General features: G+C 73.1%; 39 protein-coding genes and 1 other RNA gene (1 of these 40 only partly in view). 26 read left to right on the forward strand and 14 right to left on the reverse strand.

The window, feature by feature from the left end:
• The 8 genes from ABD343_RS24600 to ABD343_RS24635 form a co-directional block, all read left to right on the forward strand.
• Positions 1 to 980 carry the 3' portion of a substrate-binding domain-containing protein gene (locus ABD343_RS24600; protein WP_344531496.1) on the forward strand. 94 nt of this gene lie to the left of the window's left edge, so the window shows 980 of its 1,074 coding nt (coding positions 95–1,074); its start codon lies off the left edge, out of view; its stop codon occupies positions 978 to 980.
• Positions 981 to 1,135: 155 nt separating this feature from the next.
• On the forward strand, positions 1,136 to 2,461 hold the full coding sequence (locus tag ABD343_RS24605) for an ABC transporter substrate-binding protein (RefSeq protein ID WP_344531497.1): 1,326 nt from the start codon (positions 1,136 to 1,138) through the stop codon (positions 2,459 to 2,461).
• Positions 2,462 to 2,466: 5 nt separating this feature from the next.
• Positions 2,467 to 3,453: a carbohydrate ABC transporter permease gene (locus ABD343_RS24610; protein WP_344531498.1), complete on the forward strand. Its 987-nt coding sequence runs from the start codon at positions 2,467 to 2,469 to the stop codon at positions 3,451 to 3,453.
• The gene (locus ABD343_RS24615; RefSeq protein ID WP_425578292.1) at positions 3,411 to 4,289 is read left to right on the forward strand and encodes a carbohydrate ABC transporter permease; all 879 of its coding nucleotides are present in this window, start codon (positions 3,411 to 3,413) and stop codon (positions 4,287 to 4,289) included. The genes ABD343_RS24610 and ABD343_RS24615 overlap by 43 nt, the downstream gene beginning before the upstream one ends.
• A 226-nt stretch (positions 4,290 to 4,515) precedes the next feature.
• Positions 4,516 to 5,523 carry a hydroxyacid dehydrogenase gene (locus ABD343_RS24620; protein WP_344531500.1) on the forward strand — a complete coding sequence of 336 codons (1,008 nt, stop codon included), beginning with the start codon at positions 4,516 to 4,518 and terminating at the stop codon, positions 5,521 to 5,523.
• Positions 5,520 to 7,424: a DUF2264 domain-containing protein gene (locus tag ABD343_RS24625; protein WP_344531501.1), complete on the forward strand. Its 1,905-nt coding sequence runs from the start codon at positions 5,520 to 5,522 to the stop codon at positions 7,422 to 7,424. Before ABD343_RS24620 ends, ABD343_RS24625 begins: the two co-directional genes overlap by 4 nt.
• 51 nt (positions 7,425 to 7,475) lie before the next feature.
• A complete protein-coding gene (locus ABD343_RS24630) occupies positions 7,476 to 8,774 on the forward strand; it encodes an MFS transporter (protein WP_344531502.1) in 1,299 nt (432 codons plus the stop codon).
• Between the two features lie 13 nt (positions 8,775 to 8,787).
• On the forward strand, positions 8,788 to 9,384 hold the full coding sequence (locus ABD343_RS24635) for a hypothetical protein (RefSeq protein WP_344531503.1): 597 nt from the start codon (positions 8,788 to 8,790) through the stop codon (positions 9,382 to 9,384).
• A 10-nt stretch (positions 9,385 to 9,394) separates the two neighbouring features.
• On the opposite strand, the gene ABD343_RS24640 is transcribed toward ABD343_RS24635, so the two are convergent.
• The gene (locus ABD343_RS24640) at positions 9,395 to 9,631 is read right to left on the reverse strand and encodes a hypothetical protein (RefSeq protein WP_344531504.1); all 237 of its coding nucleotides are present in this window, start codon (positions 9,629 to 9,631) and stop codon (positions 9,395 to 9,397) included.
• A gap of 68 nt (positions 9,632 to 9,699) precedes the next feature.
• On the opposite strand from ABD343_RS24640, the gene map reads away from it, so the two are divergent.
• The 6 genes from map (at position 9,700) to ABD343_RS24670 (ending at position 14,539) form a co-directional block, all read left to right on the forward strand.
• The gene (gene map / locus ABD343_RS24645) at positions 9,700 to 10,557 is read left to right on the forward strand and encodes a type I methionyl aminopeptidase (protein WP_344531505.1); all 858 of its coding nucleotides are present in this window, start codon (positions 9,700 to 9,702) and stop codon (positions 10,555 to 10,557) included.
• Positions 10,558 to 10,666: 109 nt separating this feature from the next.
• The gene (locus ABD343_RS24650; protein ID WP_344531506.1) at positions 10,667 to 11,356 is read left to right on the forward strand and encodes a biliverdin-producing heme oxygenase; all 690 of its coding nucleotides are present in this window, start codon (positions 10,667 to 10,669) and stop codon (positions 11,354 to 11,356) included.
• A gap of 347 nt (positions 11,357 to 11,703) precedes the next feature.
• Positions 11,704 to 12,897 carry an RtcB family protein gene (locus ABD343_RS24655; protein ID WP_344531507.1) on the forward strand — a complete coding sequence of 398 codons (1,194 nt, stop codon included), beginning with the start codon at positions 11,704 to 11,706 and terminating at the stop codon, positions 12,895 to 12,897.
• 264 nt (positions 12,898 to 13,161) lie between these two features.
• On the forward strand, positions 13,162 to 13,827 hold the full coding sequence (locus ABD343_RS24660) for an endonuclease V (RefSeq protein ID WP_344531508.1): 666 nt from the start codon (positions 13,162 to 13,164) through the stop codon (positions 13,825 to 13,827).
• A 230-nt stretch (positions 13,828 to 14,057) separates the two neighbouring features.
• Positions 14,058 to 14,213, forward strand: coding sequence for a hypothetical protein (locus ABD343_RS24665; protein ID WP_344531509.1), 156 nt, complete (start codon positions 14,058 to 14,060; stop codon positions 14,211 to 14,213).
• A complete protein-coding gene (locus ABD343_RS24670; protein WP_344531510.1) occupies positions 14,213 to 14,539 on the forward strand; it encodes a hypothetical protein in 327 nt (108 codons plus the stop codon). The genes ABD343_RS24665 and ABD343_RS24670 overlap by 1 nt, the downstream gene beginning before the upstream one ends.
• Positions 14,540 to 14,544: 5 nt before the next feature.
• Here the strand turns inward: ABD343_RS24670 and ABD343_RS24675 are convergent, their stop codons facing one another.
• The 4 genes from ABD343_RS24675 to ABD343_RS24690 all read right to left on the reverse strand — a co-directional run bounded on the left by ABD343_RS24675 (position 14,545) and on the right by ABD343_RS24690 (position 18,948).
• Positions 14,545 to 15,078 carry a TetR/AcrR family transcriptional regulator gene (locus tag ABD343_RS24675; RefSeq protein ID WP_344531511.1) on the reverse strand — a complete coding sequence of 178 codons (534 nt, stop codon included), beginning with the start codon at positions 15,076 to 15,078 and terminating at the stop codon, positions 14,545 to 14,547.
• Complete coding sequence (locus tag ABD343_RS24680; protein ID WP_344531512.1) at positions 15,071 to 15,490, reverse strand: DUF4260 family protein; 420 nt, start codon at positions 15,488 to 15,490, stop codon at positions 15,071 to 15,073. The genes ABD343_RS24675 and ABD343_RS24680 overlap by 8 nt, the downstream gene beginning before the upstream one ends.
• 214 nt (positions 15,491 to 15,704) lie before the next feature.
• Positions 15,705 to 17,408, reverse strand: coding sequence for an HtaA domain-containing protein (locus ABD343_RS24685; protein WP_344531513.1), 1,704 nt, complete (start codon positions 17,406 to 17,408; stop codon positions 15,705 to 15,707).
• A 49-nt stretch (positions 17,409 to 17,457) separates the two neighbouring features.
• Complete coding sequence (locus ABD343_RS24690; RefSeq protein ID WP_344531514.1) at positions 17,458 to 18,948, reverse strand: HtaA domain-containing protein; 1,491 nt, start codon at positions 18,946 to 18,948, stop codon at positions 17,458 to 17,460.
• Between the two features lie 114 nt (positions 18,949 to 19,062).
• On the opposite strand from ABD343_RS24690, the gene ABD343_RS24695 reads away from it, so the two are divergent.
• From ABD343_RS24695 to ABD343_RS24710, 4 genes are all read left to right on the forward strand, one after another.
• Positions 19,063 to 20,085 (forward strand): heme/hemin ABC transporter substrate-binding protein, encoded by a 1,023-nt coding sequence (locus ABD343_RS24695; protein WP_344531515.1) that lies wholly within the window; start codon positions 19,063 to 19,065, stop codon positions 20,083 to 20,085.
• 56 nt (positions 20,086 to 20,141) lie between these two features.
• Positions 20,142 to 21,203, forward strand: coding sequence for a FecCD family ABC transporter permease (locus ABD343_RS24700; protein WP_425578293.1), 1,062 nt, complete (start codon positions 20,142 to 20,144; stop codon positions 21,201 to 21,203).
• A 202-nt stretch (positions 21,204 to 21,405) separates the two neighbouring features.
• On the forward strand, positions 21,406 to 22,224 hold the full coding sequence (locus ABD343_RS24705; protein ID WP_344531516.1) for a heme ABC transporter ATP-binding protein: 819 nt from the start codon (positions 21,406 to 21,408) through the stop codon (positions 22,222 to 22,224).
• An 87-nt stretch (positions 22,225 to 22,311) separates the two neighbouring features.
• Entirely contained in the window at positions 22,312 to 23,292 is a 981-nt protein-coding gene (locus ABD343_RS24710) for an SCO2278 family lipoprotein (protein WP_344531517.1), read from the forward strand.
• Between the two features lie 25 nt (positions 23,293 to 23,317).
• On the opposite strand, the gene ABD343_RS24715 is transcribed toward ABD343_RS24710, so the two are convergent.
• On the reverse strand, positions 23,318 to 24,133 hold the full coding sequence (locus ABD343_RS24715; protein WP_344531518.1) for a bifunctional DNA primase/polymerase: 816 nt from the start codon (positions 24,131 to 24,133) through the stop codon (positions 23,318 to 23,320).
• 237 nt (positions 24,134 to 24,370) lie between these two features.
• Here ABD343_RS24715 and ABD343_RS24720 point away from each other — a divergent pair, with 237 nt between their 5' ends.
• Entirely contained in the window at positions 24,371 to 25,228 is an 858-nt protein-coding gene (locus ABD343_RS24720) for a glycerophosphodiester phosphodiesterase (protein WP_344531519.1), read from the forward strand.
• 32 nt (positions 25,229 to 25,260) lie between these two features.
• On the opposite strand, the gene ABD343_RS24725 is transcribed toward ABD343_RS24720, so the two are convergent.
• The gene (locus ABD343_RS24725) at positions 25,261 to 25,923 is read right to left on the reverse strand and encodes a TetR/AcrR family transcriptional regulator (protein WP_344531520.1); all 663 of its coding nucleotides are present in this window, start codon (positions 25,921 to 25,923) and stop codon (positions 25,261 to 25,263) included.
• 126 nt (positions 25,924 to 26,049) lie between these two features.
• On the opposite strand from ABD343_RS24725, the gene ABD343_RS24730 reads away from it, so the two are divergent.
• Together ABD343_RS24730 and ddaH are read left to right on the forward strand one after the other, a co-directional pair.
• Entirely contained in the window at positions 26,050 to 26,223 is a 174-nt protein-coding gene (locus ABD343_RS24730; protein ID WP_344531521.1) for a DUF6243 family protein, read from the forward strand.
• Positions 26,224 to 26,340: 117 nt separating this feature from the next.
• A complete protein-coding gene (ddaH, locus tag ABD343_RS24735) occupies positions 26,341 to 27,147 on the forward strand; it encodes a dimethylargininase (protein ID WP_425578259.1) in 807 nt (268 codons plus the stop codon).
• 84 nt (positions 27,148 to 27,231) lie between these two features.
• Here the strand turns inward: ddaH and ABD343_RS24740 are convergent, their stop codons facing one another.
• The 4 genes from ABD343_RS24740 to ABD343_RS24755 form a co-directional block, all read right to left on the reverse strand.
• Positions 27,232 to 28,212, reverse strand: coding sequence for a small ribosomal subunit Rsm22 family protein (locus ABD343_RS24740; protein WP_344531522.1), 981 nt, complete (start codon positions 28,210 to 28,212; stop codon positions 27,232 to 27,234).
• A 169-nt stretch (positions 28,213 to 28,381) separates the two neighbouring features.
• Entirely contained in the window at positions 28,382 to 29,548 is a 1,167-nt protein-coding gene (locus ABD343_RS24745) for a serine hydrolase domain-containing protein (RefSeq protein ID WP_344531523.1), read from the reverse strand.
• Positions 29,530 to 30,834, reverse strand: a complete 1,305-nt coding sequence (locus tag ABD343_RS24750; protein WP_344531524.1) for a multidrug effflux MFS transporter — start codon at positions 30,832 to 30,834, stop codon at positions 29,530 to 29,532. Before ABD343_RS24750 ends, ABD343_RS24745 begins: the two co-directional genes overlap by 19 nt.
• 105 nt (positions 30,835 to 30,939) lie before the next feature.
• Positions 30,940 to 32,577, reverse strand: a complete 1,638-nt coding sequence (locus tag ABD343_RS24755) for an alkaline phosphatase D family protein (RefSeq protein WP_425578260.1) — start codon at positions 32,575 to 32,577, stop codon at positions 30,940 to 30,942.
• Positions 32,578 to 32,702: 125 nt separating this feature from the next.
• On the opposite strand from ABD343_RS24755, the gene ABD343_RS24760 reads away from it, so the two are divergent.
• From ABD343_RS24760 to ABD343_RS24770, 3 genes are all read left to right on the forward strand, one after another.
• Positions 32,703 to 33,470: an SDR family oxidoreductase gene (locus ABD343_RS24760; protein WP_344531526.1), complete on the forward strand. Its 768-nt coding sequence runs from the start codon at positions 32,703 to 32,705 to the stop codon at positions 33,468 to 33,470.
• 601 nt (positions 33,471 to 34,071) lie between these two features.
• The gene (locus ABD343_RS24765) at positions 34,072 to 34,917 is read left to right on the forward strand and encodes a PhzF family phenazine biosynthesis protein (protein ID WP_344531527.1); all 846 of its coding nucleotides are present in this window, start codon (positions 34,072 to 34,074) and stop codon (positions 34,915 to 34,917) included.
• Positions 34,918 to 34,988: 71 nt separating this feature from the next.
• Positions 34,989 to 36,167 (forward strand): lactate 2-monooxygenase, encoded by a 1,179-nt coding sequence (locus ABD343_RS24770; RefSeq protein WP_344531528.1) that lies wholly within the window; start codon positions 34,989 to 34,991, stop codon positions 36,165 to 36,167.
• A gap of 109 nt (positions 36,168 to 36,276) precedes the next feature.
• Here the strand turns inward: ABD343_RS24770 and ABD343_RS24775 are convergent, their stop codons facing one another.
• Positions 36,277 to 37,152, reverse strand: a complete 876-nt coding sequence (locus ABD343_RS24775) for a bile acid:sodium symporter family protein (RefSeq protein ID WP_344531529.1) — start codon at positions 37,150 to 37,152, stop codon at positions 36,277 to 36,279.
• Positions 37,153 to 37,221: 69 nt separating this feature from the next.
• Between ABD343_RS24775 and rnpB the strand changes: the two genes are divergently transcribed.
• Positions 37,222 to 37,638, forward strand: an RNA gene (rnpB, locus tag ABD343_RS24780) — RNase P RNA component class A.
• 54 nt (positions 37,639 to 37,692) lie between these two features.
• Here rnpB and ABD343_RS24785 read toward each other — a convergent pair.
• Both ABD343_RS24785 and ABD343_RS24790 read right to left on the reverse strand, forming a co-directional pair.
• Positions 37,693 to 38,130, reverse strand: a complete 438-nt coding sequence (locus ABD343_RS24785) for an SSI family serine proteinase inhibitor (RefSeq protein WP_344531530.1) — start codon at positions 38,128 to 38,130, stop codon at positions 37,693 to 37,695.
• A gap of 77 nt (positions 38,131 to 38,207) precedes the next feature.
• Entirely contained in the window at positions 38,208 to 39,413 is a 1,206-nt protein-coding gene (locus ABD343_RS24790; RefSeq protein WP_344531531.1) for an MFS transporter, read from the reverse strand.
• 58 nt (positions 39,414 to 39,471) lie between these two features.
• Here ABD343_RS24790 and ABD343_RS24795 point away from each other — a divergent pair, with 58 nt between their 5' ends.
• Entirely contained in the window at positions 39,472 to 40,467 is a 996-nt protein-coding gene (locus ABD343_RS24795; protein WP_344531532.1) for an ArsR family transcriptional regulator, read from the forward strand.
• Positions 40,468 to 40,555 lie beyond the last annotated feature (88 nt).

The raw sequence follows: 40,555 nt of genomic DNA on the forward strand, positions 1-40,555 counted from the left end.
ACGTCTCGGTCGTCACCCTGCGCCGGGACGTCGAGGAGCTGGCCCGCGAGGGCAAGGTGCGGCGCGGCCACGGCGTCGTACGGTCGCTGGACCCGGTCGGCGTGCGGCAGACCGCGCCGCTGGCCACCGGGGACGCGGTCGGCCTGATCGTCCCCGAACACCACTCGTACCTCTTCGAGGCCGTGCGCGGCGCCCGGGACGTGCTGGAGGCGGCGGGCGTCCGGATGGCCATGCACATCGCGCGCCATGTGCCGGGCGCCGAGCGCGAGATGGCGCGGCAGGCGCTGGAGCACGGGGCGCGCGGGCTGCTCGTCGCGCCCCGCTGGCGTACGGCCGAGTCGCCCGCGCTGGACGAGGAGTGGCTGGCCGCGCTGCCCGTCCCCGCCGTCCTGATGGAGCGCGGCGCGCCCCGCGGCGGCGCGCTGCACGTGATGGACTCGGTGCGCAGCGACCACTGGTACGGCGCCCATCTCGCGCTGGACCACCTGATCGGGCTCGGCCACCGCCGTATCGTGCTCGCCGCCCGCGACGACAGCCCGACCGCGCGCACGCTGCGCGCCGCCTTCGCCGAGATCGCCGCGGCGCGGCCCGAGGTCGAGGAGTGGGCGGTGGTGCTGTCCTCCGACGGCTCGGAGTCGTCCCTGGTGGACCTCGGTGCCGTGCTGCGCGAGCACGGGGCGACGGCGGCCGTGCTGCACGCCGACGTGGACGCGCTGCTGCTGGTGCAGCAGTTGCAGGACGCGGGCGTGAAGGTGCCGGAGGACTGCTCGGTCGTGGCGTACGACGACGTGGTCGCGGCGCTCGGCAGCACGCCGCTGACGGCGGTCTCCCCGCCGAAGGAGGAGATCGGGCGCGCCGCGGCGGAGCTGCTGCTCCGCCGGCTGAACCGGCCCTCGGGTGCGGCGCCTGAGGCGGTACGCCATGTCGGGCTGCTGCCCGAACTGAGAGTCCGGGGCTCGGCCGTCACCCTCAACGGGTGAGCCGACCGGCCGTTCCCGCTCCCGCTGAGGCCTCCGGTCAAGTGCTGCACTACTGCGATCGTTTGACCGTTTGAGTTTCTTCTGATCGGTCCATTGACCTGATCCGGAAGAGCGATCAGGATGCCGGTGATTCCCCTCCAGCCCGAGGAGGCACCGTGCGTCGACACCGCCGTCGATCGCTGCTCGCCGCGTGCGCCGCGCTCCCGCTCCTGCTCCTCTCCGCCTGCTCGGGCGGGGACCCGGGCCGGGCGGCCGAGGACCGGGGCGGCGGGCCCGTCCACCTCACCTTCTGGTCCGCGCTGCGCGGCAGCCAGGAGGTGGTCGACGCCTTCAACAAGAGCCAGGACCGCATCCGCGTCGACTTCGAGCAGGTGCCGTCCGGCCAGCAGGGCGGCTACGCCAAGCTCAGCAACGCGGCCCGCGCGGGCAACGCGCCGGACATCGCCACCATCGAGTACCCCCAGGTCCCCGGCTTCGCCATCGACGGCGTCACCCGCGATCTGACCCCGCTCCTCAGCGACAGGCTCCGCGAGAAACTGCTGCCGCAGGCGCTCGCCCTCACCACCTTCGAGGGCCGCACGTTCAGCGTCCCCCAGGACGTCGAGCCGATGGTCTTCCTCTACCGCAGGGACCTGTTCGCGAAGTACGACGTCCGCGTGCCCCGCACCTGGGCCGAGTTCGAGAAGGCGGCCCGTACGGTCAAGCGGAAGGCGCACGGCGCCCGTATCGCCACCTTCCCCACCGACGGCGGGCACCATCTCGCGGGCCTCGCCTGGCAGGCGGGGGCACGCTGGTTCGACACCGAGGGCGGCGCCTGGAACGTCAGCATGGACGACAAGCCGACGCGCAAGGTCACCGCGTACTGGCAGCGCCTCATCGACAAGGGGCTGGTCTTCCTCAACCCCGTCGACACCCAGGCGGGCACGGCGCAGGTCGGGCGCGGCGACGTCTTCGGCAAGCTCACCGGCGCCTGGGACGCGGGCGGCATGATGGCCGCGCAGCCCGGCCAGAAGGGCAAGTGGGGCGTGGCCCCGCTCCCCCAGTGGGACCCGGAGCACCCGAGGGTCGGCACGCACGGCGGCTCGACGTTCGCCGTCACCAAGGACAGCCGGCACCCGAAGGAGGCCATGGAGTTCATCGAGTGGCAGGTCTCCAGCCCCGCGGCGTGGAAGGCCCGCCTCTCCAGCGGCATCAGCAGCCAGTACCCCGCCGTCCCCGGCCTCGTGCCCGTCCTCCGCAAGGCCATGGACACCAGCTACTTCAAGGGCCAGGACATCTACTCCCTGTACGAGCGCGAGGCGGGCCGCATCTCCCGCGAGTGGACGTGGGGGCCGCGGATGACCGCCACGCTCAAGACCGTCCAGGACGGCCTCGCCCGCGCGGGCGGCGGCGACGGCACGGTCCTCGGAGCCGTCGAGGAGGGCCAGCGCGCGACCATGCCCGACCTCAAGTCGCTGGGCCTGCGGACGAGGGAGCGCTGAGGACCATGACCGCCACGACACCCTCGACCACGACCGTACGCGGCGACGCGGAGGCGACGGAGCCCCGCGCCCGTACGGCACCCCGGCGCACCGCGCGGCGCCGCGAACTCGTCGCCTGCGGCGCGCTGATGACCCCCTTCTTCGCGCTCCTGCTGACCGTCTTCCTGATCCCCGTCGGCGGCGCCGTCTACCTCAGCTTCTTCAGCGACGACCAGCCGGGCCTCGGCTTCGGCCCCGAGCGCACCGTCTTCGCGGGGCTGCGGAGCTACGAGGCGGTGCTGTCCGACCCCACGTTCCTGGCGGGCCTCGGCACCAGCGCGCTCTACTGCCTGATCTACCTGCCGCTGCTGCTGGTGCTCTCCCTCGGCATCGCCCTGCTGCTCGACTCGGGCGCGGCCCGGCTGCGCCGTACGGCCCAGCTCTCGCTCTTCCTCCCGCACGCCGTGCCCGGCATCATCGCCGCGATCATCTGGCTGTACCTCTACACGCCGGGCCTGAGCCCCGTCGTCGAACTCCTCGGCAAGGCCGACATCACCGTCGACCTCCTCGGCGTCGACACGGTCCTGCCCTCGCTGGTGAACATCGCGATGTGGAGCAACCTGGGCTACAACGTGGTGATCTTCTACGCCGCGCTCCAGGCCGTGCCCCGCGAGGTCCTGGAGGCGTCCGTCGTGGACGGCGCGGGCCCGGTCCGTACGGCGCTCCAGGTCAAGGTGCCGCTGGTGCGGCCCTCGGCCGTGATGGTGCTGATGTTCTCCCTGATCTGGTCGCTCCAGCTCTTCACCGAGCCGATGCTGCTCAGCCAGTCCACGCCGATCGTCGGCAGCCGCTTCACCCCGAGCATGTACATCTACGACGCGGCCTTCACCCGGAACAACTACGGCCTGGCCGCCGCCGCCTCGGTCGTCCTGCTCGTCGTCACCATCGCCCTCTCGTACGGCGTCAGCCGCTGGACGAACCGGGCCAACGCGCCGGAGGAGGCGTCCCGTTGAACCGCCGCCTGCTGGGACGGGGCGCCGTCAACGCCCTGGTCGCCGTCTTCGTCCTCTACACCCTGCTGCCCGTGCTGTGGCTGCTGCTCGCCGCCGCGAAGAACCGCGACGCGCTCTTCAGCAGCGACGTGCTCTCGCTGGGCGACTTCTCGTTCCTCTCCAACCTCTCCGACCTCTTCGCGATGGAGGACGGGATCTACGGGCGCTGGTACGCCAACAGCCTGCTGTACGCGGTGGGCGGCGCGCTCGTGGGCTCGATGGTGAGCGTGGCGTGCGGCTACGCCTTCGACAAGTACCGGTTCCGGCACAAGGAGAAGCTGTTCGGGCTGGTGCTGGCGGGCGTGATGGTCCCGCCCACGGTCCTCGCCCTCCCGCTCTACCTGATGGCCTCGAAGGCCGGTGTGGTCAACACCTTCTGGTCCGTCTTCGTCCCCGTCCTCTTCAACCCCTTCGGCGTCTACCTCGGCCGCATCTTCAGCCAGGGCTATGTGCCGAACGAGGTGCTGGAGGCGTCCCGCATGGACGGGGCGGGCGAGCTGACCACGTACTTCCGGGTCGCGCTGCGGATGCTGGGGCCGGGCCTGGTGACGGTCTTCCTCTTCCAGCTCACCGCGATCTGGAACAACTTCTTCCTGCCGATGGTGATGCTGTCCGACCAGTCCCTGTTCCCGGTGAGCCTCGGCCTCTACGTCTGGAACAGCTCGGCCGTGGTCACCCCCGACTACTACCCCGCCGTCATCATGGGCTCGCTCCTCGCCGTCCTCCCCCTGATCGCCGCGTTCCTGCTGCTGCAGCGCCACTGGAAGTCGGGGCTGACGGCTGGGAGCGTGAAGTGAGGGGTTCCGGTTACGGCGGCCCGGCGTCTGCCCCGCCACCGATCCTGCCGACTGCGGGAGCGCCGTGGCCGCCCGCGCAGTTCCCCGCGCCCCTGACGGGGCGCTTTCGCCGGGGCCGTCGCTGGGACCTGCTGTGCTTGGGAGGTCTGCGCAAGGCGCAGGGCTGGCAAGCGCAGCACCCACCACCGGGTCGCACCCGGCAACGCACCGCAACCCCAGGAGACCGATGACCGCCCTTCCTCGTGCCGCACTCGCCATGTCGCCCCGCGCCGCCGATGCCGTGATCACCCCCGAGGTGCGGGCCGCGCTCGGTGAGGTCACCGACCTCTCTCCGGGCGTGCTCGACGACTTCCGTACGGACGCGGCACGCGAAACGCTCGCCGACGCCGAGCTCCTCGTCACCGGATGGGGCTGCCCGCCCCTGGACGAGGACGCGCTCCGGCACGCCCCGCGCCTGCGCGCGGTCGCGCACACCGCCGGCACCGTGAGAGGCCACATCACCGAGGCCGCGTGGCGACGCGGCCTCGCCGTCTCCTCGGCGGCGGCCGCGAACGCGCTGCCCGTCGCCGAGTACACGGTCGCCATGATCCTGCTCGCCGGAAAGCGGGTGCTGGAGTCGGCGCGGGAGTACGGGACGGCGCGCGCCCGCGCGGACTGGCTGCACCCGGACCCCCGCCTCGGCAACTACCGCCGCACGGTCGGCATCCTGAGCGCCTCCCTCATCGGACGCCGCGTCATCGAACTGCTGCGCCCGTACGACCTGAACGTCCTGCTCCACGACCCGTACGTCACCGAGGACGAGGCGGAGAGGCTCGGGGCCGGGCTCGTGCCCCTCCCCGAGCTGTTCGCCGCCTCCGACGTGCTCTCCGTGCACACGCCCCTCCTCCCCGCCACCCGCGGCCTCGTCAGCCGCCCGCTCCTCGCCGCGCTGCGCGACGACGCGACGCTGATCAACACCGCGCGCGGCGCCGTGATCGACCAGGACGCCCTCACGGACGAGCTGCGCGCGGGCCGGCTCCGCGCTGTCCTCGACGTGACCGAGCCCGACGACCTGCCGCCGGACCATCCCCTGTGGGAGTGCGGCAACGCGCTGCTCACCCCGCACATCGCGGGCTCGCAGGGCAACGAGCTGGCCCGGCTCGCCGATCTCGCCCTCGGCGAGGTGCGGCGCTGGGCGGCGGGCGAGGGGTTCGCCCATCCCGTGCACCGCGACAGGCTGGAGTTCCTCGCGTGACGTACTCACTCGGACTGCCGCCCGAGGACCGGGTGTTGAGCCCGCACACCGGCTGGACCCGCGCGCACTGGGAGGCCGCCGCCGACGGGATGGTGCGGGCCGCGTGGCGGTGGGCGACGCCGCGCGGCGCGCTGCTCGACCTGCCGGGACGCCCGTCGGCCTCGGGGGTGCGCTCGGACGGGCTGGAGGGATACGCCCGTACGTTCCTCGCCGCCGCGTTCCGTACGGCGGGGTCCGGGGGCGAGGGCCCGCACGGCCTGCTCGCGCGGTACGCGGACGGGCTCGCGGCGGGCACGCGCACGCCGGGGCGGGACGACGCCGAGTCGTGGCCGGTGATCCAGGACCACGCCACCGCCGGGCAGCCGATGGTGGAGTCGGCGTCGGTCGCGCTCGGGCTGCGGCTGACCCGGCCCTGGCTGTGGGACCGGCTCGACGACGGCGTACGGGACCGGGCCGAGGAGTGGCTGCGGGGCGCGCTGCGGCACACCCCCTCGCCGAACAACTGGTATCTCTTCCCGCTCACCGTCGCCGGGTTCCTGGAGTCGGTGGGCCGGGGCGACGGGGAGACGGCGCACGCGATCGAGCGCGGGCTCGGCCTGCTGGACGGCTGGTACCGGGGCGAGGGCTGGTACGCGGACGGCGACGGGCGCGCGTTCGACCACTACAACGGCTGGGCCCTGCACCTCTATCCGCTCCTGCACGCCCGTCTCGCGGGCGACGAGGCCCTGCTGGCGCGGTACGGGCCGCGGCTGCGCGCCCATCTGGAGAGCTTCGGCCTGCTCTTCGACGGCAACGGGGCCCCGCTGTACCTGGGGCGTTCGCTCACCTACCGGTTCGCCGCGGGCGCGGCCGTGGCCCTCGGGGCGCTGACGGGGCACACGCCGCTCGCGCCGGGCGTCTCGCGGCGGCTGCTGAGCGGGACGCTGCGGCACTTCCTGGACCGGGGCGCCCTCTCGGAGGAGGACGGGCTGCTGACGCTCGGCTGGTACGGCCCGCACGAGGCCTCCCTCCAGTCCTACTCGGGCCCGGCGTCCCCGTACTGGGCGTCGAAGGGCTTCGCCGCGCTGCTCGTCCCGGCCGACGACCCGCTGTGGACGGCGCGCGAGGAGGCCGCGCCGAGCGAGGGCCCGGACCGCGCGCTGGCGGTGGCGGCCCCCGGGCTGCTGGTCCAGACGACGGGCGGCGACGGTGGCCTGGTCCGGGTCCACAACCACGGCAGCGACCATGTGCGGCCCGCTGAGGGCGAGTCGGCCGAGGACGAACTGCCGCTGTACGCCCGCTTCGCGTACGCGACCCGTACAGGCCCGACCGCCCGCGCGAACGTCCCCGACAACCACCTCGCCCTGGCCCTCGCCGCGCGGCCCGGCGCGTGGAGCGTACGGCGCCGGATCCGGCCGCTGGGCGCGGCGAGCGCGCCGGACGGCTCCTGGGGCTGGGCGGCGTCCTGGCACCTGCCCGCCTTCCCGGCGGGGACGCCGGGCGTGCCCGGCGTACGCGTGATGAGCGTGACCTTCGTACGGGGCGCGGACGAACTGCGCGTCCACCGCGTGACCGGCGCCCCGCCCGGCACCCGGGTCCGGCAGACGGGCTGGGCCACGGCGGAGGACGTCGCGGGCACCCTCGTCCCGCTGCACGGCTGGGACGAGGACCGGTCCACGGCGCTGCGGGCCCCGCAGGGCACGGCCTTCGCGCGCTGGGCGGAGGTCCCGGCGCTCTTCGGCGAGGCGGCGGGCACGGGGGTGTTCGCGGCGCTGGCGTCCCTCTCGGGCACGGGGCGCGGGGCGGCGCTCCCGGACACCGAGGCCGGAGCGGACTCCCTGACCGCCACATGGGACGGCGGTCTCCGCGTCCGTATCGCCTTCGTGCCGGAGCTGACGGTGACCGTGGCGACCGTCGCGTGAGCCCGTAATTCGGTTGCCGCGGCGTGAGCGGGCACCGGAGCATGGACGCTCGTGTCCGCTCGCGCGCTCCTTCCCGACCTGTCTCCCTGGCGCTCCTCCCGTGACTTCCGGCTGCTGTGGTCGGCGGGTCTGATCACGGTGTTCGGCAGCTTCCTGACGTTCGTCGCGCTGCCCCTCCAGCTCAAGGAGCTGACGGGTTCGGCGGTGGCCGTCGGCGCGCTGGGCGTGGTCGAGCTGGGCCCGCTGATCGTCTTCGGGCTGTACGGCGGGGCGCTGGCGGACGCGGTCGACCGGCGGAAGCTGATCCTGTGGAGCGAGGCGGCGCTCGGCGTCGTCGCGCTGGGCCTGCTGGCCAACACGCTGCTGCCGCACCCGATGGTCTGGCCGCTGTACGCGGCGGCGGCGCTCACCAGCGCCCTGACCGGGGTGCAGCGCCCGGCGCTGGACGCGATCGTGCCGCGTATCGTCGCGCACGACCAGCTCAGCGCGGCGGCCGCGCTCAACGCGCTGCGGTGGCAGGCCGGTGGCGTCCTCGGCCCGGCCCTGGCGGGCCTGCTGATCGCGTACGCGGGCCTGGAGACGGCGTACGCGATCGACGTGGCGACGTTCGCCGGTTCGGTCGCGCTCGGCTGGCGCATCGCCCCCTCCCCCGCGGCGCACGACGCGCGCCCGCCCTCGCTGCGCGGCATCGCGGAGGGCGCGCGGTACGCGTGGAGCCGCAGGGAGCTGCTCGGGACGTACACGATCGACGTCGCGGCGATGCTCTTCGCCTTCCCGCTGGCCCTGTTCCCGTTCCTGGCCGACCGGCTGGACGCGCCCTGGTCGCTGGGGCTGATGTACGCGGCGCTGCCCTTCGGCTCGATGCTGGTCAGCGCGACGAGCGGCTGGACCTCGCGGGTGCACCGGCACGGCCTCGCGGTCGTGCTGGCGGCGCTGGGCTGGGGCGCGGCCGTGACGGCGGCCGGCTTCATGGACAACGTGTGGCTGGTGCTGCTCTTCCTGACCGTGTCGGGCTCGTGCGACATGGTGAGCGGCATCTTCCGCTCGACGATGTGGAACCAGACGATCCCCGACGAGCTGCGCGGCAGGCTGGCCGGGATCGAGCTGCTGTCCTTCTCCGCGGGCCCGCAGCTCGGTCAGATGCGCGCGGGCGGCATGGCGTCCCTGACCTCGGTCCGCGCCTCGGTCTGGGCGGGCGGCCTGATGTGCGTGGCGGCGGTGGGCCTGCTGGCCCTGGCGCTGCCGAAGCTGGTCACGTACGACAGCCGGACGAACGAGCACGCGCGCGCGATGCGCGCGCGCAAGAAGGAGGCGGTGGACGCCGTCGGGAGAGACGGGAGAGAGGCGTGAGAAGCTGACGCGCGTGACCGACACCCGCGCCCGCGACGGCAGCGCCATAGTCCTGGAGAACCTGGGGCTGAACAACAACTACAGCCCGGTCGCCCGCACGACCTCCTGGTCCGGGACGGCGGGAGCCTTCGGCTTCGTCACCCTCGCCTATCCCACCGAACGCCGCTCGGACGGTACGACGGTCGTGGTCTCCGGTGCCTCGGTGCCGTACGCCACGTGCTCGGCCTTCGAGTACGGCGGCCGGGCCCTGTCGTCGTGGAGCGAGTTCAGCGTCGACGGCCACTGGGTGAAGGTCTCGCGCCGACGGCTGGCCGTCACCCGGCGCGGCAGGTCCCTCCGCCTCCGCGTGGCCGGTCGCCGCTACCGGTACGGGCAGGCGGGCAGCCTCCTCCGGCACGAGCTGAGCCGCGACGGGGCCACCGTCGTCATGGAGCGCTCGTCCTGGTCGGACCCCGCGACGCTCTCCGGCGGCTGGCGCGGCGAGGCCGACGGCATGGACGTCGCCCTGGCGCTCCTGCTGGAGGGCGTCTACACCCGCCATCTGTCGCTGGCCGGAGCGCTGGTCTCACTGCCGGGCCGCTTCCTGTCCGCCGTCGGCTCGCTGGGCTGAGCGGCAGGGGTCAGTCCCCGCCCTCCTCCCTCGGTCTGCCGCTGGCCCAGCGGGGGTCGTTCTCCCACTCGGAGGTGCGCTCGCGGGCGGTCTCCAGGGCGTGCTCGGCCTCGGCGCGGGTCGCGTAGGGGCCCATCCTGTTCTTGCCGGGGGACTGCGGGCCTTCCTCGACCTGCCCCGTTTCCACGTTGTAGAAGAAGTCGCCCGGCTTGCCGATCAGCCGCTGCTTCCGCTTGAAGAGAGCCATGCCCCCATCGTCGCGCACCGCCCCGCGCGGCGCAGCACGCCGGGGACGGCCCCATTAGACTCGCGGGCATGTCTGGCCAGTCGCTTCTTGTCCCCGGCACGGTCTCCCCCCGTCGCTCCGTGCCCGCATCGATCGCCCGTCCCGAGTACGTCGACAAGCCCGCCCCCGCGCCGTACCAGGGGCCCGAGGTGCAGGACGCGGAGACGATCGAGCGGATGCGCGTCGCGAGCCGTATCGCCGCGCAGGCGATGGAGGAGGCCGCGAAGCACATCGCGCCGGGGGTCACCACGGACAAGCTCGACGAGGTGGCGCACGACTTCATGGTCGACCACGGCGCGTACCCCTCGACGCTCGGCTACCGGAACTTCCCCAAGTCCCTGTGCACCTCCGTCAACGAGGTCATCTGCCACGGCATCCCCGACTCCACGGTGCTGCGCGACGGGGACATCGTGAACCTCGACGTGACGGCGTTCATCGGCGGCGTCCACGGCGACAACAACGCGACCTACCTGGTCGGCGACGTGGACGAGGAGCCCCGGCTGCTCGTGGAGCGCACCCGCGAGTCGCTGGCCCGGGCGATCAAGGCCGTGAAGCCGGGCCGCCAGATCAACATCATCGGGCGGGTCATCGAGTCCTACGCCAAGCGGTTCGGCTACGGCGTGGTCCGGGACTTCACCGGCCACGGCATCAACACCTCGTTCCACTCCGGCCTGATCATCCCCCACTACGACGACCCGCGCGCCACGACGGTGATCAAGCCGGGGATGACCTTCACCATCGAGCCGATGCTGACCCTGGGCACGTACGAGTGGGAGATGTGGGACGACGGCTGGACGGTCGTCACCAAGGACCGCAGGCGCACGGCGCAGTTCGAGCACACGCTGGTCGTCACGGAGACCGGGGCGGAGATTCTCACGCTCCCGTAGGTTTACGCGCCGCTCAGTTTTTTCCGACAGCACGTCGGCAACCGGTTGACTTAGGTAAGCCTAAGTAGCAGGATCGAGCATAGCCCGTCCTGCTCCGAGGAGGTCCGCCTTGCCCTCTCCCGCCGCCGACACGACCACCGCCGCCGCCGACACCCCGTTCTCGACCCTGATCCGCACGGCGTCGCGCGACGCGCACACCGAGGCGCACGACACCGCTTTCATGGGCGAGATGCTCGGCGGCCGGCTCGGGAGGGACGCCTACACGCGCTACACCGAGCAGCTCTGGTTCGTCTACCGCGCGCTGGAAGGAGCGGCCGAGCGCCTCTCCGCCGACCCCGTCGCGGGCCCCTTCGTGCGCGGCGAGCTGTTCCGCCTGCCCTCGCTGGAGCGGGACCTCGACCATCTGCACGGGGGCACCGCCTGGCGGGAGACCCTCGCCCCGCTCCCGGCCACCGCGGCGTACGTGGCCCGGATCGGCGAGGTCGCCGAGGGCTGGCCGGGCGGCTATGTCGCCCACCACTACACCCGCTATCTCGGCGACCTCTCCGGCGGCCAGGTCGTCCGCGACGTCGCGGAGAAGACCTGGGGCTTCGCGCGCAAGGGCGACGGCGTGAGGTTCTACGTGTTCGAGGACATCTCCAACCCGGCCGCGTTCAAGCGCGAGTACCGCGCGCTGCTGGACGCCATCGCGGCGGACGACCTGGAGAAGCAGCGCATCGTCGACGAGTGCCGCCGGGCGTACGCGCTGAACATCGCGATCCTCCAGGACCTGGACGCCCGCTTCAAACTCACCGCCTGAGACCGGGCCCCGGCCCCGGCTGCCCCTTCCCGCGCATCGCGGACTGCGGGTATGCCCTGGCTGGTCGCGCAGTTCCCCGCACCCCTGAAGCTGCCCCTCCGGGGCGCTTCCGGGCGCACGAGTGCCCCGTCAGGGGCGCGGGGAACTGCGCGCTCAGCCACGACGCACTCGCACCGCGCAAAGCACCGGCGGGGGCAACCCGAACCCGGCGCAGTACAGCGCAGCACAGCGCGGGGCAATCGGGTTTCCCGGCGCCGCCCCGCGAGGAAAAGGCGTTGCGGGTGCAGACGGCGCGCTGGGCACAATGAACGGGTTCACAGCGTTTCTCAGGGGGAGTTGAACCCGTCATGTCTCACGTCGAGATGCCCGGCGCCCGGGTGCCGATCCGGATGTGGACCGACCCGTCCACCGTCGAGGACGGGGCGCTCCAGCAGCTCCGCAACGTCTCCACGCTGCCCTGGATCAAGGGCCTCGCCGTCATGCCCGACGTGCACTACGGGAAGGGCGCGACGGTCGGCTCCGTCATCGCGATGCGGGGCGCCGTGTGCCCGGCCGCGGTCGGCGTGGACATCGGCTGCGGGATGTCCGCGGCGAAGACGTCGCTGACCGCGAACGACCTGCCGGGCGACCTCTCGCGGCTGCGCTCGAAGATCGAGCAGGCCATTCCGGTGGGGCGCGGCATGCACGACGACGCCGTGGGCCCCGACCGGGTGCACGGGCTCCCGACGTCCGGCTGGGACGACTTCTGGTCGCGCTTCGACGGCGTCGCGGACTCGGTGAAGTTCCGTCAGGAGCGGGCCACCAAGCAGATGGGCACGCTCGGCGGCGGCAACCACTTCATCGAGGTCTGCCTCGACGAGGACGGCGCGGTGTGGCTGATGCTGCACTCCGGTTCGCGGAACATCGGCAAGGAGCTGGCCGAGTTCCACATAGGCGAGGCCCGCAAGCTGCCGCACAACCAGGGCCTGGTCGACCAGGACCTCGCGGTCTTCGTCGCGGACACCCCGCAGATGGCGGCCTACCGGCACGACCTGTTCTGGGCGCAGGAGTACGCGAAGCACAACCGCGCCCTGATGATGGGGCTGCTCCAGCAGGTGGTCCGCAAGGAGTTCAAGAAGGCGAAGCCGACCTTCGAGCAGACCATCTCCTGCCACCACAACTACGTGGCGGAGGAGCGGTACGAGGGCATGGACCTGCTCGTCACCCGCAAGGGCGCGATCCGCGCGGGCAGCGGCGAGTTCGGCATCATCCCGGGCTCGATGGGCACGGGCTCGTACATCGTCAAGGGCCTCGGCAACACCGCCTCGTTCAACTCGGCCTCGCACGGCGCGGGCCGCCGCATGAGCCGGAACGCCGCGAAGAAGCGGTTCTCGGCTCGGGACCTCGCCGAGCAGACGCAGGGTGTGGAGTGCCGTAAGGACTCGGGGGTCGTGGACGAGATCCCGGGCGCGTACAAGCCGATCGAGCGGGTCATCGACCAGCAGAGGGATCTGGTTGAGGTCGTCGCGAAGTTGAAGCAGGTTGTGTGCGTCAAGGGTTGACGGAGCCTGAGTTCCGGGTTCGGGTTGCCCCTGACTGTGCTTCGCGGGCTGCGGGCGCGTCGTGGCTGGTCGCGCAGTTCCCCGCGCCCCTGAAGCAGCCCCTTCGGGGCGCTTCCGGGCGCTGGAGCGCCCCGTCAGGGGGCGCGGGGAACTGCGCGCTCGGGCGGGACGCTCCCGCGGTCCGCGACGCGCAGGACGGGGCACCCCGGACCCGGAGTGATCTCGGCGGCGCCCCTTCCTGGATGGTCCGGTAACGTCCCCGGCATGTACGACGAGGCACGGGCGGAGCAGGAGCGGCTGAGGGCCCTCGTACGGGCAGAGTCCGCGCCGGGGCTCCGGCTGGACGGCACCGTCGCCGGTGCCGACGTCGCGTATGACGACGAGTCCGGGGTGTGCGCCGCAGCCGTCGTCGTAGTCGACAGCCGCACCCTCGACGTCCTGGACCGTGCGGTCGCCGTACGCCCGGTCGAGTTCCCCTACGTCCCCGGCCTGCTGGCCTTCCGCGAGGCCCCGCCGCTGCTCGCCGCGCTCGACGAGCTGCGTGCGCGCCCCGACATCCTGGTCTGCGACGGCTACGGGGTCGCGCACCCGCGCCGCGTCGGGCTGGCGAGCCACGTGGGGGTGCTCACCGGCATCCCGTCCCTGGGCGTCGCCAAGAATCCGCTGACCTTCACGCACGGGGAGCCGGGCGAGGAGCGGGGCTCCTGGGCGCCGTTGACGGACGCCGCGCACGGCGACGAGGTCGTGGGCCGCGCCCTGCGCACCCGGGACGGCGTCAAGCCGGTCTATGTCTCGTCCGGCCACCTCGTCGGCCTGGACGACGCCTGCGCCCTGACCCTCCGCCTCACGCCGCGCTACCGCCAGCCGGAGACGACCCGCCTGGCCGACCGGCTGTGCCGCGACGCGCTGAAATCAGGAATCCCCCGGTAAACAGAAATCCCCCGCATCTCAATTCCCCCTCTCCGCACATGAGTTACGCATCTTGGCGAGCGGGCGTCACCTGAACCACCATGGGCGAGTTGTGAAAAGCCAGCGGATCGACTGCGTTCTCGTCGGAGACAACAACCTTCTCATCGCGTGCGCCGATGTCCTGCTGGAATCCGGGCACGACATTCGCGCAGTCATCACCTCGGACCCCGATATCGACGCATGGGGACGGCGTGGACGAGAGATTCCTCGGCCTCCTCAACGCGGGATACGGCGACCAGTGGCTCAAGCCCGCCCGTACGGCCGCCGAATGGATCGCCGCCCTCGCCGGGTTCCCGTCCAACGGGCCGACGGGGCAGGTCTTCAGCTACCGCCGCAAGGTCACCTGATGCCCGGCCGTGCGCCGGAGACCGCCGCGCGCTTCGACTTCCACGCCCCGGAGTTCCGGGCCGACCCGTGGCCGGTCTACCGCGCGATGCGGGAGGCCGGGCCCGTCCACTACTCCGCGCCCGCGGGCTGCCACGTGGTCGTCGGCCACGCGGCGGTCAGGGACGGGCTCGTCCACGAGGACGTCGTGACGGACTTCCCGTTGACCGACGGCCAGATGGAGCGCCTGAGCGCCGCGAGCCACCGCACCGCGCCCTACCCGGGCTTCCTCTACCGCGGACCCCGGAAGGGCTTCGCCCGCCTCGACCCGCCCGTCCCGGGGACGTAGCCGGGTCAGGCGGCGAGGGCCGTCAGGCCCGTGCGCCAGGCCTTGTCGAGGTCCGCGTCCGGGGGAAAGCGGCCGTGGATCTCCAGCGCGACCATGCCGTGGGCGAACGCCCAGACCGCGCGCGAGAGGTGCTCCGAGCCGCCGCACGCGCGCACCAGCGGCATCGCCGTGCGCTCCTCCAGCCCCTCGGGCAGGGCCTCGCGCGGCAGGGGGCGCTCGGTCGAGAGCCGGTAGAGGTGGGGGTGGGCGAGGGCGTACGTCCGGTAGGCGACGAAGAGTTCGGCCAGCGGGTCGGAGGACGCGCGGGCCTCGGCGGCCTCCAGGGCCTCGGCCATTTCCTCGAAGAGGACGGAGATCAGCGCGGTCTCGACCGCGTTCTTGTCCGGGAAGTGCTTGTAGAGGGACGGCGCCTTGATGCCGAGGCGGTCGGCGAGGCGGCGCATCGTGAGCGCGTCCGCGCCCTCCTCCTCCAGGAGCGCGCGGGCGGTCTCGACGATCTGCTGGGCGCGCGGGGAGCGCCCGTTGCTCTGGTCAGCCACGCTGGAAGCCTTCCTTGCTCCGGAGCCCGTAACCGAGCGCCCGGTCGTACGAGATGTGAGCGAGCCAGCCGCAGAACCCGGCGAAGAGCGGCGGCCAGTCCACCGGAGTGACCGTATAGGCCACGATCAGGGCGACGGGGACGAGGGCCCGGTGTCCCGCGTTGTAGAACGGCACCGCGCGGCGCGGGAGCTGCCCCGGCTCCGTGCGCCCGTCGCGGTGGCCGATGAAGAGCGCGAAGTCGGGGGCGAGGAAGAAGCCGAACGCGAAGGCGGCGGCGAGCCAGCCGTGGTTGACGCCCTCCAGGACCGCGAAGGCCGTCCAGAACAGCCCGTTGGCCAGCCAGGCGCCGCGGCGGACCACGGCGGGGACACCGATCCGGGCGCGGGCGGCGGTGGGGTTCACGGAACTCATCGGGGTCTCCTGTCGTCGGCGCTGCCGGTGCGGTGCGGCGCAGTGCGCGGCTAACGTTGTTAGCTACGTCTACGACGGTACGGCTAACGGTGTTAGCCGTCAAGCCTTCCCCGGAAACCGGAAACCCGGAGCCCTGGAGGCCCGGAAATGGGAGCGGGCCGTGTCCCCGGCCGGGAAGCCGGGGACACGGCCCGCTCGCGGGAGAGCTGGACCGTCAGCTCTCGGTCGGGGTGGCGGCCGGAGTGGCGGCGCTGTTGCGGCGGCGCGCGGCGTAGACGGCCGCGCCGCCGAGCACGGCCAGGGCGGCGGCGCCGCCCATCAGCGCGCCGGAGGGCAGGTCCGCGCCGGTAGAGGCGAGGGCGCCGTCGGTGCCGATGTCGCTGCCCGCGTCGCCGGAGCCGCCGACGGTGCCCGCGCCGCCGGACGCGCCGTCGTCACCGGCACCGCCGCTCCCGGCCTCGGAACCGGAGCCGGAGTCCGAACCGCCGCCCGCGCCCGGCAGTTGGGCGTTCTCGTCGAGCGAGACGGAGGCGGTGACCGGGTCGAGCTTGTCGCCCGCCTTGTAGAAGCCGCCGAACGCCTTCGCGCCGCTCCCGGTGAGCGTGGCCGGGGCCTTCTCGACCGTGACGACGTCCTTCTCGGCGTCCAGCGCGCCGGAGGGCAGCTTGAGGGTGGCGACGGTGAGGTTGTCGTACGTGGAGACCTTGCCGCTCTCGCGGTCCTTGGCCTTCACATCGGAGACCAGGCTGCCCTTGGTGCCGTTCGCCTTGACCTTGAACTGCGAGAAGGTGAGGTCGAGGACGTACTCGCCGCTCTCCTTGTGGCCGAGGAAGCGGACACCGCCCCGGAACGAGGCGTCGAGGGAGTTCTTCTCCGCCTTGCCGCTGCCCTTGGGGAAGCGGTAACCGCCGGAGGTCTTCTTCGCGCCGCCGGACAGCTCGGCCTTGCCCTTCGCGATGGGGCCGGTGATGTAGTCGCGGAACGACTTCTTCACGCCCCAGTCGAGATTGCCGTCGACGATCGCGCCGGAGGCGGCGTTGCCGCTGCCGGAGCCGCTGCCGCCGCCACTGCCGCCGGAGCCCTCGGAGCCGCCGGAACCGGAACCGGAACCGGTGGAACCGCCGGACGTGCCCGGGCCGCCGGACGTGCTCGAACCGCCGGACGAGCCGTCGCCGGAGCCGCCCGTACCGGTGGAGCCCCCGGTGCCGGAGGAGCCGCCGCTGCCGCCCGTACCGCCGGTCCCGCTGCCGCCGGAGCTGCCCGCACCGCCCGTGCCGCCGCCCGAGTTGGCCTTGACGGCGAGGGTGACCGGGTCGAGCTTCTCGCCCTTCTCGTAGTAGCCCTCGAAGGCGTCCGAGCCGCCCTCGGTCAGGGTCGCCGGGATGTCGGCGAACGTCATCGCGCCGCCCTCGCCCTGCCCGGGCTTGACCTCGGAGAGGTCGAGGGTGGCCAGCTCGACGTCGTTCTTCTTCGCCTTCGGCGTGGTCACGTCGGCGGAGAGGGCGCCGCCCTTGCCCTTCGTGACCATCTTCAGGTCGCTCAGCTCGATGTCGAGCGCGCCCTTGTGACCGTAGAGGTGGACGCTGCCCTGGAAGGCGGTGTCCACCGCGTGGGTGCCCGTGTCGTACGAGCCCTTGCCGCCGGTGAAGCGGAACGAGCCGTCGGCGTTGGTCTTCGCGCCGTCGGCCACCGTGATCTTGCCGCCGGCTATCGGGCCCGTGAGGTAGTCGCGGAACGACTTCTTGATGCCCCAGTCCAGCGTGCCGTCCGTGAGCGGGATCCCGGCGGCGGGGGCGGCCGGGGCCGCCGGGGCCGCGAGCACGGGCGGCGCGAACGCGGTGACGCCCAGCACGGTGGCCGCCGCCGTGACGACGGCGAGCGCGGCGGCGCGGGGACGGGGGCGAGCGGTGACGGTCATGGTCCGTGAGTCTCCTGACGGTGAACGGTGATGGGGTGGGTGGGAGGGTTCAGTCCGTGGTGGACGGCGAGGCCGCGCGCCGCTTGCGTACGACCGCGAAGGCGACGCCCGCGGCGAGCAGGACGGCCGCTCCGGCGCCGGTCGCGACGTACGGGACCGCGGAGGAGTCGGAGGAGTCCGCGGCGTTCTCGGTCCTGGCGGGCTTCTCCGGCCGCCGTTCCGATGTGCCGTCACCGGAAGTGGAGCCGCTGCCGAGGTCGGGCAGGGCGGGGAGTTCGGCCTTGTCGTCGAGGGCGACGGCGAGCGAGAGGGGGTCCATCTTCGCCCCCTTCGCGTACATCCCGGCGAACGCCTTCGAGCCCTCCTCCGTGAGCGTGGCCGGGGTCTCGGTGAGGGCGATCAGCCCCTTCTCCGGCTTCAGGTCCCCCTCCTTCGCCGCGAACGTGACGAGCGGGCGGCCCTTCTCCGTACGCCCCTTGGCGGTGACGTCGGCGGAGAGGGTGCCCTCGCCGTCCTTCACCGTGACGGAGAGGGCGGAGAGGGTGAGGCCGAGATGCTCGCCCTCGAAGCGCACGGCTCCGGAGAAGTCCGCGTCGAGGGTGCCCTTCTTCGCGTCGTACTCCCCCTTGCCGCGGGGGAAGCGGAAGAGGGCTCCGCCGTCCTTCGCGCCGCCGGAGAGCTTCCACTCGCCCTTGGCGATCGGCCCGGTGACGTACTCGCGGAAGGTCCGGCGCACACCCCAGTCGACGGCGGCGTCCTCGATACGCCCGCCCTCGGCACCCTTGGCGGGCTTCTTGCCGGACTCCTTCTCCTTTTCCTCCCTCTCCTTCTTCTCCTTCTTGTCCTTCTTCTCGGGCGTGGCCGGGCTGCGGACATCGGCGGAGAGGCTGACGGGGTCGAGCCGGGTGCCCGCCTCGTAGTACCCCGCGAAGGACTTGGCGCCCTCCGAGGTGAGCGTGGCGGGGACGCGGGTGAGGGTGATCGGGCCGCTGCCGCCACGCATGTTCACGCCGGAGAGGTTCAGCGAGGCGAGCGGCACCTGTGCGGCGCTGCTGAACTTCCCGGTGCTCTTGGCCCTGCTGCGGATGTCGGCGTAGAGCGTGCCGGAGGTGCCGGAGGTGCCGGAGCCCTTGCCGGAAATGCGCACGGTGGGGCGGGAGATGGTGAGGTCCAGCGCGTTCGAGCCGTTCTTGCGGTGCCCCGTGAAGTGGACGCCGCCGGAGAAGCCCGCGTCGAAGCTCCCGGTGTCCGGGTCGTAGCCGCCCTTGGCCGAGTGGAAGCGGAACTGGCTCTCGCCCGCCGTGGCCGCGCCGCCCGTCAGGGTCCAGCGGCCCTGCGCGATGGGCCCCGTGACGTAGCTCTGGAACGAGGACTTGATGCCCCAGTCCAGCCGCCCGCCGGAGACCGTGCGCTCCTCCGCGTGCGCGGGCGCCGCCGGGAGCGCGAGCGGGAGCAGCGCGGCCGGGACGACGACCGCGAGGGCGGCCGGCAGCGGCGTGCGGGCACGGGCGCGGGTGCGGGCGCGTCTGGCGTACGGCATCGGTGTTTCTCCAGGGGCAGCCGGGGCTAGCTAATGAGGTAAGGCTAACCTAAGCTATCCATGACTCCGCCGGAACCCCCTCGGGCCCGGCACACCGCGTGAAAGGCCCCCGAAGTGCGTCAAAGAGCCCGGCCCCTCGGAGTGTTCGCGGCGGCGACCGCCCTCGCGCTCGCCCTCTCCGGCTGCGGAGGCTCCTCCTCGGCGGACGAGGGCGCGACAAAGGACCGGGGCCCGCGGCACTCCGCCGTCGACCGCGCGGAGCCCCTCTCCGGGGCGGCCCCGGAGCCGGAGCTGCCCGCGAAGGTGAGGTCCGCCGACGGGCGTACGGTCACGGTGCGCAGCGCCGAGCGGATCGTCCCGCTGACCGGCTCCCTCTCGGAGATCGTCTACAGCCTCGGGCTCGGGAAGCACGTCGTCGCCCGCGACATCACGACGACGTTCGCGCAGGCGAAGAAGCTGCCGGTGGTCACCCGCGCCCACGACGTCTCGGCCGAGAGCGTGCTCTCCCTGAAGCCGAACCTCGTCCTGGCCGAGACCACCACGGGCCCGTCCGAGGCGATCGACCAGATACGCGACGCGGGCGTCCCCCTCGTCGTCCTCGACCCCGCGAAGAGCCTCGGCGACGTGGACGACCGCATCGAGGCGGTCGCCGGGGCCCTGGGCGTGGCCGAGGCGGGCGACCGGCTGAGCGCGCGAACGGACCGCCGTATCAAAGCCGTTCGCGACCACATACCGGAAGGCGGCGCTCAACGGCCCCGCGTCGCCTTCCTCTACGTCCGCGGCTCCGCCTCCGTCTATCTGCTGGGCGGCGCCCGCTCCGGCGCCTCCTCGCTGATCGAGGCGGCGGGCGGCAGGGACGCGGGCAAGGAGTCCGGCCTGAAGAAGGACTTCACGGCCATCACCAGCGAGGCCCTCGCCAAGGCCGCGCCCGACGTGATCCTCGTCATGACGAAGGGTCTCGACTCGGTGGACGGGATCGACGGCCTGCTGAAGATCCCCGGCGTCGCGGAGACACCGGCGGGCCAGGACCGCCGCATCGCCACGATCGACGACGGCGTGCTCCTCAACTACGGGCCCCGCACGGACAAGGTCCTCAAGGACCTCGCCGCGCAGTTCCACGAGGGCGGCGCCAAGTGACGGCGGTCGCGGAGGCCGGTCCCGAACCCGGAGCCGACTCCGAAGCCGAGCCGGGAGTGCCGGCCGCCGACCCCGACCGTCCCGCGCGGCGGCGCGGCGTCGCGCCGCTGCTCACCGCCGGGCTCCTCGCGGCGCTCGCCGCGCTCGCCCTGGTGTCGGCCGGGATCGGCGCGTACGCCATCCCGGTCGGCGACGTGCTCGGCTCCGTCCTGCACCGCGCCGGGCTCGGCGGCGCGGAACTGGACCGGGTCGCGGAGAGCGTGCTGTGGAACGTACGGCTGCCGCGCGTCGTCCTCGCCGTCCTCGTCGGGGCCTCGCTGGGGTGCGCGGGAGCGCTGATGCAGGGCGTGTTCGGCAATCCGCTCGCCGAACCCGGCGTCATCGGCATCTCCTCCGGCGCGGCGGTCGGCGCGGTCGCCTCGATCGCGCTCGGCCTCAGCTTCTTCGGCAACTGGACGGTGACGGCCTGCGCGTTCGTCGCCGGGCTCGCGACGGTGCTCCTCGTCTACGCGCTGTCGCGGTCGGGCGGCCGTACGGAGGTCGTGACGCTGATCCTCACCGGCATCGCGGTGAACGCCTTCGCGGGCGCGCTGATCGGGCTGTGCGTCTTCTTCGCCGACAACGCGCAGATCACGCAGATCACCTTCTGGCAGCTCGGTTCGCTGGCGCAGGCCACGTGGCCGAAGGTGCTGGCCGTACTGCCGTGTGCCCTCGCGGGCCTGCTGATCGCGCCCTTCTACGCGAGGAAGCTGGATCTCTTGGCGCTGGGCGAGCGCCCGGCACGTCATCTGGGCGTCGACGTGGAGCGTTTGCGGCTGGTCCTCGTCCTGGTTGTCGCCCTCCTGACGGCTGCCGCTGTGGCTGTCGCCGGGATCATCACGTTCGTAGGCCTCCTGGTCCCGCACCTGCTGCGGATGGCCGCGGGGCCGGGGCACAGGTTCCTCGTTCCCGGGAGCGCCCTGGGCGGGGCGGTGGTCCTGGTCGCGGGCGACCTCGCGGCCCGCACGGTGGCCCAGCCCGCCGAACTCCCCCTGGGCGTCCTGACCGCCCTCCTCGGCAGCCCCTTCTTCTTCTGGCTCCTGAGAAGAACCCGCCGCCGCCAGGGTGGCTGGGCGTAAGAGGGTGCGCCTATCCGCCATAGAGCCACGGGGCACGTGCGCGCCTGCGGGTGCGTCGTGCTCGCTCGCGCAGTTCCCCGCGCCCCTTCGGGGCGCTTCTGCCGGGGCCCTTGCCTTCCCCCTGCTGCGCTTGGGGGAGAAGGGCTGGCAAGCGCAGCTCACTTTGTCGGGTACGTACACGTAATCGCTGGAGGTCAGCAGGATGTTCAGGGTTCGTCAGAAGGGGGCCGTGCCTCAGGTGGTGCGCAATGCCCACGCGCTCGCGGAGGCTGAGGGGGTGAGCCTCTCTCTCGGGGGCCGGAACGTCGTACGGGACGTCAGTCTCGGCGTGCGTACAAGCGAGGTGCTCGCACTCGTCGGGCCCAACGGCGCCGGAAAGTCGACCCTCCTGGCCGCGCTCGCCGCCGACCTCCCCCTCACCTCCGGCGAGGTGAGGATCAACGGCCGCCCCGCGAGGGACTGGAGCGCACGCCAGCTCGCCACGCTGCGCGCGGTGCTGCCGCAGGCGGCGACGCTCGCGTTCCCGTTCACCGTGGCGGAGGTCGTGGAGATGGGCCGCGCTCCATGGGCGGGCACGGAGGCCGAGGACGAGGACGAGAGGGCTGTCGCGGAGGCGATGGAGGCCGCGGAGGTCTCCGCGTTCGCCGCCCGCCCCTTCTCCGCGCTCTCCGGCGGCGAACGCGCCCGCGTCGCGTTCGCCCGCGTCCTCGCGCAGCGCGCCCCGCTCCTGCTGCTGGACGAGCCGACCGCCGCGCTCGACCTGCGCCACCAGGAACTCGTGCTGCGGGTCTGCCGCGAACGGGCCGCCGCGGGCGACGCGGTGGCCGTCGTGCTGCACGACCTCGGCCTCGCGGCGGCGTACGCGGACCGGATCGCGGTGCTGCACGACGGCGGCCTGGCCGCGTACGGGACCCCGGGCGAGGTCCTGGACCCGGAGCTGCTCGGCCGCGTCTACCGGCAGCCCGTCGAGGTGCTGCCCCACCCGCGTACGGGCGAGCCGCTGGTCCTCCCCGTGCGCTGACGGCACGGCAAGGTAAGGTGCGTTCGCGCGAGGCCGCAGGGGAGGGCGGGAGAGGGTGGCAGAGGTGGGGTGCAGGTGAGTGTGCGCGTGAGTCACCGGGTGAAGGGCGTGGCGCGGGGCGCCGTCCTGGCCGCCGCGCTGACGGCGTCCCTCGCGGGGTGCGTGACGGTGCACGGCGAGACGGCCGTGGTCCCCGCCGTCGGCAAGGACGAGGCCGCGAAGGTGCTCAAGACCTTCACGGCCAGGAACAACAAGGCCAACAGCGCCTACGACACCGAGCTGAACGCCGCGATCGAGACGGGCGCGCTCGGCGCCATCGACCAGGCGGGCCTCAAGTCCCGCAAGGAGATCCGGCCCCGCGGCAATCCGGACTACCGGCGGCTGGAGCTGACCGACACCCGCTATCTCATCCCGAAGCAGGCGGGCTGGCCGAAGTTCTTCGTGACGGACTCGGCGAGCAACCGCAAGGGCGGGGGCCGCTGGCTCTTCGTCTTCCAGCGCGACAGCGCGGACGCGCCCTGGAAGGCGTCCTACCTCTCCATCGTCCAGCCCGACAAGATGCCGGACCTCGCCACCGACAAGGAGGGCCACGTCGAGGCCGTCCCCACGGGCGCGGACTCGGGCCTGACGCTGGCGCCGGGCGCCCTGAGCAAGGCGTACGCCCGCTATCTCCAGGAGGAGTCGGGCACCGCCTTCGCGCCGGGCCCGTACACCACGGCGCAGCGCGCCCAGCGCGAGCGGCAGATGAAGCGGGAGAACGTGCGGAACGAGTACGCGGACCAGGCCGCGCGCCCCCCGCAGTTCAACCCCTTCGGGCTGCGCACCGAGAACGGCGGGGCGCTGGTCTTCTTCTCCTCGCTCCACCACCACAAGCAGACGCTGCCGCGCGGCTACAAGCCGAAGATCAAGGACCCCCTGGTCAAGGCGCTGCTCTCGGGCACACCCAAGCAGTCGGTGACCTTCGTCCGTACGGCCGAGCAGGTGGTGACCGTCCCTCCGAAGAAGGACGGCGGCAAGATCACCTTCCTCAACCGCATCTCGGGCCTGACCTCGGCCCAGGGGCAGTAGGCCGCACAGGGCCCGGGCGGCGCCGCTACCTCACGGACGGCCAGGGCGCGGCCTCTTCCACGCCGCCGCCCTCGGCCGCGTACACGGCGCAGGCGTCGGTGAGCGTCTCCAGCAGGGCGAGCGGCTCCGGCAACGGGGTGCCGGGCTGGGGCGGACGCAGCCACCGGACCTCGTCCTCGGGCCCCTCCCCCGGCAGGACCGCCGGAGGCAGCAGCACATAGCTGCCCCGGCAGTGCCAGCGCAGCCCGGGGTGCTCGTCCATCGTCTCGGGGTGGCAGTCCAGCTCGCAGGGCCACCACTCGTCCTCGTCGTCGGGCGTGCCCCGGGTGGCGGTGAAGAAGAGCATCCGGTCGCCGCCGTCGAGCGCGACGGGGCCCAGCGCGGTGCCGTCGGCGCCCGGGCCCGGACCCCCCGCGCCCTCGGCGGCCTCGAACTGGCCCAGCGCCGCGTACCCCGCCTCGGCCGGGACGTCCAGCACGTCGTGGGCGCGGCCGGTGGCGGTGACGAAGTTGGCCAGCGGCTCGGCGCGCAGCCAGCGCTCGATCTGGGCCGGGTCGGTGGTGGCCTGGGTCTGCCAGGCGAAGGAGACGGGGTGCCGCCCCGGGGTGGGGCAGCCGATGCGCACGCACGAACATCCGTACCCGGACGGGTGGGCGGCGGGGGCGAGGGGGAAGCCCGCGGCCGCCGCGGTCAGCAGGAGCTCCTCACGGACGCGCGCCGCTTCGGCGGCGCTCCCCGCGCCGCCCCGCGCGCCGCTCCGGGGGCGCCTTCCGGACCCCTCGGGCCGGGGACGGCCTCCCCTGCGACGCAGCCACTGGGCGAACCTGCTCCCGCTTTCCATCTACCGCCTCACTCCGCGACCGAGAACCGTGATTTCCGAGGGTACGCAGCAAAAGGCGCGCTCAGGCCGGAATCCACGGATCACGGATGTCCGTCCTCTATCCTGCGCCCCGTCCGCCACCCCTCTCCACGCGGGGGTACGCGGGAGCACCGGGCGCTCGGCCCCTGCTCACCGGCCCGCCACTCGACCGGGCGCCTCACAAGGCACACCGGAAAGTCGGCACCTAGCTTGGTGGGCATGGTCACAAAGGCGATCCTCGTCTCTCTGGTCACCCTGGCAACCGCCGCCTCCTCCACCGCCGTCGCCACGGCCGTCCCCACGGACCCGTCCTCCTCGGACAGCGCGACGGGCGCGGAAGCCCTGCCCAAGGTCGTCTACACCGCGCACCGCGGGGGTGCGCTGGAGGTCCCGGAGAACAGCATGTCGGGACTGACCGCGACCTTCGAGCGGGGCCACGCGCCGGTCCTCGACATCGACATCCGGATGCTGAAGGACGGCACGCTCGTCGCCATGCACGACGCGACCCTGGACCGGACGACGGACTCGCACGGGCCGGTACGGGCGCTGACCCTGCGGGAGTGGCGGAAGGTGCGCATCCAGCCCTCGCCCGTGCTGAGCGGGCGGTGGCCGCCGGAGCCGCCGCCGACCCTGCGCGAGATCCTCGACCGGTTCGGCGGGCGTACGCCCCTGATGCTGGAGCTGAAGGACCCGAAGGGGCTCGACCGGCTCACCACGATGCTGCGGTCCCGGAAGCTCACGCGCTCGGTCTACCTCAACACCAACCGGCTGCGGCTCGCGGTCCGCGCGCACCGGCGCGGACTGCTGACGGCGGTGTGGCGCTCGGCCCGGCAGCTCCCCGGCGACCACCCGGAGCGGTGGACGCGGAACGTGAACATCCTCAGCGTGGACCACGAGACCCCGGCCCCGCACATCCGCAGGGCCCTGCGCTCGGGGATCCACCACATCTGGGCGCACACCGTGAACACCCCGGCCGACCGGGACCGGATGCTGAAGCACGGCGTGCGCGGCATCGTCACCGACGTCCCCAGCCTGCTGGGGAGCCGCCCTGCCGTACGGCACCCGGCGGCGCCCTGAGCCCCGCCCCTCTAGGGGGTGTCAGACACCCCCTAGCCGCGGGGCGCGAAGGCGCGGAGCGCCATGTCGACCAGGCGGTCGGCGAACTCGTAGCTCAGCTCGCCGTAGCGGGTGAGCCAGCGCTGCTGGAAGGGGCTGAGCAGGAACTCGACGGCGAACGCCAGGTCGAGGTCCGGGTCGATCTGGCCGGCCTCCTGCGCGGAGCGGAGCCGGCGCTCGTAGACCTGCTGGCCGGGCTCCGACAGGCGCTCGTAGAACTGCGCGGCCAGCTCGGCGTCGGCGGCGCCCGCGATGGCGAGCGCGCGGTACGGGGCCTCGAAGGCGGGGTCGGTGAACTCGTCGACGGTCGCGTGCAGCACCTGCCTGAGGTCGGCGGCCAGGTCCCCGGTGTCGGGGAGGCCCTGCGCGTACTCCTCCTGCGCCTCATCGGTGGTCTGGGTGAAGGCGTCGAGCAGGACGGCGGCCTTGGAGGGCCACCAGCGGTAGATCGTCTGCTTGCCGACGCCCGCGCGGGAGGCGATGGCCTCGATCGTGAGCTTGTTGTACCCGACCTCGCCGACCAGCTCCATGCTCGCCCGCAGGATCGCGCGACGGGAGCGCTCGCTGCGGCGGGAGGCGTCGGGGGGCGTCTTCGTCGCGGGCGTCTTCGCGGCGGAAGTCTTCGCGGCGGGCGTCTTCGCGGATGTCGTAGCCATGGCACGAATCTAGCAATGGACTGAGACGAGACGAACCGTCTTGACAAGACGCACCGTCTCGCTGCATTCTCGATACATCGCAGCGAGACGAACCGTCTCGTTCGATCCACGCGAAGGGAGCCAGCCATGAGCAAGGGCCGAGCCGGAAACATGCTGGGTGTGGGCGGTACGCGCGCCACGCTGTCCAAGAAGAAGCTGCGCGGCGGCGCCTCCCACGGGGGGTACGGGCCGGGCGGCGCGGCGGACCCGGCCGCGCAGAAGCGCGAACTGCTCCGCAGGTTGCGGGAGTCGCGGGAGTAACCCCGGCCGGCCTCCGCATGACCGGCTATCGACAAACCCTGTCCGCATCTCGGCGAAACGGCTCCTCACGGAGGACCATGGGCGCAGCATGCGCACCGACCCCGTGAGGAGCCTTCGTTGTACGTGCCCCGTCACTTCCTGATGTGCCCGCCGGAGCACTTCCGTGTCACCTACTCCATCAACCCCTGGATGGACCCCGGCAAGCCGGTGGACCTCCCGCTCGCCCTGACCCAGTGGGAAGACCTGCGGGACCGCTACCGCGCCCTGGGCCACACCGTCGACGTCCTCGACCCGGACCCCGGCCTGCCCGACATGGTCTACGCGGCGAACGGCGCCACCGTCGTCGACGGCCGCGTCCTGGGCGCCCGCTTCGCCCATCCCGAGCGCGCCGACGAGGCCGCGGCCCACCGCGCCTGGTACCGCGCGCACGGCTACGCGGACGTCCGCGAGCCCGAGCACATCAACGAGGGCGAGGGCGACTTCGCCGTCACCGCCTCCTGGCTGCTGGCCGGGCGCGGCTTCCGCTCCAGCCCGCTCTCGCACGGCGAGGCCCAGGAGTACTTCGGACGCCCCGTCCTCGGCCTGGACCTGATCGACCCGCGCTACTACCACCTGGACACGGCGCTGTGCGTGCTCGACGCCGCCCGCGACGACGTCATGTACTACCCGCCCGCGTTCTCCCCCGGCAGCCAGGCCGTGCTGCGCCGTCTCTTCCCCGGCGCCCTGATCGCCGAGGAGCCCGACGCGCTCGCGCTGGGCCTCAACGCGGTGAGCGACGGCCACCACGTCCTGCTCCCCCAGGCCGCCACGGGCCTCTTCGACCCGCTCAGGGAACGGGGCTACGAGCCGGTCCCGATCGACCTGACCGAGCTGCTGAAGGGAGGGGGCAGCGTCAAGTGCGTCACGGCCGAACTCCGGTCCTAGCCGTGCGCCGGTGACCGGACCGCCGTCCGGCACACGATGCCGGCCAGCCGGCCCGCCGACTGGCCGGCCCGCAGCCCCCGGGCCTCAAGGCCGCCCGGCCCCCTCCCACGTGTCGCCCCACTCCGCCTTACGGGCCTCGCGGTACGCCTCGCCGTGCCGCTTGGTCACGGTCGCCCCCTCCAGCCCCACCCCGTCGCACAGGTCGAGCAGCACCTGCCCCTTGCGGGTCCGGGGCCTGCGCACGATGCGCGCCCGCGCGGGGAGACCGCCGGTCACGCCGTCCCGTACGGCCGCGACGTAGCTGAACTTCTCGTCCTCGTGGCCGAGTTCGCCGCCCTTCACCCGGCGGTGCAGGGAGGAGCGGGCGACCCGGACCGCGAAGTGGCACCAGTCCTCGCCGACCACGATCGGGCACGTCCCGCTGTGCGGGCACGGCGCGATCACCCGCAGCCCCGCCGCGATCAGCGCGTCCCGCGCCTCGCGGATCCGCAGATAGCCGTCGGGGGTGCCCGGCTCGACCAGCACCACCGCGCCCCCGGCGGCCCCCGCCGCCGCCTCGACGGCCGCGCGCCGGTCGCCGGGCTCCAGCTCGCCCAGCACGTACGAGAGGGTCACGAGGTCGGCGTGCGGCAGCTCGCCGCCGCCGTTCTTGAGCGAGCCCCGTGTCCAGCGCGCGTCGATCCCCGCCTCCTCCGCCAGCTCCTGCCCGAGGTCGAGCGCGGGCCCCGCCCAGTCGACGACGGTCGAGGCCACGCCGGACCATGTCCCGGCCACGGCCCAGGTCGCGGCGCCCGTCCCGCCGCCGATGTCCAGATGGCTGCCCGGCGCCCACGAGGGCGCCCGGAGGGCGAGCGCGTCGAGGGCGGCGCCGGCGGCGGCGTGGGTCGCGGGCATCCGGTACGCGGCATACGCCACGACGTCCGCGCGGTCCCGCAGCACGGGGGCGTCGGTGGGCGTCTCGCCCCGGTAATGGGCGATCAGCCGGTCGACCGCGGCCGAGGTCTGAGCGGCGGACAGCCCACCGAGCCGAGCGGCGAGAACATCCCGAAGATCGTACGAGGTCACGCCCCTATTCTCCCCCACGTCCGTGCCCCGCCAGGGGCGCGGGGAACTGCGCGCCCAGCCACGACGCACCCGCGCCCGGCAACGCACGGCCCGGGGCACCCCGTACCCCGCCCCCTCGCAAGCGCAGTGGGAGGGAGGGACGGCGCAGCGGGAGGGAGAAGTTGGGGGGTCAGCTCAGGGTGGCTGAGGCCAGGTGGGAGGCGGCGGCGAGGCGGGGGGTGTTGTGTGCGGGTCTCCTCACGGGGTGAACCGTGTTCGCGAGCAGGATCAGGAACGTGTCCGAGACGGGGTCGAGGACCATGCTCGTGCCCGTGAAGCCGGTGTGGCCCGCCGCCCGCGAGGAGAGGGCGCCCGTGAACCACCGGGCACGGTCCCCCGCCGGGAGCCCAAGGCCCGGCGGCTCCAGCAGCAGCGCGACAGAGGAGGGCGCGAGGATACGGGCGGGCCCGTACGCGCCGCCGCTCAGCAGCGTCCGGCACAGCACCGCGAGGTCGTACGCGGTGGAGAACAGCCCGGCGTGCCCGGCGACGCCGGCCATCGCGTAGGCGTTCTCGTCGTGGACACGGCCGTGCACGAGGCCCCGGTTCAGCTTGGCCCAGGGCTTGCGCTGGTCCTCGGTCGCGGCGATCCGGCCGCGCCAGCCGCGCGGCGGGCAGAAGCGCGTGCGGTCCATTCCCAGGGGGCGGGTGATGCCGTCCCGTACGAGGACGTCCAGCGGGCGCCCCGTGACCCGCTCCAGGATCCGCTGGAGCAGCAGCGGGTTGAGGTCGGAGTAGCGGTACGACTCGCCGGGGTCGGTCAACGGCGGCTCGCGCCAGAGCAGTTCGGCGTGCTCGGCGGTGTTGTACTCGTACAGCGGCAGTTCGGCGCGGAGGCCGGAGGTGTGTCCGAGCATGTGCCGTACCGTGATGCCGTGCTCGGGCGCGGGCACGCCCTCCTCCGCGTACCGCGTGATCGGCGCGTCCAGCTCCAGCGTGCCGCGCTCGATCTGCTGGAGGGCCGCGACGGCGGTGAAGACCTTGGTGACGGAGGCGAGGTCGAAGACCGTGCCCGTCTCCATCGGCAGCCACTTCTCGGGCGGCAGTTCGACGCCCCCGTCCGCCTCCGGGTCGTAGGAGGCGTAGCGCAGCGCCCAGCCGGTGGCGTGTTCGAGCGCGACGTACGGGCCGCGCCCCGCCAGCACGACGGCGCCCGCGCACCATCCGGCGGCGGGCAGCCCGTCGACGTCGGCCGCGAGCGCGGTCAGTTCTCCCCCGTCGAGTCCGGCCTTCTCCTGGAACCGCCGCAGCGCGGCGGCGCCGGAGGAGGCCGGTCGTCTCAGTCGCGTGCGCGCCATGGGCGGCAGAGTGCCACGAACGCGAGCGCCGCGATGAGCACCGCGCTGGCCTGGACCAGGGCCATGGGGACGGCCGTCTGCTCGCCCGCGATGCCGACGAGCGGCGAGGCGATGGCGCCGACCAGGAACTGCGAGGTGCCCAGCAGCGCGGAGGCGGAGCCCGCGGCGTGCGGGGTGCGCATGAGGGCCTGCGAGTTGGCGTTGGGCATCACGAGGCCCATGCCGGACATCAGCACGAAGAGCCCGGCGGCGAGCGGCACGAGGCCGACCCGGCCGAAGGCCCCGCTGGTCATGAGGACGAGCGCGGCGGCGGCGAGCCCGATCTGGCAGAGCCCGAAGGTGATGACGCGGTCGAGCGGGACGCGGCCGACGAGGACCTTGCCGTTGAGCTGGCCGAGGGCGACGAGCCCGATGGAGTTGACCATGAACAGCAGGCTGAAGGTCTGCGGCGAGGCCCCGTAGATCTCCTGCACGACGAACGGCGAGGCGGAGACGTACGAGAAGAGCGCGGCGAAGGTGAAGCTGGCCATCAGGAGATAGCCGGTGAAGACCCGGTCGCCGAGCAGCCCGCGCATGGTGCGCAGCGCGTCGGGCAGGCCGCCGGAGTGCCGGTTCTCGCGGGCCAGGGTCTCGGGCAGCGCGCGCAGCAGGACGACGACCATCACGAGGCCGATCGCGGCGAGGACGAGGAAGACGCCGCGCCAGTCGGTGAAGCGGAGGACCTGGCCGCCGAGGACGGGCGCCAGGATCGGCGCGACGCCGGATATGAGCATCAGCGTCGAGAAGAACCGGGCCATCGCGAGGCCGTCGTACAGGTCGCGGACGATCGCGCGGGCGATGACGATGCCCGCCGACCCGGCGAGCCCCTGGACCAGCCGGAAGACGGTGAGGGTCTCTACGGTGGGCGCGAAGGCGCAGACGGCGCTGGCCACGACGTACCCGCTCATGCCGATCAGCAGCGGGCGGCGGCGGCCGAAGCGGTCGCTCATGGGGCCGACGACGAGCTGCCCTACCGCGAGCCCGACCAGGCAGGCGGTGAGCGTGAGCTGCGCCGTGGCGGCGGGGGTGTGCAGGACGCCGCTGACCTCCGGCAGTGCCGGGAGGTACATGTCCATGGAGAGCGCGGGGAGCGCCGTGAGGCCGCCGAGGATGAAGGTGAGCAGCAGTCCCGCCCGGCGGCGGCGCGTGAGGGGCGGTTCGGTGGGGGCGGATCCGGAAGCGGGGGCGGATGCCGTGTGCTGGCCGGATATGGCTTCGGCCGGTCGCGGTGGGCCGGGGTTGGTCATGCACCTCTCCAGGAGATTGTCAGCGGTGTGAACATTCTCCCAGGAATTCCACCCCCGGCCCAGGGCTTTACGGTGAGCGACCGATCACGCTTGAGGCGCCGCGCGTCACACGGGCTTGAGCCCCGGATCGCCCTTGAGGGACTGGAAGGACGCCGCCGTGGTGACGGGTGCGCCCGGCGTCGTCACCTTGCCGACCGTGCGGTAGTCGGCGCGCAGCTTCTCCCGGTCGAGAGTGACGAGGAGATACCCGCGCCGCCCGTTGAAGAACTTCATGTGCGGGTTGGCCTTCGTCTGGGCCTCCCAGTCGTCGGGCTTGTCCGCGCCGTCGCCGCCGCTGGCGACGGAGGTCGCGACGAGTTCGACGCCGTGGTTCTTCGACTCCGGGTCGTCGAAGTCCTGCTTGATGTCGAACGCGTAGGCCACGTGCACATCGCCCGTGAGCACCACCAGGTTCTCCACGGGCGCGGCCTTCGCGGCGTCCAGGAACCGCTTGCGGGCCGCCGGGTAGCCGTCCCAGGCGTCCATCGAGACCTTGTGCGGGGTCGTGCTGTCCGCGTAGCGGCGGGAGAGGACGACCTGCTGCGGCACCAGGTTCCACACCGCGTCCGACGCCTGCCACCCCTCGGCGAGCCAGCTCTCCTGCGCGCTGCCCAGCAGGGTGCGGTCGGGCCGGTTGGTCTCGTCGCTGGGCACCTTCCAGCCGTCGTTGTTGGACTGGTCGTCGCGGTACTGGCGGCTGTCGAGGACGTGGAGCTGCGCGAGGGTGCCGTAGCTCAGCCGCCGGTGGAGGGTGAGGTCGGGCCCGTCGGGCTGCTGCGGCGGGCGCAGCGGCATGTTCTCGTAGTACGCCCGGTAGGCGGCGGCCCGGCGGACGAGGAACTTGTCCTTCGGGTCCTCGTCCTGGGAGACGTCCTTGGCGTAGTTGTTCTCGACCTCGTGGTCGTCCCAGGTCGTGATCCACGGGTGCGCGGCGTGCGCGGCACGCAGGTCGGGGTCCGCGTGGTAGAGCGCGTACCGCAGCCGGTACTGCTCCAGGCTCACGGTCTCCGCGTTGTGCGCGGCGGGGAGCTTGAGGTCGGGGTCGTTGCGGTCGCCGCCGTCGGGGGCGACCGCGTTCTCGTAGATGTAGTCGCCGAGGAAGACGACCGCGTTCAGCTCCTCCTGGGCCAGGTGCTTGTGCGCGGTGAAGTAGCCGCCCTGGAAGTTCTGGCAGGAGAGGAACGCGAAGCGCAGCGAGTCCGGCGCGGCGCCGGCGGCGGGCGCGGTGCGGGTGCGCCCGGTGGGGCTGGTCCACTCGCCGGTCCTGAAGCGGTACCAGTACGTGGTGTCCGCCTCGAGCCCCTCGGGGACGACGTGCAGGCTGTGCTTCCACTCCGGGTGCGCGATCTCCTCGCCCCGCGCCACCACGGTCCCGAAGTCCTTGTCGGAGGCCAGCTCCCAGGTGACGGTCACCGGCTCGTCCGTCATCCCGCTGTCCAGCTCGTACGGCTCGGGGGCGAGCCGGGTCCACAGCACCACGGAGCCGGGCAGCGGATCACCAGAGGCGACACCCAGTCTGAAGGGATCCTTGTCGATTCTCTTGGCTCTCATGGAATCGAGTGTCTGCACAGCACTGGCAGTGTTGGGAAGGTTCGTGCCGAACGCGAGTGCGGCGGCGGCACCGGCGACGGTGAGGAAGCGCCGACGGTTCAACTTCCTTGCCCCGGCGCGGAGTTCGAGGTCTGCTCTCGATGCGTGTGCCATGCACATGAGTACACGGTGCACAGACGGATACGCGTTGGCGTGTACTCGACACTCACATGTCCATCGGATGGCGGTCAGTTCCACCCCATGTCGCCCCACGTGGCGGGCAGCCGTACGCTGCGCGCATGGCGACGGAGATCGAATCCAGCGGGACCGGTGAGCGCGGAGCCCCCTGGGAGCAGGAGAGAAGGACCGCACTCGTCACGGGCGCCGGGTCAGGCATCGGCCGGTCCGTCGCGCTGACCCTCGCCGACGCGGGCTGGTCCGTCGTCCTCGCGGGCCGCCGGGCCGCGCCGCTGGAGGCCACCGCGGGGCTCGCGGGCAACGGGGCCTCCGTGCTCGCCGTCCCCACCGACGTCACCGACCCCGAAGCGGTCGCCGCGCTCTTCGCGGCCGTCCGCGAGCGGTACGGGCGTCTCGACCTCCTCTTCAACAACGCGGGCGTCTTCGGCCCGAAGCGGCCCGTCACGGACCTGACGTTCGAGGACTGGCGGCACGTCGTCGACGTCAACCTCCACGGCGCCTTCCTCTGCGCCCAGGCCGCGTTCCGCCTGATGCGGGACCAGGAGCCGCGAGGCGGCCGCATCATCAACAACGGCTCGGTCTCCGCGCATTCGCCCCGCCCCGACTCGACGGCCTACACCGCGACCAAGCACGCGATCACGGGCCTCACCAAGTCCCTCTCCCTCGACGGCCGCCCCTACGGCATCGCCTGCGGCCAGATCGACATCGGCAACGCGGCGACGGACATGACCGCGCGGATGCCGGAACCGATGATGGACGCGGCGGATGTCGCCCGTACGGTGCTGCACATGGCCGAGCTGCCGCTCGAGGCCAACGTCCAGTTCGCCACGGTAATGGCGACCACAATGCCCTACATAGGCCGCGGCTAACCGCCCCTTCTCCCTGCCTCTTCCCTCCGGGCTGCGCCCAAGCTGCCCCGTACCGTGCATCGCAGACTGCGGCTGCGCCGTGGCCACTCGCGCAGTTCCCCGCGCCCCTGGCTCTTCCGTTGGCGCTTGGGAGGTCTGCGCGTGGGGGCGCCCCCTGCTCGAAGAGCTTGGGGGAGCAGGGCTGGCAAGCGCAGCTCCCATGCCGGGTGCCCGGACTACGGGGCTGGGTACGGGGTGCCCCGTGCTGTGCATCGCAGGCTGCGGCTGCGCCGTGGCTTGTCGCGCAGTTCCCCGCGCCCCTAGAGGGGCAAGCCCCGGTGTGATGTGACCGGTCACGCCCACGCGGCGGAGCCGCACATCGAACACAGCCCCGCGCCCCTAGAGGGGCAAGCCCCGGTGTGATGTGACCGGTCGCGCCCACGCGGCGGAGCCGCACATCGAACACAGGCCCGCGCCCCTAGAGGGGCAAGCCCCGGTGTGATGTGACCGGTCGCGCCCACGCGGCGGAGCCGCAGATCGAACACAGGCTCGCGCCCCTGGAGGGGCAAGCCCTTGCCCCCGTTGAGGGAACAAGGGGTGAGAGGGCGGGGTTGGGGGTGGCATGAATGACGTGCTGCGCTACACCGCCTTCTCCGCCTCCCCCGCCGGAGGCAACCCCGCAGGGGTCGTCCTCGACGCACGCGGCCTGGACGACACGGCCCAGCTCGCGATCGCCGCCGAGGTCGGGTATTCGGAGACCGCGTTCCTCGTCCCCTCCCCCGAGGGGACGAGGACCTTCCGGATCCGGTACTTCAGCCCGGAGGCCGAGGTCGCCTTCTGCGGGCACGCGACGATCGCCACGGCGGTGGCGCTGGCCGAGCGGATCGGCCCCGGCGACGTGCTCTTCGAGTCGCAGGCCGGCCCCATCCCCGTCACCGTGACGACGGGCGAGGACGGAGCCCCGCGCGCCACCCTCTCCAGCGTCGAGCCGCACAGCGCGCCGCCCGAGCCCGCCGACCTCGACGAGGCCCTGGCCGCGCTCGGCTGGAAGAAGGACGAGCTGGACCCCGGCATCGCGCCCCGTATCGCCTTCGCGGGCAACAACCACCTCGTGCTCGCCGCCGCCACCCGCGAGCGCCTCGCCGCGCTCGACTACGACTTCGAGCGGCTCAAGGCCCTGATGACGCGGCTCGACCTGACGACGGCGCAGCTCGTGTGGCGCGCGTCGGCGGACGTCTTCCACGTACGGGACCCGTTCCCGGTCGGCGGGGTCGTCGAGGACCCGGCGACGGGCGCCGCCGCCGCGGCCTTCGGCGGGTACGCGCGCGAGAGCGGCCTCGTCCCCGAGGACGCCCGGCTGACGCTCCATCAGGGCGACGACATGGGCCGCCCCGGCGTCCTCACCGTCGAGCTGCGCCCCGGCGACCCCCGCGTGCACGTCTCGGGCACGGCGGCCCGTATCGCCTGAGCGGAAGGGACGGCAGACTCTCTGCGGACCACCGTCCGCAGAGAGATCCCGCCGTCCAGGAGAAGGTTGCCGTGACCGTGCCCCCCGAGCTGACCAACTGGTCGAACTACCAGAACGAGATCTACCTCCACGGGCTGGAGGGCCGCGTCCCGCCGTTCACCACCGACCTGACGGCGCTCGGCGCCTCGGCCCGCGACCACCTGGATTCCGGCGCCTTCGGGTACGTCGCGGGGGCGGCGGGCTCCGGCGCCACGCACCGCGCCAACCGCGAGGCGTTCGACCGGCGCCGGCTGATACCGCGCATGCTCAGCGACGCGACGGAGCGCGACCTGCGCACCACCGTCCTCGGCGCCGCCCTGCCGACGCCCGTCCTGCTCGCGCCCGTCGGCGTGCAGTCGATCGTGCACCCCGACGGCGAGCTGGCCACGGCGCGCGCCGCCGCCTCGCTCGGGCTGCCGATGGTGCTGTCCACCGCGTCCTCGTACACCCTCGAACAGGTCGCCGAGGCCAACGGCGAGGGCCCCCGCTGGTTCCAGCTCTACTGGCCGAACGACGACGAGGTCTGCGCCAGCATCCTGGGCCGGGCCAGGGCCGCGGGCTACACCACGCTCGTCGTCACCCTCGACACCTGGACCCTGGCCTGGCGGCCCCAGGACCTCGACCAGTCGTACCTGCCGTTCATCCGGGGCGTGGGCACCGCCATCCCCTTCTCCGACCCGGCGTTCCGCGCGGGGCTCGCCAAGCCGCCGGAGGAGGACCTGGACGCGGCGGTGCTGCGCTGGGTGCCGATGTTCACCGGGACGGACAGGTCCTGGGACCGGCTGCCGTTCCTGCGGGAGCACTGGGACGGGCCGATCGTACTGAAGGGCATCCAGCACCCGGACGACGCGCGGCGCGCGGTGGACGCGGGCGTCGACGGGATCGTGGTCTCCAACCACGGCGGACGCCAGGTCGACGGCGCGCTCGCCTCGCTCGACGCGCTCCCGCCGGTCGTCGAGGCGGTCGGCGCCCGTACGGAGGTGCTCTTCGACTCGGGCATCCGTACGGGCGCCGACGTCCTCAAGGCCCTGGCGCTGGGGGCGCGGGCCGTGCTGGTGGGGCGCCCCTTCGCGTACGGGCTCGCTCACGCGGGTGAGGACGGCCTCCGGCACGTCCTGCGCAGTCTGCTTGCCGACCTGGACCTCACCCTCGCCCTCTCGGGCCATCGGTCCCCGTCAGAGCTGACCCCCGACGACCTCTGGCACCGCTGACCAGGGGCTGCTTCGGGGCGCCTGCGGAGGTGCCCCGTCAGGGGCGCGGGGAACTGCGCGAGCAAGCACAGCGCTCCCGCACCCCGCGATGCACGGCACGGGGCAGCCCCTACGCGGCTCCCGCCGGGAGAGGGCGCCGTAGCAGCAGGCCCGCCGCGCCGGCCGTGAAGTAGACGACGATGCCGTAGACCGCGCTCGGCACCGCCATCTCCGTGCTGTCGAGGAGGGAGGGCCCGAGGGCGATCGTGAGGGAGAGGGACGTGTTGTGCATGCCGATCTCCATGCATACAGCGACGGCCTGGGCGTGCCCCGCCCGGGCCGCCCGCGCGGCGACGTATCCCGTCGCGAGGGAGAGCGAGCTGAAGACGACCGTCGCGAGCCCGACGTCGACCAGGTACTCCCCCACGTTCCCCGCCTCCGCCGCGATCGCGCCGACGATGATCAGCGCGAGGATCGCCAGGGACAGCACCTTCATGGGCCGCGCGGCCCGTTCGGCGAAGGCGGGGCGCCGGGCGCGGGCCCACATCCCCGCCGCCACGGGCACCAGCACCAGGGCGAAGACCTGCACCGACTTCTCGAAGCGGAGGCCGACCTCGCGCCCGTCGCCGACGTCGAAGTAGGCCGTCGAGAGGTTGACGACGAGGGGCAGGGTGAAGACCGCGAGCACGGAGTTGATCGCGGTGAGCGTGATGTTGAGCGCGACGTCGCCGCCGAAGAGGTGGCTGTAGAGGTTGGCCATGGTGCCGCCGGGCGAGGCGGCGAGCAGCATCATGCCCACGGCGAGTTCGGGCGTCAGCCCGAGGAGCAGCACCAGCCCGAAGCAGACGGCGGGCAGCAGCACGAGCTGGCAGCCGAGCGCGACGGCGACGGCGCGCGGATAGGCGGCCACCCTCCGGAAGTCGTCCACCGTGAGGCTCAGTCCGAGCCCCAGCATGATCACGGCGAGCACGGCGGGCAGCATGACGGTCACCAGCGGCGAGTCCACGCGCACAGGGTGGGGGCGGGCGGCGGAAGAGTCCATCGTCGTGCACGGTTAGGATGGCGGGACGGCGGACGAGCCGGCCGGGCGGCCGCGTCGGGTGCCCTCAGGGGTGCCCGCCGAGGAAGGTCCGGGCTCCACAGAGCTGGATGGTGGGTAACGCCCACCCGGGGTGACCCGCGGGACAGTGCCACAGAAAGCAGACCGCCGGGGCCGTATCCGTACGGCACCCGGTAAGGGTGAAACGGTGGTGTAAGAGACCACCAGCGCCCAGGGTGACCTGGGCGGCTCGGTAAACCCCATCCGGAGCAAGGTCAAGAGGGACCGGTCGCGAAATGACGGTCCTGCGCGGACGTTCGAGGGCTGCTCGCCCGAGTTCGCGGGTAGACCGCACGAGGCCGGTGGCAACACCGGCCCTAGATGGATGGCCGCCACGCCGGGCGCCGCGAGGCTCCCGGGTGACAGAACCCGGCCTACGAGCCGACTCGTCCGCCGCCCCCCCCGGCCCCCGGCCCCTGGCCCCGGGCAGGCCCGGGGCCGCCCGGGTCAGCGTACGGAGTTCGTGGCCGGGAGGAACGGCTCCAGGTCGTTCCAGCGGCTGATCTCGCAGCCGTCGGTGCGGTCGTAGCGGGCGTCGACCGGGCGGCCCGCCCAGCGGCCGGTGACGTGGGCGGTGGCGGGCCCGCCGTACTGCTTGGTGCAGGGGGTGTTCGGGGGGACGGGCGCGAAGGGGTCCTTGCCCCACCCCGTCGCCTTGTCGAGGCGGGCGCAGGCGGCACGCGGGTCCGGGTGGTCGCCCGCTGCGGGGTGGCAGTACAGCTCGTACGTGCCGTCGAGCGCCGGGTCGCCCGTGTGCGCGACGGTGACGGTGAGGTGGTCGCCGTCCGGGGCCGGGGAGACGGCCGGGGACACGGCCGGTGCCGCGGGGACGGTGGAGGCCAGGGCGGCGAAGGTCAGCGCCAGGGTGGCGGTGATACGGGACATGTGTGCGTGCTCCGAGTCCTGTTCCGGGGCCGGACCGAATGTCCGACTCCCTGATCAACCCGTTTCGCGCCGATACGTCACGCGGGGCGCGGCTCCCGCTCCGGCTCCGCCTCCGCGGCGGAGACCGCCGCCCGCCGCAGCCCCGGTGCCAGCGCGCAGGTGACCAGGAGCGAGAGCCCGGCCATCAGCGCCATCGCGGTTCCCGGCGAGGTGCGCTCGGCGAGCGTGCCCGCGAGCGCCGCGCAGACGCCCTGCATCGTGAGCATCCCGGAGGAGTGCAGGCCCAGCGCGTGGCCGCTCAGCTCGTCCGGGGTCAGCGCCATCAGCCGCTCCTGGAGCACGAGGCTCGCGGCGAAGCCGACGGTCGCGAGGACCACGGCGACCACGGCGACGCCCAGCGGGGGCCGCACCGCGAACACCGCGTACGGCGCCGCCAGCAGCACCAGCAGCGGCACCGCCAGCCCGGTCCGCCGCGCCTTCGGCACGAACCGCCCGAAGAGCACGTCCCCGGCGAGCATGCCCACGGCCCCGCAGGCGAAGAGGAGACCCGCGAGGTGCGGGGCGTAGGGGACGTAGAGGGACTCGCAGCCCACGACCAGGCCGTTGGGGAGCCACAGCGCGAGGTAGACGGAGCGGCGGGGCCCGGAGGACCACAGCAGCGCGTTGTTGCGCCAGGTCTCCGCGGCCGAGGGGCGTCCGGCGGCACGCGGCGGGCGCCCGGAGAGGCCGAGACGGGCGCAGACGGCGGCAGCGGCGTAGAACCCGGCGCCGACGAGCAGCGTGCCGCGCGCCGAGAAGACCGTGACCAGGACTCCGCCGAGCGCGAAGCCGCAGATCTGGGTGGCGCCCGAGGCCATGTTGAGGACCGAACGGCCGAGCAGGTAGCCGTCCTTGCTGAGGATCTCGTTGAGCAGCCCGTACCGGACGCCGCCGCCCAGCGAGGCCAGCGCGCCCACGGCCAGCAGCAGCCCGAAGATCCCCCCGATCGGCAGCCCCTCGACGGCCTGGGCCGCCGTGCCGAGCGCGAAGGCGAGCGAGAGCACGGTGAGCGCGGCGCGCGGCGGCAGCCGGTCGGCGGCCGACAGCAGGAACGTCGCGCCGATCATCTGCGCCAGCGAGGTGCCGAACATCGCGAGCGACGACAGCAGCGGGGACCCCGTCGCGGCGTAGACGAAGGTGCTCAGGGCCAGTCCGCTCACGGTCTGCCCCGCCACATGGCAGGTGTGGGTGAGGAAGAGCGGCGTGAACTCCCGGGTGCGGAAGAGGTCGTGGTAGGTGCGCATGGGCTTCAGGCTCTGGACGCGCGGGGCCCGGCGTTACTCTTTCGCGGGGAGGCGAAACATGGGGTGGTGGCAGGTCGACGCGGACACGCTCGCGAACAGCCGGTTCGTCGTCTCGCCGCTCGCCGAGGCGACGGCGGCGCTGAAGGTCCTCCACCGCGCCTCGGGCGCGCACCCCGGCGAGCGCGCCTGGCTGGACACGCACCTGCCCGCCTACCGCGCGCTGCTCGCCGACGACCCGGTCACCGCGCTGCTCGTACGGGCCGCGCTGGGCCGGACCTGGAACGCGGACTACCTCACGCCCACCCCGCGCGGCTTGGACGACGAGCCCCCGTTCGCCGAGGAGGTGGCGCGGGTGCGCGGGGTGCCGCCGGGCGCGGCGCGCGCCGACCTCACCGTCTCGCTGGGCGGCCCGCTGCCGCCCGCGCTGTGCCGCGACGACCTCCCGGAGCGCACGGCGCGCGTCCTGGAGTGGGTGTGGCACGAGACGGTGCGGCCGACGTGGCGGCGACGGCGGCGGATCGTCGAGGCCGACGTCGTGGCGCGCACGGTGCGGCTCGGCCGCAGCGGCTGGGCGGCGGCCCTCGACGGCATGCGCCCCCATCTGCGCTGGCTCGGCGGGAGCCGCCTCCAGATCAACGCGTACGCGTATCCGCCGCGCGAGATATCCGGCACCCGCCTGCTGTTCGTCCCGGTCACGCCGAGCACGGGCTGGGTCTCCTGGGAGGAACCCGCCGACGCGCCGCACCGCTCGGCGGTGGTCTACCCCTGCGCGGGCGCGCTCTCCGCCGAGGCCGGGAGCGTGCCCGCGCCGCGTGCGCTCGGCACGCTGCTGGGTGGTGGGCGGGCCGCCGTTCTGGTGCTGCTCGACACTCCGCTGAGCACCACGCAGCTCGTGGCGCTCACCGGCCAGGGCCTCGGCTCTGTCGGCCGCCACCTGCGGGTGCTGCGGGAGGCCCGGCTCGTGCGGCGGCGCCGGGCGGGCCGGTCCGTGCTGTACGACCGTACGGAGGCCGGCGAGGCGCTGGTCGCCGCCCAGCGGGACGGCGAGGCCTGAGCAGGGCTGGGCAGGGGCTGCCCCACCTGTCCGCCGCAGACTTGCGGGCTGAGTGTGGTCGCTCGCGCAGTTCCCCGCGCCCCTGGGT

The sequence above is a fragment of the Streptomyces albiaxialis genome, assembly GCF_039530985.1.
Classification (GTDB): Bacteria; Actinomycetota; Actinomycetes; order Streptomycetales; family Streptomycetaceae; genus Streptomyces; species Streptomyces albiaxialis.

What these genes read in the sequence shown, in the direction of transcription:
- ABD343_RS24610 (WP_344531498.1), top strand. Translation starts at nt 2,467, where the DNA reads ATGACCGCCACGACACCCTCGACCACGACCGTACGCGGCGACGCGGAG.
- ABD343_RS24620 (WP_344531500.1), top strand. Translation starts at nt 4,516, where the DNA reads ATGACCGCCCTTCCTCGTGCCGCACTCGCCATGTCGCCCCGCGCCGCC.
- ABD343_RS24640 (WP_344531504.1), bottom strand. Translation starts at nt 9,631, where the DNA reads ATGGCTCTCTTCAAGCGGAAGCAGCGGCTGATCGGCAAGCCGGGCGAC.
- map (WP_344531505.1), top strand. Translation starts at nt 9,700, where the DNA reads ATGTCTGGCCAGTCGCTTCTTGTCCCCGGCACGGTCTCCCCCCGTCGC.
- ABD343_RS24655 (WP_344531507.1), top strand. Translation starts at nt 11,704, where the DNA reads ATGTCTCACGTCGAGATGCCCGGCGCCCGGGTGCCGATCCGGATGTGG.
- ABD343_RS24660 (WP_344531508.1), top strand. Translation starts at nt 13,162, where the DNA reads ATGTACGACGAGGCACGGGCGGAGCAGGAGCGGCTGAGGGCCCTCGTA.
- ABD343_RS24670 (WP_344531510.1), top strand. Translation starts at nt 14,213, where the DNA reads ATGCCCGGCCGTGCGCCGGAGACCGCCGCGCGCTTCGACTTCCACGCC.
- ABD343_RS24680 (WP_344531512.1), bottom strand. Translation starts at nt 15,490, where the DNA reads ATGAGTTCCGTGAACCCCACCGCCGCCCGCGCCCGGATCGGTGTCCCC.
- ABD343_RS24685 (WP_344531513.1), bottom strand. Translation starts at nt 17,408, where the DNA reads ATGACCGTCACCGCTCGCCCCCGTCCCCGCGCCGCCGCGCTCGCCGTC.
- ABD343_RS24690 (WP_344531514.1), bottom strand. Translation starts at nt 18,948, where the DNA reads ATGCCGTACGCCAGACGCGCCCGCACCCGCGCCCGTGCCCGCACGCCG.
- ABD343_RS24705 (WP_344531516.1), top strand. Translation starts at nt 21,406, where the DNA reads ATGTTCAGGGTTCGTCAGAAGGGGGCCGTGCCTCAGGTGGTGCGCAAT.
- ABD343_RS24715 (WP_344531518.1), bottom strand. Translation starts at nt 24,133, where the DNA reads ATGGAAAGCGGGAGCAGGTTCGCCCAGTGGCTGCGTCGCAGGGGAGGC.
- ABD343_RS24720 (WP_344531519.1), top strand. Translation starts at nt 24,371, where the DNA reads ATGGTCACAAAGGCGATCCTCGTCTCTCTGGTCACCCTGGCAACCGCC.
- ABD343_RS24725 (WP_344531520.1), bottom strand. Translation starts at nt 25,923, where the DNA reads ATGGCTACGACATCCGCGAAGACGCCCGCCGCGAAGACTTCCGCCGCG.
- ABD343_RS24730 (WP_344531521.1), top strand. Translation starts at nt 26,050, where the DNA reads ATGAGCAAGGGCCGAGCCGGAAACATGCTGGGTGTGGGCGGTACGCGC.
- ABD343_RS24745 (WP_344531523.1), bottom strand. Translation starts at nt 29,548, where the DNA reads ATGGCGCGCACGCGACTGAGACGACCGGCCTCCTCCGGCGCCGCCGCG.
- ABD343_RS24750 (WP_344531524.1), bottom strand. Translation starts at nt 30,834, where the DNA reads ATGACCAACCCCGGCCCACCGCGACCGGCCGAAGCCATATCCGGCCAG.
- ABD343_RS24755 (WP_425578260.1), bottom strand. Translation starts at nt 32,577, where the DNA reads ATGGCACACGCATCGAGAGCAGACCTCGAACTCCGCGCCGGGGCAAGG.
- ABD343_RS24760 (WP_344531526.1), top strand. Translation starts at nt 32,703, where the DNA reads ATGGCGACGGAGATCGAATCCAGCGGGACCGGTGAGCGCGGAGCCCCC.
- ABD343_RS24765 (WP_344531527.1), top strand. Translation starts at nt 34,072, where the DNA reads ATGAATGACGTGCTGCGCTACACCGCCTTCTCCGCCTCCCCCGCCGGA.
- ABD343_RS24785 (WP_344531530.1), bottom strand. Translation starts at nt 38,130, where the DNA reads ATGTCCCGTATCACCGCCACCCTGGCGCTGACCTTCGCCGCCCTGGCC.
- ABD343_RS24790 (WP_344531531.1), bottom strand. Translation starts at nt 39,413, where the DNA reads ATGCGCACCTACCACGACCTCTTCCGCACCCGGGAGTTCACGCCGCTC.
- ABD343_RS24795 (WP_344531532.1), top strand. Translation starts at nt 39,472, where the DNA reads ATGGGGTGGTGGCAGGTCGACGCGGACACGCTCGCGAACAGCCGGTTC.